This window comes from Pseudooceanicola spongiae (assembly GCF_014899185.1).
GTDB lineage: Bacteria > Pseudomonadota > Alphaproteobacteria > Rhodobacterales > Rhodobacteraceae > Pseudooceanicola > Pseudooceanicola spongiae.
On record NZ_CP045201.1, the window covers coordinates 290,172 to 345,458 of the forward strand.

Sequence of the window (55,287 nt, forward strand, 5' to 3'; positions counted from 1 at the left end):
GCGCCGCCTGTCCGAGGAAACCGTGACTCTGGAAGATCTCAGCGCCGCCTATGACGTCAGCCGCGAACGCATCCGCCAGATTGAGGTGCGCGCCTTTGAAAAGCTGCAGACCCGTATGCGCGAGCTGGCGCAGGAAAAGGGTATGATGGCCACGGCCTGACCCGACGCCATGTTGCCCGATCGCAATTTGCACCGACCCTGATCTAGGCATGGGTCGGTGCAAATGAGTTCCGCTGCAGTCCCCGCCCTTGGGCGGGTTTTCTTTTGCGCAGCGCTTGGCTAGGCTTTCCCGAAATTGGAGGGACAGTCATGCGTGATTTCAAACCGGTCCGCTGGGGTATCCTTGGGGCCTCGAACTTTGCCCTCAAGCATATGGCACCTGCCATCGTGGCGGCGCGCAATGCTGAGGTGACAGCCATTGCCTCAAGCTCGGCCGACAAGGTGCTGCCGTTTCGTGACATCGCGCCTGGCTTGCGTCACCATACGGAATATGAGGCATTGCTGGCGGATCCTGCGATCGATGCGGTCTACATCCCTCTGCCCAACCATCTGCACGTCGAATGGAGTGAAAAGGCACTGCGCGCGGGTAAGGCCGTGCTGTGCGAAAAGCCGATGGCGCTTTCGGCGGGCGACTTCGACAGGCTGATCGCGGCGCGCAATGAGACAGGGCTGCTGATCTCAGAGGCCTTCATGATCGTGCATCATCCGCAGTGGCAGCGCGTCAAGGAGCTGCTGTCGCAGGGCCTGGCGGGGGATCTGTGGCATGTGAACGCCGCTTTCTCCTACAACAACCGAGATTCAGGGAATATCCGCAACAAGGCGGAGACCGGCGGCGGCGGCCTGCGCGATATCGGGGTTTACACCTTCGGGTCTGTGAGATTTGCGACGGCGGCCGAGCCGCTGGAGATGACGCATGCCCATCTGCGTCTGGAGCATGGGGTGGATGTCTTTGCCGAGGTCGGCTTCGAGTTCCCGGGCTTTACCTATCAGTCGATGACGGGCATCCGCATGGCCACCCGTCAGGAGGTGCATTTTCATGGCAGCCTGGCGGTGATCTCCGTGACATGCCCGTTCAACGCCAATGTGTTCGACATTGCCGAGATCCGCATCTCCTACCCCAACCAGACGGTCGTGACAGAACGCTTTCCTGCGGTGAACCAGTATGTCCTGCAGGTGGAGACTTTTGGCGCCGCGCTGCGAGGCGATGCAGAATGGCCATGGTCGCTTGAGGATGCCCGCGGCACGCAGGCAATGATCGATAGCGTGCTGGCGGCTGAATAGCTCTCAGTGGTCCGGGGGTGGTCCCCGCAAGGGGCTGCCCACAGGTTGCCTGCGCTGCATACGGGCCCGCAGCCAGCGCACATCCATGGCAATCAGGGCGACGCCAAGCGGCAACATCCAGAAGCCAAGGATCGGCAGAAACCCCAGAATTCCACCAATGCACAGCAGAATTCCGAGTGGCAGCCGAAACCCGTTCGGGACGCTGCGGCGGATGCGGACAAGCATCCGCCGCAGACGTACCCGGATCGAGTGACGGATCGTCGGAGCCTTGCCTGGCTCAGTCTTCCATCGCCTCAAGTTCATCAATGAACCCTTCGATCATCGACAGTCCCTTGTCCCAGAAGGCCGGATCCGAGGCATCCAGGCCGAAGGGGGCGAGCAGTTCCTTGTGGTGCTTGGAGCCACCGGCTTTCAGCATGTCGAAGTACTTCTCCTGGAAACCCTCGGGCTGCTCTTCGTAGACGGCGTAAAGGGCGTTCACGAGACCATCGCCGAAGGCATAGGCGTAGACGTAGAAGGGCGAGTGGATGAAGTGCGGGATGTAGGCCCAGAAGGTCTCGTATCCTTCCATGAAGTCAAAGCACGGCCCCAGACTCTCGGCCTGGACTGACATCCAGAGGGCATTGATATCCTCGGGCGTCAGTTCGCCGCTGCGACGGGCGTCGTGCAGTTTGCATTCGAAGTCATAAAAGGCGATCTGGCGCACGACCGTGTTGATCATGTCCTCGACCTTGCCGGCGAGCATGGTCTTGCGTTCGGCTTTGGTCTGGGCCTTTTCCAACATGGCGCGGAAGGTCAGCATCTCGCCGAAGACACTGGCTGTTTCGGCCAGCGTCAGGGGGGTGGAGGACAGCATCTCGCCTTGCCCGGCCGCCAGAACCTGGTGCACGCCATGGCCCAGCTCGTGCGCAAGGGTCATCACGTCGCGCGGTTTGCCAAGGTAGTTCAGCATGACGTAGGGGTGCACTTCGGTGACGGTCGGATGCGCGAAGGCACCGGGCGCCTTGCCGGGTTTGACGGCCGCGTCGATCCAGCCCTTGTCGAAGAAAGGCTCGGCAATGTCGGCCATCTTCGGGGAAAAGCCGCCATAGGCGCCCATCACCGTCTCACGCGCCTCGTCCCAGCCGACGACGCGCTGGTCTTCGCTGGGCAGAGGGGCGTTGCGATCCCAGACCTGCATGCGATCAAGGCCAAGCCATTTGCGCTTCAGCTCATAATAGCGATGGCTGAGGCGGGGATAGGCGGCGACAACGGCGTTGCGCAGCGCCTCGACGACCTCGGGTTCAACATGGTTCGACAAGTGACGCGACATCTGCGGGTTCGGCATGCCACGCCAGCGGTCCATGACCTCTTTTTCCTTGGCCTGCGTGTTGTGGACGCGGGCAAAGGTGCGCAGGTTGTCGGACAAAACGCGGGCGATCTCGCGGGCGGCGGACTCGCGCGTATCGCGGTTGTAGTCGGTTAGCAGGGTGAGCGTGCTTTCGATGTTCAGCTCATCTTCGCCGACATAGAAGCGCAGACCCGCGATTGTCTCATCGAACAGACGTTCCCAGGCGTCGCCGACGACGCCGAGATCGTGCAGGAAGCGCTCCAGCTCGTCTGACAACTGATAGGGTTTCATCGCACGGATGCGATCGAACACGGGTTTGTAGCGGCCAAGCGCTGCGTTTTCAGCGAAAAGTGTGTCGAGGTAGTGATCGGGCAGGCGGTTCAGCTCCAGCGTGAAGAAGACCAGCGGGGTGGTGTAGGTGGTCACCTTGTCCTGCATGTCGGACATGAACTTGGCCCGGTCGCCTGCTGTGGTCAGCTGGTAGTACCGCAGGCCTGCATAGGACATGATCCGGCCCGCAACAGACTGAATGCGCTCGTTGCGTATCACGCAGTCGAGGAACCCATCGGCATCGAGATTGCCCAGCTTGCCCTCGTAATCGGTGGCAAAACTGCGGCAGGCCTCCTCCAGCCAGTCCAGATCCCGTTTCAGCTCGGGCGCATCGGGGGCGGCGTAGAGATCGCTCAGATCCCATTCCGGCAGTTTCCCGAGCGGCGTGCCGTCCTCGGACAGCGCAGTGGCATCGCGGACAGGAAAGGGCAGGGACAGGGGCGTGTGCATGGGTCGCATGGATCCTCCAGGGGATTTCGTTCCGGCTTCTGGACATAGGCCGTAGTGGTCGGTTCAACAAGGTTTGCGGCTTGCCTTTGCATTGACCATGGCTGACTTTGCAGGGAAATGGAACGAGGAGACGACCATGAAATACCTTCGTTATGGCGAGATTGGGGCAGAAAAACCGGGCGTTTTGGATGCCGAAGGACGGCTGCGCGATCTCTCGGGGGTCGTTGACGATCTTTCTGGGGCAACTCTTGGCGCATTGCCGCAGGTCGACCCGGAGACGCTGCCTCTGGTCGAGGGGGCACCACGCCTTGGGGTGCCGGTCGCAGGGATTGGCAAGATCGTCTGCATCGGCCTGAACTATTCGGATCACGCGGCCGAGGCGGGCATGGCTGAGCCTGAGGAGCCGATCGTCTTCATGAAGGCAACCTCGGCGCTGTCGGGCCCCAATGATCCGGTGCGCCTGCCGCGTGGCGCGCTGAAAGGCGACTGGGAGGTCGAGCTGGGCGTCGTCATCGGCAAGACCGCGAAGTATGTTTCCGAGGCCGATGCGCTGAATTATGTGGCGGGCTATACCATCGTCAATGACGTGTCTGAGCGTGCCTTTCAGATTGAGCGTGGCGGCCAGTGGACCAAGGGCAAGAGCAGCGACACCTTCGGTCCCATCGGTCCCTGGCTTGTGACACCGGACGAAATCGGCGACCCGCAGACCCTGGCCCTCAGTCTTGATCTGAACGGAGAGCGGGCACAGCGGGGTTCGACGTCATCAATGATTTTCACAGTCGCGCAGATCATCTCTTATCTCAGCCAGATGATGAGCCTGCAGCCCGGCGATGTGATTGCCACTGGTACGCCGCCGGGTGTCGGCATGGGTATGAAGCCGCAGCGCTTTCTGAAAGCCGGCGATGTCATGGAGCTGAGGATCGATGGCCTTGGTGTTCAGCGTCAGCCCGTCTTGCAGGACTGAAGGCAGTTTTCGCGCCCCAGGCCTACGGCGCAGGCCTTGGGGCGTTGTCGTCCGTGTCACACCTCAGCCAGGTTTCCTGGTCCCAAGTTGGGCATTGAAATGCGCCGCACAGGTTTCAAAACAGAAGGCACGCACCTGCGGACTTTCCATCATGACCTCGTGGCGCGCGCCCTCAACCAGTTCTAGGTGTCCCTGTGGCCAGCGTACCATGCGGCTTCGGATGCTTTGCGGTGACACGATCGCCTCGTCCCCGCCCAGAAATGTCACGCAGGGGGTGGCGGGCGACGGCATTCCATTCAGGCGGCGCATTTCCACCAGCGCCTCATGGAGCCATGTCATCGTTGGACCGCCGATGTTGAGGTCCGGATGGGCGCGGGCCTGCGTTTGCATATAGTCGTACATCCCGGAATCGCTCGTCAGCTTGTTCGCGGCAAAAAGCTCATGCAGGACATAGGCGTCGGCATTTGTACCAGGTGCGAGGGTTTCACCGCGCCCCAGATACTCGGACGCGCTGCTGAGCATCCACGCCACGGGTTTGATCAGAAGCGGCAGGTGCAGGCCCCACATAGGCGCTGTAAACGCTGCGGCTTTTACAGGCAGCTTGCGGTGCAGGGCGCGCAGTCCGATCGCTCCACCCATCGAGTGCGCCAGCAGAAATAAAGGCCCCTCAATTCCCAGTTTGGGTAGCGCGGCCAGCACGGTATCGACGTCTTTCTGGTAGTCGCTGAACTTTGCCACGTGGCCGAGGGCTGGATCACCTGCCACCCGGTCTGCGAGACCTTGTCCCCGCCAGTCGATCGCGAGGGTACGATAGCCATGCGCCGCAAAATCGCGCGCCGCACGGCCGTATTTCTCGACATATTCCGTACGACCTGGGAACAGCAGGACTGTCCCCTTGGCACCCTCAAGCGGCCAGTCGCCCAGGCGAATCCGGACGCCATCGGCGGTGGTCAGCCAAAATGCGCGCCCGCCCGCAGGGCCATCGTCGACATCGGAATAAAACGGCGCCTGATCCATCGAATGCTCCTGAAACCTGTGGAGGCCGGCCCCGGTCGTCTGTGGCGACGTCAGGACAATGCAGACGCGAGTTGCATTGCCTTACCCATGTCGCCGTCAACGCTGAGTTTGCCGGTCATGAAGGCAGATGTAGGGTTAAGATCCCCTGAAAGTATGTCTTGAAAGGTGTCGGGGGCTGCGGTCAGGGTCACTTCTGCATCTTCGTCGGCTGTGGCTGCACGCGCGCCGTCACCGTCGACGATAATATCACCTTCGCCTTCGATGACAAATTTCGCTGTGCCATCAATGCCTTCGCCGCCCAGCTTTTCATTCAAAGCGGCCACGGCTGCTGTAATCACGTCGCTCATTTTGCGCCTTCCATCAAATTTAAGTAATCTGGGCTAACAATCCCGGTGACTCACGATACACTCGAAATAAGTTATGGGCGCCACAATGTCATATCGCAAACTTGCCATCGCGGCATTTGCCGCAGCGTCACTTTTGATGCTTCCGAGTCTGGGGGTAGCAGAGGAGTCTGTCGCGTCGCTGCTTGAAGAGCTTAAAGGCGCTGACGCGGTCGAAGGTCAGAAGATAGGGCGCGAGCTGGATCTGATATGGTCGCGCTCGGGATCCCCGACGATGGACCTCTTGTTGCGACGCGGCCGCGATGCAATGGAGGCCGGTGAACTGGAAGTCGCTGTGGGGCATCTTTCGGCACTCACGGATCATGCCCCTGATTTTGCTGAAGGCTGGCATCTGCGGGCAAAGGTGTTTTTCCGTGAGGAAGAATTCGGTCTGGCCCTCGCCGATCTGCAGCAGGCCGTTGCCCTGAACCCCTACAACTTTCAGGCGGTCTATGGCATGGCGCTCATCCTGGAACAGACCGGACGTATACCCGCGGCTTTGCGGGGCTATCAGGCGGTCCTTAATGTCTTCCCTGAGCATGAAGAAGCCAAGGCCGGCCGTGATCGACTTGCACGTCAGGTCGGAGAAAGCGATATCTAGGCCTCACATCATGTGACGCACGTCGAAGGTGCACATCAATTCGTACATCCAGAAGAGGTGCAGGCGATGTCTGGTCAGGGCAGGATAACGGCGGTCCTTGGGCCGACGAATACAGGCAAGACGCATTACGCCATTGAACGGATGCTTGGGTATCGCACGGGGGTGATCGGCCTGCCGTTGCGCCTTCTGGCGCGCGAGGTCTATGACCGTATCGTCGCGGCGCGCGGCCCCTCCGTTGTGGCATTGGTGACTGGCGAGGAGCGGATCGTGCCGCCGCGCACCCAGTACTGGGTCTGCACGGTCGAGGCGATGCCAGAGGGCATGGGCTGTGATTTCCTTGCCATCGACGAAATCCAGCTGTGCGCGGATCCCGAGCGTGGGCATGTCTTCACCGACCGCCTGCTGCGGGCGCGTGGTCTGCATGAGACTCTGTTTCTCGGAGCGGAGACCATGCGCAGCGCCATTGCCGATCTGGTGCCGACAGCGCAGTTCGTGCGGCGCGAACGGTTGTCCCAGCTGACCTATTCCGGTTCGCGCAAGATCAGCCGGATTCCGGCGCGCAGTGCGATTGTCGGGTTCTCGGTCGATAATATCTACGCCATGGCCGAGCTGGTGCGCCGCCAAAAGGGCGGTGCCGCAGTGGTCATGGGCGCGCTCAGCCCGCGTACCCGCAATGCTCAGGTCGAGCTCTATCAGAATGGCGATGTCGACTATCTGGTGGCGACCGATGCCATCGGGATGGGCCTGAACCTGGATGTGAATCACGTCGCGTTCTCATCGGTGACCAAGTTCGATGGTCGCCGGATGCGCGAACTTGCGCCGAACGAGCTGGCCCAGATCGCCGGGCGGGCAGGGCGCGGCATGTCCGACGGCACTTTTGGCGTGACGGGCGAGGCGGGACCGCTGCACCCCGAGGTTGTCGAGGCGATCATGGAGCATCGCTTTACTCCGATCCGCAAGCTGAACTGGCGCAATCACGACCTGAAGTTCGGGGGAATCGATCCCCTGATTTACTCGCTTGAGATGGCACCGAAGGACGAGCGGCTGGTGCGCTCACGCGACGCAGATGACCTTATTGCGCTGAAAACCATCGCAGCTGAGGCCGAAGTGCGCGCCCGTGCCTCCGATACAGCCTCGGTTCGTCTGCTTTGGGATGTTTGCCGTATTCCCGACTTCCGCGGGATCAGCCATAATGAGCACGCAGCGCTGTTGACGCAGATTTTTGGGTTCCTGCATGAAAAGGGCCGTGTTCCCGATGACTGGCTGGCCACGCAGGTGCACAGGATCGATCGGACCGAAGGCGATATCGATGCGCTCTCGAAAAGGCTCGCATTTATCCGCACATGGACCTATGTGGCACAACGCAATGGCTGGGTAAGTGATGAAAGTCATTGGCGTGACGAAACGCGCGCTGTAGAAGACCGCTTGTCGGATGCGCTACACGCACGTTTGACCCAAAGATTTGTGGACCGCCGTACAAGCGTATTGCTGCGGCGGCTCAAGCAGAAGGAGGCCCTCTTGGCCGAAGTGAGCGATACCGGCGAAGTGACCGTCGAAGGCGAATTCGTAGGACGTCTTGAAGGCTTCCGTTTCCGTCAGGATAAGGATGCCTCTGGGCAGGAGGCCAAGACGTTGCGGCAGGCAAGCCTGCAGGCGCTGGTTCCGCATTTCAACCTGAGGGCTGACCGTTTTTACAACGCGCCCGATACAGAGATCGACTATACCGAGCAGGGCGGCCTCATGTGGGGCGAGATGGCGATCGGTAAGCTGGTCGCTGGCCCCGAGCCGATGAAGCCGCAGATCGTGGCTTTCGTCGATGACGAGGCTGGGCCTGATGTGGCGCAGAAGGTGCAACGCCGTCTGCAGCACTTCATCGATCGCAAGATCGCGGCGCTGTTCGAGCCTCTGATGAACCTGCAGCGCGACGAGGCCCTGTCGGGTCTGGCGCGTGGCTTTGCATTCCGTCTGGTTGAAGCGCTCGGCATTTTGCCGCGCGGTGATGTCTCGGATGAGGTGAAGTCTCTGGATCAGGACGCCCGTGGCGCTTTGCGCAAACATGGTGTCCGCTTCGGTCAGTACACGGTCTTCATGCCGTTGCTGTTGAAGCCTGCGCCGACGCGTTTGCGTCTGGTGCTCTGGTCGCTTGCGGGCAATCTGGATGAATTCCCGGAAGCACCGCCCCCCGGTCTGGTGACGGTTCCCGCGCTCAAGCACATGCCTCAGGGCTATTATGCCATGGCCGGCTATCGTGCAGCGGGCGAGCGGGCGATCCGCATTGATATGCTGGAGCGTCTGGCGGACATGCTGCGCGGCGAAGACAGCCGCGGCGGTTTCGAGGCCAAGGCTGATATGCTGTCGATAACCGGCATGACGCTGGAGCAGTTCTCGGACCTTATGACAGGTCTCGGCTACAAGGCCGAAAAAGGCGAACGGGCCAAGGTCAAGGCTGAGCCGGTTGCCGAAACGCCTGTTGAGGCCGTTGCTGATGTGCCAGACGTGGCCGCTGAAGACGACGCTGCCGTGACCCCGGAAACGGAAGAAACTGCTCCGTCAGAGGCTGTTGCAGATGCCGCGGAAGACACTGCAGAGGTCTCCGGCGACGCTGAAACACCCGCTGAGCCGGTGACTGGCGAAGCTGAGGTCGAGAAGGAAGAGTTCTTTACCTTCACCTGGGCCGGACGCGCGGCACGCCAGAATGCCCGTGCCAAAGACGGTGAAAAGCGCGAGGGTCAGAAGCCACGCACTCAGAACCCTCGTGGTGAACGCCCCAAAGGCAACGCGGGTAAACCGCGCGGCAAGCCGGGGCAGGGTGGCAAGCCGCCTCGCGACAACAAGGCCAAGACTTTCGAGGCGACTCCGCCGAAGAAGAACGATCGTATTGATCCCGATAACCCCTTCGCAGCCGCGCTGATGGGGCTGAAAACCAAGAAGTGATCCTTGGTTGAGGCCGCACAGCCACGATTGCGCGTGGATAAATGGCTCTGGCAGGCACGGTTCTTCAAAAGCCGTAGCCTGTCAGCGGCTTGTGTCTCGGGTGGGCACATGCGGATCAATGGCAATCATGTGACAAAACCGGCGGCCAACGTCGGCGTCGGTGATGTGCTGACCTTCACGCAAGCGGACCGGGTGCGGGTGATCAAGATCGCCGCCCTCGGTATCCGCCGGGGCCCGGCAACTGAGGCGCAGACCCTTTACGAGGATCTGACGCCGAAAGATGATACTGAGAAACACGTTCCGCCAATTGCCCGTATCGAGGGCAATTCTCGTCCGACCAAGCGTGACCGAAGGAAACTCGATCTTGATCGCCGAGGGGCGCTTGAATGATCCCGTTCTCTGGTCTAGCTAAGCCCCTGTTCGATCTTCGAGAGTAAGCCATGACCTACGTCGTCACCGAAAACTGTATCGCCTGCAAATTCACCGACTGCGTTGAAGTCTGTCCGGTGGATTGTTTCTACGAGGGCGAGAATACGCTGGTGATTCACCCCGACGAGTGCATCGATTGCGGTGTTTGCGAGCCCGAATGCCCGGCTGATGCCATCCGACCGGACACCGAACCGGATATGGAGAAGTGGGTCGAGTTCAACCGCAAGTACTCTGAACTCTGGCCTGTTATCATTACCAAAAAAGACCCAATGCCAGATGCTGAAGAGCGGGATGGCGAATCTGGGAAGATGGAGAAATACTTCTCCGAAGCGCCTGGCGAAGGCGGCTGAACGTCCCATTTTGGGCTGCGCTAAGCACACCCTTTAAATCAGGGTGATTCTGTGGTATGTCTTGTCGTTACATATGACAATGACCACCCTTTTCTGGTCCGTGGGCGCTACTGACCGCCGGGCTGCTATCTGAAGAGAAGCTATCGCGTTTGGTGTCGCTGGTCGGCGCCGGACGTTTTCGTGCCCTCTGACGGAATGGGTGAGTGAGGAAGAACCTGTATGACCAAGACTAAAAAAGCTGAGTTCCGCCCCAACGAATACGTCGTCTACCCTGCGCATGGCGTAGGGCAGATCGTCTCGATCGAGAGCCAGGAAATCGCGGGCATTCCCCTCGAATTGTTCGTGATCTCTTTCGAGAAGGACAAGATGACGCTGCGCGTTCCGACGCACAAAGCGACTGAAATCGGCATGCGCTCGCTCTCGAGTCCAGATGTCGTTTCGCGCGCCATGTCGACCCTGAAAGGCAAGGCCAAGGTCAAGCGGGCCATGTGGTCGCGTCGTGCGCAGGAATATGAACAGAAAATCAACTCTGGCGATCTGATCGCAATTGCTGAGGTCGTGCGCGACCTGCACCGCAGCGATGACCAGCGCGAACAGAGCTACTCTGAGCGTCAGCTCTATGAAGCTGCTCTTGAGCGTCTGACCCGTGAAGTCGCGGCCGTCGCCGGTGGCGATGAAGTTGCAGCGGCAAAGCAGGTCGACGAAGTCCTCGTAGGCCGCGCTGCCTGACAGTAAACTTTAGCGAGATTACAGGGCCGTGGTGAAAGCTGCGGCCCTTTTTCGTTTCAGGGCGTTAACGCGAAAAGGATACCGATCTCAGCGATTTGCTGAGTGGCTCCCAGAATATCGCCGGTCTGGCCGCCAAGTTTAGCCGTCGCGATCCAAGCAATGATCAAGGTGGCTACAGCGGTGATCAGGATTGCGCCAATGGCGCTCCAGCCTAAGCACAGGCAAGCGAAAACCACACCGATCAAAGCTGCGAGCCCGGCACTGTGTGCGGTGGCCTTACCTACAGCGCGCGACAAGCCGTTGGCCCTGGCATGGGGCATGAACGCCATCATCATAGGCATCGTTGCGCGGGACAGGGCCGCAACTCCGACGACGGCCAGCCAGCTGCCCTCGACAGAAAACAGCGCTGACAGGCCGATCCAGCGCGCCAGCAGGCTCAGTACCAAGGCGATGACGCCATATGCACCGGTGCGGCTATCCTTCATGATCTCAAGGCGGCGCTCACGCTGATGACTGCCCCAAAGTCCGTCGGCGGTGTCGGCAAGACCATCCTCATGCAATGCGCCGGTCAGCAGGACGCTGGCCGTCAGCGCGATCAGAGCCGCGCCGCTTGCCGCCAATCCAAGGCCGAGCGCAATAAGACCCGCAACAGCGGCCAAGATGCCCAACACAGCCCCAGCAACGGGGTATGCCCATGCCGCCTCGGCACCGCGGCCATTATGTGAGGGCAGGGGTAGCCTGCTGAGCAGGCCGAGGGCGGACAGCAGGTCTTGCCAGGCGCGGGACGGTGTCATGTTTGTGGTTGCTCCAACTCTCAAGCGCGTTAGACACGGGGGACCGAGGAAATGCAACGGAGGCAAAATGACAGCCGCACTGACCTCTCTTAGCGACTTTCGCGCGGCACTGACTGCCGCGCCGGGCCCGGATACGACTGCAACGGCGGGTGCGGCAGAACGCAATGGGGTGCTGACCAAACCGCCGGGGGCCTTGGGACGTCTTGAGGATCTGGCGATCTGGTATGCGGGGTGGCGCGGCTCTGCCCGTCCCGAAATCTCGTCGCCACAGGTCATTATTTTCGCAGGGAATCACGGTGTCACTGCGCGTGGTGTATCGTCCTTCCCGCCGGAAGTGACGGCGCAGATGGTCATGAATTTCCAGCATGGCGGCGCGGCCATCAACCAGTTGTCGCGTGCTGCGGGTGCGCAGATGGACGTGTACGCCATCGAGCTGGACCGCCCGACGCGGGACTTTTGCGAAGCTCCGGCAATGGACGAAGCAGATCTACTGGCCGCGCTGAATGTCGGTTGGACGTCGGTAAATGAACAGTGCGATCTGCTGGTCACCGGTGAAATGGGCATCGGCAACACGACCTCGGCGGCGGCCATTGCTCTGGCGCTCTTCGGAGGTCAGGCACAGGACTGGACCGGTCGGGGCACGGGGCTTGATGACGCCGGTGTCGCCCTGAAGGCGCAAGTCGTCGCGCAGGCTGTCGCTTTGCATCACCCCAAGACCGGGCTTGATACTCTGCGGACGCTCGGCGGACGCGAGATCGCCGCGATGGCGGGCGCGATCGCTCGGGCACGGGTGCTGAGCATTCCGGTTATCCTTGATGGCTTCATCTGTTGTGCCGCTGCTGCGTGTCTGCTGGCCGAAAGTGGCGCTGCGCTCGATCACGCAATAGCGGGCCATGCCAGCGCTGAAGCGGCTCATCCTGCGCTGCTGTCGCGCCTGGGCAAGGCCCCCCTGCTTCAGCTTGGCCTGCGCCTTGGCGAAGGGTCGGGCGCGGCGCTGGCGATCAACATCCTCAAAGGTGCAGTCGCCTGTCATTCAGGTATGTCGACGTTTGCTGAAGCTGGCGTTTCAGGGAGCTGACACAGGTCTGCTCACTCTGAAAAGATTAAAGGCGCCCTGATGAAAGGGCGCCTTTAATCTTCTGCACACTCTTTCAAGGCTGATCGGAGAGGTGGGCGAGCAGGGCCGTTTCGAGATCTTTCTCGAGCTCCTTTGCCCGGGCGATGTACTCCATGTTGCGTGAGGTCGGGATGGCAGGATCCCAAAGCTCGGCCAGTTCGCGCACGGTCATGCGGTCATGGTTGAAGAAAATCTTCTGCGCTTCGGCAGCCTCAAATTCTGTCAGGCCGATATTTTCCAGAACGTAGCGCCCTGCGCGCAGAGAGCTATCGAAAGTCTCGCGTACGATGTCATCCGCGCCGGCCTGGTAGAGCTTGTAGACGTGCGTGCGGTCATAGGCGCGGGCAATGATGTGCAGCTCGGGCCGTTGGGCGCGCGCATAGGCAACCAGCTTGGTGACCGACTCCGGGTTGTCCATGGCCGCGACGAGCACGCGCGCCTTGTCCAGACCTGCGGCATGCAGGATGTCGGGTCTGGTCGGGTCACCAAAATAGCCCTTGAAGCCAAAGCGCCGCATGACCTCAATCATCTCGATATCATGATCCAGAATGACCGTCTTGAAACCGGAGTTTTGCACCATCCGGTGCACGATCTGGCCAAAACGCCCGACACCCGCAATGATCACCGGACCTTCATCTTCAAAGGTGTCCTGTTCGCGTTCGACCCCGGCCTCGGTCATCTTGCGAGAGATCACGTCGAAGACGATGAAGAACAGCGGGGTCAGCAGCATGGTCAATGTGATCGCCAGCAGGACCTTGTCGGCCAGCGCCCGAGGCAGGACGTCGAGCTGACTGGAGAAGGAAATCAGCACGAAGCCGAATTCCCCCGCCTGCGCGAGACTGAGCGTGAACAGCATCAGGTTGCGGCGACGCAGTTTGAAGATCAGCCCGAGGACGAAAAGGATCAGGCCCTTCAGGGCCATCAAGCCGACCGCAATGCCGACAATCGTGAACGGGTCGCTGAGAAAACTGTCGAAATCGATGCCCGCGCCGACGGTGATGAAGAACAGCCCAAGCAAAAGGCCCTTGAATGGCTGAATATCGCTTTCCAGTTCATGGCGAAATTCGCTGTTGGCCAGAACGACGCCCGCCAGAAACGTGCCCAGAGCGGGGGACAAACCGACCAGATTCATCAGCGAGGCGATACCGATGACGATGGCGAGTGACAGCGCCGTGTACATCTCTGGCAGGCGGGCGGAGTGGATGAAGCGGAAGACGGGCCCGATCAGATAGATGCCCGCCAGAATGATCACCGCGACCGCACTCAGGGTCACCAGAGTGACCCCCCACCCTGGTAGACCGTCGACGAGGGAGACAGCCTCCTGAACGGCTTCGGCGTTGCCAACGGTCAGGGAGCCATCCGGTTGCACGACCGCCAGCGTGGAAATGGCGAGCAGCGGCATGAAGGCGATCATCGGGATGACCGCGATGTCCTGCGTCAGCAACACTGCAAAGGCGGACCGGCCCCCTTGGGTCTGCATCAGCCCCTTTTCTGACAGGGTTTGCAGCACGATGGCAGTCGAGGACAGAGCGAGGACCATGCCGATGGCCAGCGCCGCATTCCAGTCCAGCCCAAAAGCCATGCCCGCGCCCATTACGGTGAGCATCGTCAGGATCACCTGCAAGCCCCCGAGGCCGAGCAGTTTGCTGCGCATATCCCAGAGCGCCTTAGGCTCCAGCTCAAGCCCGATCAGGAACAGCATCATCACGACGCCGAATTCCGCAAAGTGTTGAAGGCTATGGGTTTCATGCCCGACAAGGTGCAGAACAGGCCCGATCAGTATCCCCGCAGCAAGATAGCCAAGCACCGATCCTAAGCCGAGGCGCGCGGCGATCGGTACAGCGATCACGGCAGCGGTCAGGTAGATCGTAGCCTGGTAGAGAAAGCCTTCCATATCATCTCCTTGTGGCGGCTCCCGAACACTTTTGGGGGCGGCACCCTGCCAAATATAGTTGGCATCGTGTTGAAAAAGATCTGTGACAGGGTCCGTTTTTGAGGGCTACGCAGGATGCGCTGCTGAACTGGGTTCACTTGGCTGAGGCAACTGTCACCACTGCGATGATAGATATCCACCACGCTCAGGCAACAGACGAAACGTGATCACATCAGCGAAAAGTCGGCGAGCGATCGGTGTCAGCCGTCTTTTGGCATCCGAAGTGTCAGGTTGCGGTTGGATTTGATGTAGCGCAACTCATCCGCACCGATGGCCGCGACGCGCCCTCCGTCAAGTTTGTCGCCAACCTTCACCTTGAGGATCCGTCCATTGGACAGACGCACCAATGCCGAGCGATTGGACGGCTTGCCCATGACGCCGAGCAGGTTCATGGCGTTCAGCTTGAGCGCGTTCTTTTCCGTGGCCTCTTTCGCGACAGAGGCGCGTGTCGGGCCGGGGGGCTGAACGGTGGGCGCCTGAATTTGCGGTTCGGCGATGGGTCGACTGGCCGCCTGAGCCGCAGCAATCGAGGCTGCAAAATCGTTTGGACGGGCGCGGGGGCGAACGGCCTCTGCGGTTGCCAGCTCACTGCCCGTCTCTTCCAGGTCTGAGACCTCTTCTGGGTCCGCCTCTTTGATCAAGGCGGTGACCAGATCCTCAGGGCGCGCCTTGGGATGAAGCTGACCGGGCGGGGGGAGGGCTGACCTGTCGGGCGTGGGGGCCGTGGCTGGCTCTGCCTGGGCGTCCGTTTCAGGGGGCGTTCCAGTTGCCGTCGGTGCAGCGTTGGGTGTTGCGAGGCTCTCAGAAAGAGCGGCATCTTTGGTCGCGTCCGGGCGCGGCGGTGGCACTTTGCTCGGCGCGCCCAGATACACGAGGTGACCTTGCGGCGTCATGGCGCCTTTGGATGTACCAGCGACGAAGCCCCGCTCGTCCAGCGCGAACTTCTGGTCTGCTGCCGGGGGATTTGGCGGAGGTTGAAGTCCGGTCCCCACCTCTGGCCGAGCCTCGGGGCTGGGCAGGCCGACGACATCCTTGACGCGGTCAGCGGGGGAGACTTTGGAAAAGCGGATGTCGCCCAGCTCCGACGGGATCGGCGCTACGGATTGCGTGGGCGCCCGTTGCCAAATGCCGGTGGCGGCATAGCGCGCAGACGCTTCTGCGGGCGTTGAGGGATCGGTGCGCAGGGGCATGTCCGACAGGGGGGGGGCGGGTGCTGGCGCAACGGCTTCCCCGAGGTCTGGCAGGTCGATATCCGAAGAGGGAATGCCCTGTTTTGCCGTTTCAAGTGAAGGCACCGGCTGGGACGGGCTGGATGTGCCACCGTTTGCAGACGTCTCAACGTCTACAGACACGTCAGCGTCGGTTTGGCCCGGAAACAAGCCGAGGGTGTGATCGCTGCTCAGCAGTGCTGCACCCGCGGCGCCCAGTATCACAAAGCATATCAACAGCACAGTCATCTTGCGGCGTGCTGCCGGAGGATCCGCTTCCGCACCTCGTGCACCGAAAATCGTCATCTGCTCCGCTTCGTCCTCGGCGGGGCGGAGCGGCATAGTTGCCAATGCCGGCTGCGCGCCGGTAGACCCGGCGGTGCTTTGGTGTGCAGAGCCTAGTTCGGGCAGTGAGGTCTGCTGTCTCGTGCTGTCAGTCTTTACTGCCGAGGTCGTTTCTATATGGGGCGCAATCTGCGGAGTGAGGGCCTCTGGTCCCATGATGTCACGGCGACGTGGAAAGAGTATCTCGGGAAGAATCAGCAAAGGCCTGGTCGACAAGTTAGCCTCCGAGGAGGCAGGAATTACGGGTGTCTGCATGCTGTCAGCAGGCACGACATCCTCTAGCATGGGCAACTGCACGACATCGCGCTCAACAATCTCGCCGCCCAATTCTTGCGTGGCGAAATAGGTCGGACCGAAATAGGCCTCGCCAGAATATACGCCCGGCTCAGGGATGGCGACGAAAGACACCGGGTTGAAACCGTATTGGCTGGCAAAACCCTCAGCTTCCTCCAGAGTCTCGCGGGCGACAGCTGCAATCTGTGTGAAACCGCCTGACACGGACCAGGAAAAAGCCAGTTCTTCAATGTGATATGGGGTTTGGCCAACCAGAGCACGCATCACCATGTCGCGCCTGTCAATCTCGGTCACGTCGCCGGTCTCGATGGCAATATAGCGAATCTGATCGTTGGGGATGATCAGTTTGCAATGCATCGGCATAGGGTCACGGACCTGCGCGCGCTGCATCAGATGTGACAGATCAGTTTCCAAGTCCTCCGACGCAAGGTTCACATCCCCCACGCGCGCCCATCCCGTGGATGTACGATGAAACAGCGCGAGGCCAGCGGAGGTGAAGTTCAGAGCAAAATTCGGTCGCATGTCTGGTCGTTTGGGCTTTCGCCAGAAGCTGAGGGGACTGGAACCCCGTATGGAAGGAGTCCCACGAACGACAACCCAGAGGGCTCGCATTGATGTTGCGAGAGTATCGCAGTGAGACGGCGACGCAAAGCGAAACCCAAACCATCGGCAGAAAACGGTCGATGGTACCGCGTGAGATCAGTCGATCTGGCACTTTGTGGCAACCAGCCCCTCTTCAATAGGGGCTTTTCCCTTTGACCTTGAAGTCAACGCATTGAAATCGCGTTGTGAAATGTGCCTGCTCAGCGCAATAAAACTAAGAGGCAATCTGGACGAAGTGAACAGGATCAACCCGTCTCACTGTGTTTTTCACGCGTCGGACCTAGAAAAATCCAGCACATTCTATGTAAAAATATATGGGGTGAGGAGGGACACTGTGTGCCAAAATGGGCCTGTTTTGGACGATATGGCCGTCAAATGTCATGGCATTCCGGCGAGCGAATGTCGAACGCGCCGACTGGAAAAATGGGATCGCATTTGGTGCCGATGCTCAAGCTAGACGAATGGTCGGGTCTTGATGACAAGGTGCGTGGGAGTGGCGTGATATTTGTAAGTGAGCCTTAGGTGCGGTTTAAAGTGAGGTTGGCGAGCATTGGCCAATATTCTTGCGGAACGCGTCGCAAATTCCGGCCAGTTAGCGCAACCAGAACCCTGCGCGTTTCAGACGGTTTCGGATGGCCTGTTCCTTGCGCGGCAGATCGGTTTGATCGAACAGTTCCCGCACCTTCTTGCCGCGGCCCTGATAGATCATGCGCTTCATGGGCTCATAATTCTTGAGGACTTTCTTGATCTTGTTGGGGCCAGTCACAGCCTCGAGCGCGGTTATAACAGCCTCTTTTTCGCGCGCGTAAAGGAGTGGCAACATGCGGTAATGGCAGCTGATTTGTCCATCCAGAAGGCCCTCTGGCAGCGTGTCGCGGCCGCCTCCGAGAGCATGGATCACAAGAGGCAGCGCGATCTGATCCAGCCAAGGGTCAAGAGGCTGGCAAACAAGTGCGGCGGGCGGGTCGACTCGGATCGACAGCGCGATATCCAGAAAAAGCTGTCCAAAAATACGAGGGCATCGATAGAAAAAAAAACCTGCATTAAAATACAGGTATCGCCGCCAGAATTCATCGGGCCATTCATGGTCAAGCGAGGTCTCAAAGGTTAGCCCGAATCTATCATAAAGGCTTTTCCATATTTCTGTGTATCCAGGGCCATAGAGTTCAATCACTGGCCACGTGCCTTCGCGGCGAAGCGAGGCTGTGGGGCGAGCGAAATCAAAGGGCACCCGCGTCACTTCGTCCATAATCAGGGTGTCGCTGTCGAAAAACACGAATGCCTCTCCCTCCGGGAGAAATCTGAGACATTCTATTTTGTTTCCATATCCATAGGAGGCACCAAAGTGGCGGCTTTCAAAAGGCAAGATTTCAGCTCCGAGGGACGTTAGCAGTATCCGGAGATCTTCGTTATCGATGCGCGGATCCTGCGGCCACAGAGGGCCAGGCTGCGGCTCTGCTACGAACAGGCGGCCCTTGAAACCGGGGCTGTTGGCGCGCAGTGAGGCCGCGAAAAGTACAGCTTCATACTGGAGCCGACCGGATTGACCGACAATGACGATATTGAATGTCTGGTGCTCTTCCATCCGACCCATCCGATCTGATCAAGCGTGTAATTTCATGTGAAAACCAATTTCGGTAGCATAGTGGAACCAATCTTTCAGCCAAAGTCATCTGCAATAGGTGAACGAAAGTGTTGGGTTTGGCCAAGCGCAATGTAAACCAAGGCAAATAGAACAAAAGCGTATCATTCAGTGGAAGGACTTTGTTGCGCAAATCAGCTGACGGAAAGTTCTCGCCTTACCCCAGACGGATTTATCCCACGGCCTTTGTGACGGGGATGCCGAGGGCGGTGTAGCCGTTCAGGATCGCGATGCGCACCTGGACCTTCTCGACCTAGCGGTCGAAGTCCCGTGCCATCAGGCGTTGGCTGAGTAGTTTCACACAATGCATCCAATCGCCGGGAAAACGATCCCACGGATCGTTTTCTGGCCCGGTTCATATCTTGATGCGACTCCGGCGGTGATATCCGCTCCAGTTCCGCCAGAGCGCCCGACGATGCGCGGAGTGCGTCGTTCCTGGCGATGGCACCGGCGGTGGTTGGCGTCCATTGCAGGGCATTTCGGCGTGGCGTGATGACCGCGGCCGCACTGCGATCTGCAATGGCGTTGTGGCATTCGCGCGTGTCGTAGGCACCATCCGCGGTCACACTATCAATCTCCTGATCGCGCGGTATCTGGTTCAGCAGATGAGGTAACATCGGTGCATCCCCCGTGTTGCTGCCGGTGATCTCGACGGCTCTGATTTCGAGCGTTTGCTCGTCGATGCCCCGTCTCGGCAGATTGCTTCGCAATCGCCTGCCGGGCAGTGGATGTGGATCTTGCGCCAGACACGCCGTTTGCGGCCACCGTGCTTGCGGGTGCTCCATTCGCCTTCCGCTTCAACCTTGATGCCGGTGCTATCGATAAGCAGTTGCAGCGGGCCTTTCGAGCCGCAATACGGAATGTTGACCGCGAGTGTCTCCTGACGTCGGCAGATGGTGCTGAAGTCGGGCACAGGCCAGTCCAGCCCCGTCAGCCGCAGAAGACTTTCCACAAACCCAGTCGTCTGACGCAGCGCCATCCCGAACAGCACCTTCAAGGTCAGGCACGTCTGGATCGCGACGTCACTGAAAGTCCGCGATCTGCCCCTCTTGCCGGAAGGTTCGGCATCCCAGTCCATCTCGGGATCGAACCAACCCCTCGTGACATTGCTGCGCAATGCACTGCCGGTCAGTGGATCGTCAGAGATTCGCAGCGCTTCAGCGCCGCGTTATACTCAGCCCAGTTCGTCGTCTTGTAGGTCGGTGAGGTCGGTTTGCTCATGCGGGCCAGCTACCACATTGGGTTCACAACATGAAGCCCTCTTGGATTTGTGCAACACAGCCATCGAACAGCATAACCGAAAGGGTTAACATTTAAATCCTTGGTACTCAGGATTTTGCAACAATTCCGCGCCACAGCACCGAACTATATAGCCTGCGGCGAGCCAACAACTTTGTATTTGGATTATTGACAATGATCTCTTAGGACAGTGCGCTCAAAAATCTTCCCAAGTATCAGTATTGTGAGTTCCGGTTGCAACTGATGCGTTCACCGCTTTGGAGACAGGCTTGGGTTTTGTGGATACTTGCGCTGCTGCGCCGAATGGCACCACCTTCGCAGTGCCGCGTGCCAACTTGAATTGCCCAAGTGCGCGACGCAGGCTAACCGCTTCCTGAGTCATTGAACGGCTGGAATCCAATGTGTGCTGAAACTTGGCCGAATTATCTTGAGTGGTGCGGTCCAGATGCGCAACGGATGTATTGATTTCGCTTACTCCGGCTGATTGCTCATTTGCCGAGGTAGCGATATCCGAAATATGAGAGGCAATCTTCGCAACGGACCCAGAAATCTGGTCCAGCGACACTCCGGCCTCATTGACCAGAGAGACGCCCTCTTTAACGTGGTTGCTACTCTCCGTGATAAGCACATTGATTTCGCGAGCCGCCTCTGATGATCGCTGCGCCAGTGCGCGCACTTCCGAGGCAACGACAGCAAAGCCGCGCCCGGACTCACCCGCTCTTGCAGCTTCAATACCGGCATTCAGTGCGAGGAGGTTGGTTTGAAATGCAATATCGTCGATAACATCCATGATCTGAGCGATTTTACCCGAGCTGTTCTCGATTGCCCCCATGGCCGTGACAGCCCGGCGCACGACCTCGCCGCTTTGAGCCGCGTTGCCACGCGCTTCGGTTGCGATGACGTTTGCCTCCGACGCTCCCTTGGCGGCAAGTTTGACCGAGGACGTCAGTTCTTCGATCGCTGCGGCGGCCTCTTCGAGAGAGGCAGCAGATTCAATTGAACTGCGGGCGACAACTTCAGCCGAGCTGCTTATCTCTTCGCCGCGGTGCTCAAGACTGACTGAGGTCTCGCTGATCGTGCCTATCAGATCGGCAAGCTTATTCACTGCACCGTTAAAGTCACTCCGCAACGCTTCATAGCCATCGGGGAAAGGGTCCTTCAGCTGCGAACTTAAATCTCCAGTCGCAAGAAGCTTCAGGCCACGAGCCAATTCCGAAACCGCCACCTCCTGCTCGGCCTTGCGCCTCGCTGCCTCACGCTCAAGCCCTGCGCCATGACGAATATCCTGGCGGAAAGTCTCGACCGAGCGCGCCATTTCCCCGATTTCATCCGCTTTTTGAACGAAGGGTATTTCACTGGAAGAATCACCTTGGGTCAGGCTTCGCATGCGCGCATTCAATTTGTTGATAGGTCCTGTGACGCTTCTCGCAATGAACCAGCTGACAACGCCGAGACACAAAAGACCGATGCCAAAGGCGATATAGGCCCGCATCCTGATATTGGCGATTTGGGCTTCGATATCCTCGATATAGGAGCCTGTCGCAATGACCCACCCCCATGGGGTGAAGGCGCGCGAGAAGCTCATCTTGGCGAGCAGCTCGGAATTTTCGCCTCCGGTGCGTTGCGTTGCGTAAAACACCACGCCGCCACCGCCTTGCGCCGCTTTCAACAACGAACCGTAGACATCCACACCATTAGGATCAAGGGCGCCTCCCTTGCGCGCGCCAACTTGGTCGGGGCTCCGACCATGCGCCTTGACGGTGGTGTCGTAATCAAACGCGAAGAGGTAGTTGCCGTTATCATACCGCACTTTCTGGAGCAGATCGACAGCTTCTGCCTGCGCTTGCTCCAGGGTCTTTTTTCCGTCTATGACATCCTGATTCAACGCCGCGACCAGGCTTGCTGATGAATCCACAACGTCACGCAGGTGTGCTTCGCGCATGCTGTAGATGTTTCTGACTGTGATATCGTACATCGTGAATGCAAGCGCTGCGCTCGCAAATATCGAGACGATGATGATCGAATAGATACGGACACCGATCCTGAGGCCCCTAGTTGGTTTCATTGCCGCATCTCCTATGGCGTTTGCGCAAGGAATGAACTGAAAGTGTAAAGTCCAAGTTTATCCACGCGCGGAAACCAGAAGGAAACCTGTGGCATTTTAGGAAGCCTCTTGGTGTTTGATCCCATGGTTTGATGGTGCGTTCCTTTCTCAGGCTAGGAAGGAGGCTTTATGGGACAAGTTCGTCACGGGAGCGCCACGACCACGCACGCCGTCAGAGCTGCAATACAGCGATGCAAGCTTCGCTCGCGCAGCTACCTGAGCGCGTTCCAGTCGTTTACAGCTTGGGCGTCACCAATGGCCATGCCGATGAGAACGTCTTTACAGGCGGACGGGGCACTACGAAGACACGCGGCATGGACGGAAAGAGAGATGCACCTCCGGGCAGCGACTCGCCTTGTTGCTCCGATACCTGACAGCAAACCCCGATGGCTTGGTCAAAAAAGAAGACCATAAGAGGCCAGTTCTGATTGCAATGTTCACGGTCTCCCGTCTGAACGAAGTTGCCCAACTTCATATGAGCGACATGCAAGGTAGGGGAGGAATCTGGTGTTTCGATTTCAACGAAGCTGATGGGACGAAACGGAAGAACAATGCTTCTGCCCGCCTTGTACCTGTACACTCAAAGTTCCCTGGTTTTGGGCTGTTGGACTTGGTGTAACGTAGGTGCGCAAAGGCACACGCTTGGCTCTTCCTTTCGCTTACCTACACAACCCAGAACGGCTACGGGAGAAATGTCGGGAGATGGTTCAACAAGAAGCTGTTGCCTACCCTATGCATGAAGCGAGGTGGCTTGGTGTTTCAAAGCCTAGCCCATTCGATGATAACTCGACTATCGCAAGCCGATGTGCCTGACAGCATGGTCATCTGTTCATAGGTCATGGCGGCAAGCGATGCGCTGCGGAGTGCACTTTGTCCAACCAGCACCAGCGCGCGCGACATCGACTGTGCTTGCCGGGGAGATTGGGTGCGGAGCGAGACCCTCACGTGGCGCGTCCTGCCGCTTGGGTGCATCGTCTTCGGCAAGGTCCCGCGGAAGTAGCATATGCCGTGCCGGGAGGTCGTCAGATAGGAGGCCAGTTGCATAGCCGTGTTCCACCAAAGTGGCGCACCGGCAATGCCGTGTCATAAGTATCTGAAAAGAAAGGTGATGGTGGGCGACCCTGGAATCGAACCAGGCGTGGGTCTCCCCGGCGGAGTTACAGTCCGCTGCCGCACCTTGCAGCCCGTCGCCCTGATCTGCTGTGACCGTGTGGCCCCTCGCTGATCGTGTGGGGTGATTACCGGGGCCTCCGCGGGTCGTCAACCGGAAAAACGCAACGAGCTTGCTTGCAGTGAACTCAGCAGCAGCATAACACGCCAAAACCAGTTAGACTGGCGCAAATTGGCAGGGAAAAACCGACTTCGGTATCCCGTCGGTATGTGAACGGTATCCCGTCGGTATTGCGTTGCAGCATTTTGGCGCAGCACCCCGCAGGATTCTGTGCACGACGTCGCACAGAGATCGGGGCAGGCGACAAAATGCGCACAGGAGAAGAAGATGAAGAAGCCCAAGTGGATCGTCGAGAAGGAACAGGCCAAGAAGGCGAGCGCGGCCGAGACCGTCTGGCTGTTCGGGCTGCATGCGGTGCGTGACGCTCTGGAAAATCCGGCCCGTGAGAAACTGCGCCTCGTGGTGACGAAGAACGCGCTCGACAAGCTGGCGGACTCCATTGCGAAATCCGGCATGGAGCCGGAGATCAGTGATCCGCGCCGCTTTGATGCGCCGATCGATCCGCAATCGGTGCATCAGGGGGCGGCTCTGGAGGTCCGGACGCTCGACTGGGGATCGCTGATGGATCGTTGCATGGGCGATGGCACACGGCCCCCACGCGTCGTGCTGCTGGACCGGGTGACGGATCCGCATAACGTCGGGGCGATTCTGCGGTCGGCTGAGGTGTTTGGTGCCTGCGCTGTCGTCGCGCCGCGCCACCACTCCGCGCCCGAGACCGGAGCCCTGGCCAAGACGGCTAGCGGCGCGCTGGAGCGGCAGCCCTATCTGCAGGTGCGCAATCTGGCGGATGCCATTCAGGAATTGCAGAAGATGGGCTATCTGGTCTTCGGTCTGGCGGGCGAGGCCGAACAGACCATTGATCAGGCGATGGAGGGCGTGCGCGATCGCCCCATCGCGCTGGTGCTGGGCGCCGAGGGGCCGGGTCTGCGCGAGAAAACCCGCGAGACCTGCGATGCGCTGGTGCGAATCGAATATGCGGGCGACTTCGGCTCTCTCAACGTGTCGAACGCCGCTGCGGTGGCGCTCTATGCGGCGCGGGGCTAGGGCCAGTCTGAGGGGAGAGGGGCTGGGGGAAAGTGCCTCGCCATAAACGCGTCGTTCACATTCGTATTACAACCTCTTCTTATTCGCTTGGCCTGTCCTAATTACCATAGCAGAGGCTTCGGCACGGAACGCCGTCGTTTCCCTTTACTGTCCCTCGTTCCGCACTCGCGCCCAAGGTTTACCTTGGGCGCTTTTTTCTGTGCGGGGTCTTGTGAAAGGGCGATGAGGGGCGGGGGGGGCATACATCAGTTTAGGGGTGCAGGGGCGGGCGACCTTGATAGACTGAGGCCAACCGAATGGAGGGCACACAATGCCGATGGATGAGACCTACGCCGATGCGGATCTGAAACGCATCCTGAGTGACACCAAAGTGGTGGCTGTTGTCGGAATGACCCCCGATCCGGCCCGGCCTGATCATTTTGTCCCGGAGATCCTGCAAGCCCATGGCATGCGAATCGTCCCGGTGAACCCGAAATTCGCGGGTCAGGAGATTTTGGGGGAAACCGTCTATGCCTCGCTGACCGAGGCGGGCGCGGCGCTGGGAGAGGCCATCGAGATGGTCGATGTCTTTCGCCGCCCCGAGCAGGTGCCCCCCGTGGTCGAGGAGGCACTGGCCGCCTTGCCGGGGCTGAAGACGATCTGGATGCAGGTGGGCATCGCCCATGCCGAGGCGGCCGCGACAGCGCGCGCGCAGGGTGTTGAAGTCGTGATGAACCGTTGCCCGAAGATCGAACTGGCGCGGCTGTTCTGAGCGGAAACGGGCGGCTGGGCGCTCGGGCGGGGCATTCAGTTGTGGGGGAAGAGGGGGCTTTGCCCCCGGTGCGCGGGGCGCACCTCAACCAGAGTACAAGGCAAGAAGAAGCCGGGGCGATTACGCTTGCGGGCGCGCGGCCTTTTCGCTGATGCCGGAGGTGCCTTCGCGGCGCTCAAGCTCGGCCATGACATCAGCCAGCGTCACGTCACGGGCGGTCAGCATGACCAGCAGATGGTAGAGCACATCGGCGGCCTCGGACGTCAGGCGGTCGCGGTCGCCCTTGATGGCTTCGATGATCGCCTCAATGGATTCCTCGCCGAATTTCTCGGCGCATTTCTCCGGGCCCTTGTCGAGCAGTTTGGCGGTCCAGCTGGAGGACGGGTCAGCGCCCTTGCGGCTCTGGATCGTGGCGGCGAGTTTTTGCAGGGTGTCGGTCATTGCAGCCTCATGGGGATGCCGGCGGCGGCCATGTGATCTTTGGCCTGTGCTATGGTGTAGTCGCCGAAGTGAAAGATCGAGGCGGCGAGGACGGCGGAGGCACCGCCGATGGTCACGCCCTCGACAAGGTGGTCCAGATTGCCGACGCCGCCTGAGGCGATCACCGGCACCTCGACCGCGTCGGAGATGGCGCGCGTCAGGGGCAGGTTGAAGCCGGCGCGTGTGCCGTCGCGGTCCATCGAGGTCAGCAGGATTTCCCCCGCACCCTTGGCGGCGACGAGGCGGGCGAAGTCGACCGCGTCGATGCCGGTGGGTTTGCGCCCGCCATGGGTGAAGATCTCCCATTTCCCGGGGGCGACGGTCTTGGCGTCGATGGCGCAGACGATGCACTGGCTGCCGAAGTGGTCGGCGGCGCGGGCGATCACGTCCGGGTCGGCCACGGCGGCGGAGTTGAAGCTGACCTTGTCGGCGCCCGCCAGCAGCAGGGCGCGCACATCGGCGACGGTGCGCACGCCGCCGCCGACCGTCAGCGGGATGTAGCACTGCTCAGCCGTGCGGGTGACCACATCGAACATGGTGCCGCGGTTTTCATGTGTGGCGTGGATGTCGAGGAAGCAGAGCTCGTCCGCGCCGGCGGCGTCATAGGCGCGCGCGGCATCGACGGGATCGCCCGCGTCGCGCAGATCGACGAAGTTCACGCCCTTGACCACGCGGCCATCAGCGACGTCGAGGCAGGGGATGATGCGGGTCTTGAGCATGGGGACCTCGGGGGGCGATGGAGTTGAGTGCGGTTTAGCGCGCTTTGGCAGGGCTGGCCAGTGGGGCCCTTGTCGGTGTGTCGCGTCAGTCTTTCGGCTGGGCGATGAACAGGATCAGCCGCGTCAGGCCCCAGAGCATGGCGACACCGGCGCAGATCGGGAACAGGATCAGCGGCCCCCAGGCGGCGAAGAAGCCCAGCGAATAGGCGAGGTCGGTCAGATCGCGCCCGAGAAAGACGCAAGGATGCGAGGATCCTTCGTCGATCTGGCAGCCGAGCGAGGCAAGGAAGCGCACCAGCGCCAGCGCCAGCAGCCAGGCCGCGATAGGGGCCAGCGTGCCGATCAGGCCGATCCGGTTGAGCAGGCGGTATTTGCCCGTGTCGCGGCGCGCCATTGCGCCTATGCCTTCAGCAGGGCCAGCGCCTCGGCCAGATCCAGCGCGCCGTCATAGAGCGCTCGGCCCGAGATCGCGCCGTTCAGCGGGGCTCCGCAGGTTTTCAGCGCCCGCAGGTCATCGAGCGAGGAGACGCCGCCCGAGGCGATGACGGGGATCGAGACGGCGTTGCCCAGCTCGGCCGTGGCCGCAACATTGGGGCCCTGCATCGCGCCGTCGCGGTTGATGTCGGTGTAGATGATCGCCGCAACGCCTGCGTCCTCGAACGAGCGGGCAAGGTCGATGACCTGCACGTCGGTCTCGGTTGCCCAGCCCTTGGTCGCGACAAAGCCGTTGCGGGCGTCGATTCCGACCGCGACCTGACCGGGAAAGGCACGGGCTGCCTCGCGCACCAGCGCAGGGTTTTCCACCGCAACGGTGCCTAGTATGACGCGCGCCAGCCCGAGCGACAGCCAGCGGTCGATGGTCGCCATGTCGCGGATGCCGCCGCCGAGCTGCGCGGGCACCTTGGTGCGCTTGAGGATCGCCTCGACCGGGGCCGCGTTCACCGGAGTGCCAGCGAAGGCGCCGTTCAGGTCGACGAGGTGCAGCCATTCGCAGCCTGCCTCGACGAACTCCATCGCCTGAGCGGCGGGGTCATCGTTGAACACGGTGGCCTTGTCCATGTCGCCTTTGAACAGACGCACGGCCTGGCCGTCTTTGAGGTCGATAGCGGGATAGAGGATCATCGCGAGGCCTTTATTGCTGCTTGGAGGTCTTTTGCCTCTGTGCGCGTGGGAATGCAATGCGACGCATCCGTCGCGGTTGACCCAGCGTCGGCGATAAATCTGCTGGCCCCGACGCTGCGGCATGATTGCGCGAAACAGGCCCGTGGATGCAGGCTGAGCGCGGAGGAGCGCAGAGGAGGAGAGCGCAATGAGGATTACAAAACTGTATGCTGCGGTGGCCCTGTTAGCCCTGTCGGCAGGTGCCGCACTGGCCGATCCGGTCGAGGGGCAGTGGAAGACACAGGCGGATGACGGGGCCTATGCCGTCGTCACCGTGACGCCCTGTGGACCGGCGTTTTGCGGCGTGATCAGCCGCACGTTCAATGACAGCGGTGAATATGTCAGTGAAAACAAGGGCAAGGCTATCGTCTGGGATATGGTTGCCAAAGGCGGTGGCAGCTATAAGGACGGCAAGATCTGGCAGCCTTCGACCGGCAAGATCTACCGTTCAAAAATGACGCTGGAAGGCGGTCTGCTGAAAGTGTCGGGCTGCATCGGGCCGATCTGCAAGACACAGACCTGGCTGCGGGTGAAATAAGGCAGAGGGCGGGGCCGCGATGCCCCGCCGTTTGGTGCTCAGGGGGCCCAGGTCAGGAAGTTGGCGATCATGCGCAGGCCGGTGCCCTGACTTTTTTCCGGGTGAAACTGCATCCCGATCATGGTGTCGCGCCCGACAATGGCGGTGACGGGCTGGCCATAATCGACATGGGCAATCCGCTGCGCGGGGTCAGTGACGCTCATGTGGTAGGAGTGCACGAAATAGGCGTGCTGGCCGGTCTCAATGCCTGTCAGGACCGGGTGCGGCTGATCAATGACAAGGTCGTTCCAGCCCATATGGGGCACTTTCAGCGATGTGGCGCCGGGTGCAGGGTCGGCGGGTGTGATGCGTGTCACCTCGCCGTCGATCCAGCCCAAGCCTTTGGTTTCGCTGTACTCATGACCGACCCGCGCCATCAGTTGCATGCCGACGCAAATGCCGAGGAAAGGGCGTCCTTTGACCTCGACCGCCTCGCGCAGCGCCTCCAGCACCGAGCCTTCGCCCGCCCCGGCAAGGGCGGCGTGACAGGCGGGAAAGGCACCATCGCCGGGCAGCACGATGCGATCGGCGCGCGCCACGTCTTCAGGGCGGGCCGAGACGATGACCTCGCCGCCGCCGACCTCAGCCGCCATGCGCTGAAAGGCCTTCGCGGCAGAGTGGAGGTTGCCGCTCTCGTAGTCGATCAGAACTGTCAGCATTCAGAGGATGCCCTTGGTCGAGGGGATGGCATCCGCTTTGCGCGGATCGGATTCAACGGCGACGCGCAGGGCGCGGGCGACGGATTTGAACGCGGCCTCGGCGATGTGATGTGAATTAAGACCGTGCAGGCGGTCGACGTGCAGCGTGATGCCGCCGTGCGTCGAGAAGGCCTGGAAGAATTCGCGCACCAGTTCGGTGTCGAAGGTGCCGATCTTGTCGGTCGGAAAGTCGACGTTCCACACCAGATAGGGGCGGCCTGACAGATCGAGGGCAGCACGGATCAGCGTGTCATCCATCGCAAGGTGGCAATCGCCATAGCGGTTGATGCCGCGCTTGTCGCCAAGCGCATCGGCCAGCGCCTGACCCAGTGCGATTCCGACATCCTCGACCGAGTGGTGATCGTCGATATAGGTGTCGCCCTTGCAGGTGATCGCCATGTCGATCAGCGAATGGCGCGAGAGCTGGTCCAGCATGTGATCAAAAAAGCCAACGCCGGTGTCGTTCTCGTAGCGGCCGGTGCCGTCGAGGTCGATGAGGACCTGAATGTCGGTTTCGGCGGTGCTCCGGGTGATCTGGGCTCTGCGCATCGTGTCCTCCGGGTGCGGGATCTGGGCTGGATGCGGCGCTTATAGGATGCTGTGCGAGAGACGCCAAGGGGGCCGCCGTGCGATTGCGCGCAACACGTTGCGGGAAAACCCGTGGTGTCAGACGTGACCGGGCAGCGTCAGGGAGATTGCGGCGCCGCGGGCATCCTGACTGTCCATCACCTCGATCGTGCCGCCGAGGTTGCAGACGATCTTGCGCGCGAGGGTCAGACCGATGCCGGAGCCTTCGCAATCATCGCGCGGCCGCAATGTGCGCAGCATGTCGAACACAGCGGTGCGAAAGCGGCTGGGAATGCCAGGGCCGTCATCCGCGACGATGATGCGGACCATCTGATCTTTTGCGATGGCCGTGATGTCGATATGTCCAGTTGTCATGTCGTGGTGTTTGACACTGTTCGAGAACAGCGCGCCAAACAACTGGGCAAGCTCGTTTCCCGGTCCTGAGAGGCTGGCCGTGCCACGGATCGACAGAGTGAAACCGTCGGGCAGCGGGGCGGTACTGAGGCTGCGGCTGATGATGTCGCTCAGCCGGTGATCCTCAGTCGGGGCGGCCATACGGCCGATGCGGGAGTAGTCGCGCAGGTCCAGCAGCATCCTGTCACAGCGTCGGGCCTGAATGCGCAGCATCTCAAGGTGTTCTGCCAACATCCTTTGCTGGGGTTCAGGCAGGGGCGTCAGGTCTTCTTCGATGAAATCGGGAATCGTCAGGATGGCCCGAAATCCGGTGCGCAGATCGTGGGTGAGGACATAGAGCAGTTCCTCGACCGGGTCCGGGACGACATTGGGGCCAAGCGCGGCGGCACTGGCGGGCAGGGTGTGATCTGAGGGTGCGCTTTGGCCTGTCATGGGCACAGACTGTGACGCGGAGCGCTAACAACCGCTGAACTTTTCCTGTGGTGCGTCTGCGAACTGGGGCAAATTCGCAGACAATGCGACAGATAGCAGGTGAGGATCTTAACGAAACCTCAAGCCTGCTGAGAAAGTCTTGCGGTGCGACATGTGCAGAGTCTGCTCTCGAAAAAGGCTCTGTCTAGCAAGGAGGTTTCCGATGGATATTGATAAAACTGCAATTCATGCGACATCCGCGGCACGGGCCACGGCACTGCGGGCCTTTGCCACACCGCCCGAACCTGAGCCTGCCAGCATCGATGTATTGGTGCTGGATGACAGCCAGTTCGACGCGATGTGCATCCTGCGTGAATGCCGCCGCACAGAGCTGCCCGTCCGGGTGACAATCGCGACGAACATGGATCACTTCCGGGAATTGCTATCCAAGCAGAGGTATCACCTTGTTTTCATTGACTACATGCTGCCCGATGGCGACGGCCTCGCTGCGCAGCAGATTCTGCGCGACGGCGAAAAGAACGGCCATTCGCCTGTTGTCATGATCAGCGGCGAGGCTCGCCATGACGTCGCTGTTCGGGCGATGAAAGGCGGCTGTATCGACTACAAGTCCAAGACGGATCTGACCAAGGATGCCTTGAAATCCCTGATCCTGCGCGCTCTGGAAGAGGGCAGCAAGCTGGCCCGCTCTCATCTGGATCAGTCCATGGCGCTTCAGAAACAGGACATTGTCGCGGCGATCCGGGATGTGCTGCGCGAAGAGATGTCGTCGCTTGCCATGACGCCGTTTGGGGCGCCAGAGGCGATGCGTCGGATGCTGCAAAGCTATGGTCTGATCCCTGAGGGCGATGGTTATGACTGGTCGCAAGTGCTGGACGACCCCGCGGCAAATTTTGTGTTCCGCACCCACTGAAGGCTTTGATCCCTGGTGGTCGGGGCCTCCCGGTCAGCAGGGGGTTATCAGGTTGTTGGTAGAGACAGCGCCGCGTCGGATCTCCGGCGCGGCTGTTTTTGTCGCGCCAGACCCATCGTATTCTGTTTGGCGCGCGTCGCGGCGTACCAAGGTGGCATCAGGTCGAGCCAGCAAGCGCCGCTTGTGCCTGTTCCCGCGCCTGCGGCGGGTGAAGTTGATGGGCTGACTGACAGGAGCCATCGGCCAAAGGCTGAGCCCGCCCGTTGGAGAGCCAAATGCCGCCAGAGCAGGGCACGCGAGCCGCATTGATCACAGAAAACCGCGGTCCCGGTAGGTCTTAAGGATCTCCGCAATTGCGAAGTCGTCGATCGGTTTGGTGAAAAAATGCTCAACCATTCCCGTGTTGACCGAGCGAGCAATGTCGCGGTCATTGTCGGAGGAGGAGAACATGACAACGATCTGATGATCTAACCTGTCATCGGTCAGCCTGTTTTTCAACTCGTCCAGTGTTTCAAAACCGTTCAGTTCGGGCATGTTGATATCCATCAGGATCAGCGTCGGAATGTTGCCCGAAAGGGCTGCCCCCTCTGGCCGGCCAAAGTACTTTTGCAGAAAATCGAGTCCATCGACAGCCTCATCCATCGGTGCGAAGCAGCCAGTCTTTTGCAGGCGGCGGCGGGCGATGTAGCGATCCGACTGAACGTCATCGACGATATAAGTGTTGATCATTCAGTGACCTCCATCATTGGGAAGGAGAAGATGAAATCGGTGCGTTCAGGGCTGCTGCACAGAACGATGGTGCCGCCCAGGCGCAGGACGTTCTTTTGCACCAGTGCAAGGCCGAGGCCATGGCCCTTGCTATGGGTCGAGCGGCGAAACATCTCGAACACGCGGGGTTGGTCAGCCTCTGGAATGCCGACGCCATTGTCGCCGATCAGGATGCTGACAGCGCCATCCAAAGTCCGAAGTCGCACCTGTACCCAGTTTTCGGCTATGTCGGGGTTTTGAAAACGGCAGGCGTTGGACAGCACGTTTTCGATCACGGTGCTGAGGGTCTGGCGTTCGGTCCGCACGCAGGACGGGCCGTCCATTTCCACTGTGATGGCGGGTTTGGGGCGGCCATCGGCGGGCAGGTCATCCCAGCAGGCAGCGACAAGGCGGGGCAGGTCTATCACCTCCTCCGCAACTGGCGAGAGACCAGCGCGCGCCAATGTCAGGACCGCTTCGACCTTATGGATATTGCGGCGGCTGGTCTTCAGGGCGTCGGTGATATTGTGGCGCGTTTCAGAGAGTTCCCCGGCATCGAGGTCTTCCAGACACAGCTCCAGCAGGCCAGCGATCGTGGCGAGGGGGGCGCGCAGATCGTGGCTGGCGGAATAGGCGAATTGCGTCAGCTCTTCGTTGAGGGCGGCGAGGTGATCGTTGCGGGCCGTGATCTGGCGCTCATGCTCCAGCCGGTTGGTGATGTCGACGAGGGTGACCAGGACGCGTGGCCCGTCGGGCAGATCGATCTGACTGAGGGAAATTTCAACTGATGTTTCCTGCCTGTCCAGCCCGAGTGCCTTGAGCGAGCGCCCCCCCGCCATGGCGTGGGTACGGTGGCTGAGGGCGTGACCGGCGCGATAGCGGGCGTGGGCCTGGCGCGATATCTGCGGCACGTAGTCATCGACGCAGGAGCCAACCAGTTGCGACTCCGTGCCAGCCAGCAAACGGCAGGCCGCGTCATTGACCAGCTCAACCGTGCCGTCTTCGGCGACCATCATGATGGCGGCACCGGCGGCATTCAGTGCATCGGCGAGGTGTCTCTGACTGTGATCCGGCGAGGTCAGGGGCCGGCAGGTCATATAGCTGACCTGCTCCTCTCCGATCTGCAGGGGGGTGATGTGGAGGTGCGCGGAAATCGGGCCATCTGCCGCCAGAATGTCGAAGGGGGCCGCAAGCGCATGCGCTCCGGAGCGGGCGAGTGAGGCAGTGAGGCTGGCGCGCTGTGGGGCCTTGGGCAGCAGCGCCATGAGGTCGCGCCCGATCAGCGCCTGTGTGGCGCCGGCGAACAGCTGTTGGGCTGCATCGTTGCACATCTGGATCGTAGAGGGGCCTGTGATCACGAATGCGGGGACCGGCGACAGATCGAGCGCGAGGCGCAGGGCAGTGTTGTCGCCCCCGTAAACCGGCGCAGGTCGCGTCTGGGGCAACGCTTGCGCGTCAGCCGGGGCCACAGACCGCCGCTGGCTCAGCGTCCGCGCAGCTCGGTCGACGGTCTTATCCATGCCGGCACCGGCGCGTTGCCGGGCTCCCGGACACGCCGGGACAGACTGGGGCACCTGCAGCTTTGGCCGCCACAGTGCGATCCGCGACGTCAGACTTCTGATACTGTGTCATGAGCACACCTTCGACCACTGGCCCGACATATGGCATCGCCAGTGATCCCCGGTTCCAGGGTTGGACTGCATGTCACAGGGCGGCGGGGGGCAGAATTGCCCCGGTTCGCCCGCTGCGCGCCCCGCACCCTTCTAAGTGCGGCGATGGCCTAAAGGACCGTTATGAACCTGCACTTTAGGACAGGTTCAGTTGCGGATCTCTTAACAACTCCAAAGCGCCCATTTGGGCAGGTGCGTGGGATATGAGGTTTCATCCCGCTTCATAAAACTTTCATCGAAACGATACTTTTTCGTTTTCCACGACCCTTAGGACGCCCAGCAAGACTAAGGGATTATTGCATTGCTGAACATCGAGTTACTGACCAAGACTTTTGGCCGAAACACTGCCGTTGAGCGCGCCTCGATCGCCGTCGACAAGCCGATGATGATCGGCATCATCGGGCGCTCCGGCGCGGGAAAATCGACCCTGCTGCGGATGCTGAACCGGCTTGAGGACAGCTCCTCCGGCAGTATCCATTTCGAGGGGCGGGACGTGACGCGCCTCAGCGGGGCGGCGAAACGTGCCTGGCAGGCCGATTGCGCGATGATCTTTCAGCAGTTCAATCTGGTGCCGCGGATGGATGTGGTCAGCAACGTGCTGCATGGCACGCTGAACCGCCGCTCGACCCTTGCCAGCCTGTTCAGCCTGTACCCGACGGACGACATTCACCGCGCCATCGACATCCTCGACCGCCTTGGCATTGCCGAGCACGCGCCCAAACGCGCCGAGGCGCTGTCGGGTGGCCAGCAGCAGCGTGTGGCGATTGCCCGCGCGCTGATGCAGGACCCGAAGATGATCCTGGCGGATGAACCGATTGCCAGCCTTGACCCGATGAACGCCCAGGTCGTGATGGAGGCCCTGCGCCGCATCCACGAAGAGGACGGGCGCATGGTCATCGCCAACCTGCATACCCTCGACACCGCGCGCCGCTATTGCGACCGGGTGATCGGGATGCGCGACGGGCGCATCGTCTTTGACGGCACGCCCGAACAGCTGACCACCAGCATGGCGCGCGAGATTTACGGCGCCGATGCCAGCTTTTCCGAAAAGGCGACCTCGACCGAGATCGAGGCCATCGACCGCGTCACCCCCCACGACATGCCGATCCCGGCCTGACACATTCATCTGCCTTGCGCTGACATCGCGCGGGCATAATCCATGGGAGTTCCAAAGATGAACAAACTGATCGCCGCCGCCCTCGCCACCACCGCGCTCTGCGCGCCGGCCATGGCCCAAGACAAGATCACTGAGTTCCGCATCGGCGTTCTGGGCGGCGAAAACGCCCAGGACCGCGTGCAGAGCAACGCCTGCCTGGTCAAGTACACCGAAGAAGCCCTGGGCGTTCCGGTCAAGGTCTTCACCCCTGCCGACTACGACGGCGTGATCCAGGGCCTGCTGGGCGGTACGCTGGACATGGCCGTCATGGGCGCGTCGTCCTACGCCAAGATCTACCTCGAAGACCCCGAAGCCGTGACCCCGGTTCTGACCACTGAAAACCCCGATGGCAGCTTGGGCTACTACTCGATCGGGTTCGCGCGCAAAGACAGCGGCGTGAAAACGCTGATGGATCTTCAGGACAAGAAATTCGGCTTTGGTGATCCGAACTCGACCTCCGGTTACCTGATCCCCTCGATCGAGATCCCCGAAGTCACCGGCCATTCCATGGACAACGGCGATTTCTTTGGCGAGGTCGTCTTCACCGGCGGTCACGAGCAGACCATCGTTGCCGTCAACAACGGCGATGTTGATGCAGGCGTCACCTGGGCCGACGGCATGGGCAACTGGGAAGATGGCTACAACAACGGCGCGTTGCGCAAAGCGGTTGATGCCGGCCTCGTCGACATGAACGACATGGTCGAAATCTGGCGCTCGGACGTCATCGTCAACGGCCCGCTGGTGCTGCGCAATGCGCTGCCCGCCGATGTGCGCGCCAAGATGACCGACATGATGGACAACCTCTACGAAACCGATGCCGATTGCGCCTATGGCGTTGTGGGCGGCGACTCGCTCGGCTTCACGCCGATCACGGTTGATGCCTACAAGTCGATCTTTGCAGCCCGCAAAGCGGCCATCGGCGGCTGATCCCAGCGCTTCGCGACACGGCGGCTCCCTTCGGGGGGCCGCTTTTTCTTGTTCCTGACATAACCTACCGGAGACCCTGCCATGGCAGACAGTGCGATCCCGCGCCCACGACAGGCCGCGTCCGTGCGCGAGGCCTACCTCGCCCAGACCCGCCGCAAACGGCTGTATTCCGGGATCCTGTTGGGCGTGTTCATCGCCCTGATGTCGTCGGGCTTCATGCTGGCGGATTCGCGCAATGCGGGCGGCTTCTGGTCCGGTCTGCACCGTCTGCCCGATTTCCCCGCCGCGCTGTTTTCCGAGGCCTGGGCGAAACGCGCCGAGCTGCCCGAAAACCTCGCCAGGTATTTCCCCGCTCTGATCGAGACGCTGAACATCGCCGCCGTGTCGACGCTGGTCGGCACCATTGGCGGCACGCTGCTGTCGATGCTGTCGACGCAGGGTCTGGCGCGGTGGCCACGGCTGATTCCGGTGTTTCGCCGCCTGATGGACGTGATGCGGGCTGTGCCCGAGATCGTCATCGCACTGGTACTGATCTTCGTGCTGGGCGGTGGCCCGGTGCCCGCGATGATCGCCATCGCGTTCCACACCTGCGGCGCTCTGGGCAAGATGTTCTCGGAAGTGAACGAAAATGCCTCTCTCAAGCCCGTCGAAGGGCTGGCGTCGGTCGGCGCGAACTGGAGCCAGCGGATGCTGTTGGGCGTGGTGCCACAGGTGGCGCCGAACTATCTCAGCTACGCCCTGCTGCGGTTTGAGGTGAACATCCGCGCCTCGGCGATCCTCGGCTTCGTCGGCGCGGGCGGGATCGGGTATGAGCTGAAGAATGCGATTTCCTGGGGGCAGGGCAAATATGACGCCGCCGCCGCGATCTTCCTGCTGCTGATCACCACGATCATCATCGTCGATCAGCTGAGCAGCATGGGCCGTGATCGCATGACCCACGGCCGCAAATCGGAGATGATGGCATGAGCCTTTCTGTCAATCTGCCAGCCGCCAGCCTGAAGGATCAGGCCGAGGCAATGTTCCGCAGCAAACGCAACTTTGCCCTGCTGGTCCCGGTCGTGATCCTGGCCTATCTGGTCTACGCCTTCTTCGCCTTTGACGTGGCCGGGCTGGCGCAGCGCGCGAGCCTTGAGAACGCCGCGCGGCTGGTGTCGGACAGCTACAGCTACAAGACCCACGTGACGCGCGACAACCGCACCGGTGATGTCGAAGTGGCGATCGAGGGCGAGCGTAAGGGCACCTACGCGCCGGGGACGGGGCCGGACTGGGTCAGCTTTGGCAATGGCACGACGATTGACCTCGGGCGCGGCAATGTCGTGACCTATCTGCCCGATGGTGTCGTGACCTACGCCATTGCCGGCTATGGCACAGTCACTGCCAGCCCGAGCGCGCGCGGGGTAGTAGCGACGTTTCCCGAAGGGCCGCTGCCCGATTTCATCAGCGCGGCCAAGAACCGGGTGATGATCACCACCGATGCGGGCCGTCTGACGATCACGCGCAACCGCACCGAGGTCTTCAAGTATCAGATGGGGTGGGAGATGTTCTTCTTCACCCTCGACAGCCCCTATCACGGCCTCGGGTTTGGCCAGCTGGTCAGCCGGGCTGTGTCTGGTGAGGCGCCGCAGATCTGGCATGACTTCTGGTACAACCCGATGTGGCGTCACGCGGATGTCGCCTGGGCGCTGTTCGAGACGGTGCTGATGGCCTTCCTCGGCACCTTCGGCGCGGCTGTGGTTGCCCTGCCGCTGGCCTTTCTGGCAGCGCGGAATTTCACGCCGCTGATGGTGGTGCGGCAGGTCGCGCGGCGGGTGTTCGATCTGTTCCGCGGTGTTGACGCGCTGATCTGGACGGTGGTTCTGGCGCGCGCCTTTGGCCCCGGCCCGATGACTGGCGCTCTGGCGATCCTGCTGACGGATACGGGCAGTTTCGGCAAGATGTTCTCGGAAGCGCTGGAAAACGTCGATGACAAGCAGATCGAGGGTATCCGCTCAACCGGGGCGAGCCCGGTGCAGCGCTATCGGTTTGGCGTGATCCCGCAGGTGACGCCGGTGCTGCTGAGCCAGGTGCTGTATTTCTTTGAGAGCAACACCCGCAGCGCCACGGTGATCGGGGCGATCACCGGCGGCGGCATCGGGTTGCTGCTGACGCAGGCAATGATCACGCAGAAGGACTGGGAGGAGGTGACATACTACATCATCCTGGTGGTTCTGCTGGTCTTTGCGATGGATTCCTTTTCAGGTTGGTTGCGTCGTCGCCTGATCAAGGGCGATGGCGGCGGGCACTGAGCCTGTCGCGACCACAATGTGCAAGACAGTCGCGCGGGGCCCTCAGCCTCGCGCGCAATTTATAGGAGACGGCCGATGCCGCGCCTCAGTGAAAACGAACCCTTTTTGCATCCCGATGTGGACCTGACCGAGGTCACGCTGGGCCGCTTTACCGAGATCGGCAAGGGCAGCCGCATCGCCTATTCCGAGTTTCAGGACTATGCCTATTGCGACCGCTATGCGGATGTCGCCAACGCGACCATCGGCAAGTTCGCCAATATCGCCAGCTTTGTGCGGATTGGCGCCACGGATCATCCGCTGGAGACGGCGGCGCTGCATCACTTCCTCTATCGCTCGTCGGATTACTGGGATGATGCGGAGGTCGATCCGGCGTTCTTTACGGCCCGGCGTGCCCGTCGCGCGGTGATCGGCCACGACACCTGGATCGGCCATAACGCGCAGATCAAGCCGGGGATAACGGTGGGGGACGGGGCTGTTGTGGCCTCAGGCGCGATCGTGACCAAGGATGTGGCGCCCTACACCATTGTGGCAGGGACACCAGCCAAGGTGCTGCGCGTGCGTCAGCCTGCGGATATTGCCGAGCGGCTGATCGCGCTGGCCTGGTGGGACTGGGAGCATGACGCCCTGCGCGCGGCGCTGGAGGATTTCCGGGCGATGCCTGCGGCGGCGTTTCTTGAGAAGTACGAGGGGTAGGCGATTTCGGCGGGGGTGGCAGTGGGCTGTCTGCCCCCGTCGCCTTTGGCGACTCCCCCGAGAATATGGAGCAAGAAGAAGGTTATTCGGCGGCCATGGCGGCGCGGTGGGGGACGCAGGTGAAGCGGTGGGCGGCCTCGCCTGCGAGGTGGGTGATGCGGCCGCCGCTGATCGTCGCCTCGATGGCGCGGGTCGAGGGGTCGATCACCACCATGTCGGCGCGCAGGCCCGGGTCGAGGCGGCCCCGGTCGTGCAGGCGCAGGATATGTGCCGGGCGGGACGAGATCATGTCCCAGGCGGCGGCAAGCGGGAGCAGCCCGTCGTCGGCCAGCTGGAACGCGGCCTGTGCCAGGGCGGGGTAGTAGTAGTCCGAGACCAGCGCATCGCAAAGGCCGGCGCGGATCAGCTCGGTCGCGGCGATATTGCCGGCTTGCGAGCCGCCGCGCACCACGTTGGGCGCACCCATGAGGATCGGGTCGCCAACGGCACGCGCGAGGGCGGCGGCGGGGCGTGCGGTGGGAAATTCGCAGATCTTGGCGCCGATCATCGAGAAGGTCTCGCGGGTTTCACCATCGGGGTCGTCGTGGCTGCCGTAGGTGACGCCGAGCGCGTCGAACTGTTCGGCGAGACGGCAGAGGTAGCGCGGCACCTCTCGGCGCTGACGTTGTGCGGTGAGCAGGGCGGCGCGGTGGGTTTCGCTGGTGCGGCCCAGTCGCTTGGCCCAGAAGTGGAACTCCTCGGGGCGAGCGGCGAGCATATGTTCGGCTTCGTCGAGGTGGTCGTTGAAGACGACGTAGTCGATGCCGAAGTGGCGCACCGCCTCGACGAGTCGCGCTTCGGTCTCAACGGTGTGGGTTTCGCAGCGGATCTGCAGACGCAGGTCTGTCAGGGCGTCGCGGGCGCGATAATCGCTCAGTGCCTGCATCAGCGACAGGGCGAAGTCGGGGCCGCGTGTGCCGCCCTCCCAGCTCCAGCTCTGGGCGAGCCAGGCGGTGGTGATGCCGTTGGCGGCGGCGTCCCGGTCGGTGGCGCGCAGGCCGGTCTGCAAGGCGAAGGGGGCCGAGGGGCGGGGCGAGATGTGCCGCTCAAAGGCATCGCCGTGCAGGTCGATGATGCCAGGCAGGATGAGATAGCCAGTGAGGTCGACCTCGGGCAGCGGACCACGGGTGATCCGGCCTTCGGAAAAGGCGATGGAGCGTTGTTGCAAAGCCCCGTCCCGCAGGATGGTGGCACCGGTCAGACGCAGGCTGGGCAGGGTTTGTAACATCACGCGACCACGGCTTGGCTAGGGATTATGTAGACCTGTGGGTAACTTGCGAATGTATCGGGGTGATGACGGTTATATGTCATTTGCACGGTGAAACGCCTTCAGGTTGCAGCCTCCAGATCCCCCGCCAAGGTGAGGGTGACGCGATCGCCGGAGAACCATGTGCGCCCGTATTCCACCGGCGCGCCCGTGGCATCGAGGCTGAGGGAGATGGTGCGCAGGATCGGATCGCCTTCGCGCAGCTGCAGCTGCACCGCCTGCGTGGCCGAGGCCAGCTTGGCATTCACCCGTGTGAAGGCGCGGGTGTAATCGGGCACGCCGTTTTCCGCCAAGGCAGCCGTGACCGACGTCAGCCGCTCGAGCGAGGCAATGAGGCCCGGAAAGCGATCCGCCGGGAAGACCGAACGGAACAGGGCCAGCGGCTGGGCGTCGGCCAGAGAGATCCCTTCGGTCGAGACGACCTTGCCGCCTTTGGGCAGGCGCAGCATCTCGGCCTCGTCCGGATCGGCGGTGCGGATTTCGGTGAGGTGGATCTTGCGGCTGGGCAGGCGGCCGGCGGCGCGGATGTTCTGGTGAAAGCGCACGCGCCGGCCGATGGGGTAGTCGGTCGGGCGCTGCGCGACGAAGACACCCGCGCCGCGCCGGGCATGGGTCAGCCCGCCCTCGGCCAGCGTGGCAAGGCCTCGGCGCACCGTGTGGCGATTGACGCCGAAGCGGGCGGAGAGTTCCGCCTCGGTCGGCAGCCGGTCACCGGGCCCGTAGCGGCCTGAGGAGATGTCGGCGGTCAGCGCCTCGGCAATGGACTGCCAGAGCGGGGTCTTGGGGGCGGCTTGGGGGGGTGTCATGAAAGTTTCACCTCGGTCGGGCTTGTGCTGTGCGGGCAAGCTGTCTAATCATTTGTCTAGTTGTATAGTGAATCAGACAAATCGACAAGGTGTCTAGATGACAAACGAGACGATGGCGGACGCAGATCAGACTGCTCGCAAGGGCTGGATGAGCCTGCTTGCCAAGGCCCCGGCGGCAGAGCTGAAGCGGCTTTGGGCGGATGCGGGGCAAGAGGCGAAATTTCAGTGGCTGCGTGCGCCTGAGGTCGGCGGCGTCATGGTGCGCGGTCGGGCTGGTGGCACGGGCGCGGCCTTTAATCTGGGCGAGATGACGGTGACGCGCTGTTCACTGCGGCTGGAGAGTGGCGCGGTGGGTCATGCGATGGTGCAGGGGCGCGACCGCGACAAGGCCGAGGTGGCCGCAGTGATTGACGCGCTGATGCAGGGCGAGGCCTCCGAGGTGCTGCGCGCCACGGTGCTGGTGCCGCTGGAGGCTGGCATGGTCGAGACTGCGGGCAAGCGCGCGGCGAAGGCTGCACAGACCAAGGTTGATTTCTTTACCATGGTGCGGGGGGAAGACTGATGAGCATGGCAACCGAAGCCCTGACGGGCGGATTTTCCGACGCGCCGCGCCAGTCTGCGCGCGCCTTTCGCGCGGCGCTGGAGGCGATGGCGCGACCGGGGTCGACCTACGTTCTGCAGGAAATGGGCGATGCGCCCGCGCCGGTCAGCCGGGCTGCGGCGACGCTGCTGCTGGTGCTGTGTGATCCGGAGACTCCGCTGCATCTGGCGGGGGACTATGACACCGAGGCGTTGCGGGGCTGGGTGACCTTTCACACTGGCGCGCCTTTGCTCAGCGCCGACAAGGCGATGTTTGTGTTGGGGAGTTGGCGCGCGCTGGATCTGAGCGCACTGTCGCTGGGGACGGCGGAATATCCGGACCGCTCGGCCACGGTGATCGTCGATGGTGCTTTTAATGGCGTCGATGTGGCGCTGCGCGGCCCCGGCATCAAGGACGTGACGCAATCGCGCCTGCCCGAGGTTGCTGTGTTTCAGGACAATGCGGCGCAGTTTCCGCTCGGCCTCGATTTCTACTTTACCAGCGGCGCGAAACTGTCGGCGCTGCCACGCTCGACCAAAGTCACGCTTGGGGGGGATGTCTGATGTATGTGGCTGTAAAGGGTGGCGAACGCGCCATCGACAATGCCCATGACTGGCTGGCCGAAGAACGACGCGGCCCCGAGGATGTGGCCGAGCTGGGCGTGGCGCAGATCAAGACGCAGCTGAGCCTGGCGGTGAACCGGGTGATGGCGGAGGGGTCGCTGTTTGATCCCGATCTTGCTGCGCTGGCGATCAAGCAGTCGCGCGGCGATCTGATCGAGGCGATCTTTCTGATCCGCGCCTATCGCACGACGCTGCCACGGTTTGGCTATTCCGCGCCGGTGGAGACAGGCGCGATGGCCTGCGACCGGCGTATCTCGGCCACGTTCAAGGACGTGCCGGGCGGGCAGGTGCTGGGGCCGACGTTCGACTACACCCACCGTCTGCTGGATTTCGCGCTGGAGGCCGAGGGGCTGGATCGCGCCGCTGAGGTCGAGCCGGAGGTGCATCCGGTGATGCCCCGGGTCAGCCAGTTCCTCAACAAGGAAGGCCTGATCCAAGACGAGCCGAGGCCGGAGGTCGACGAGACGCCGGGCGATCTGACACGCGAACCGCTGGAGCTGCCTGCGGCGCGGCCGCTGCGCCTGCAGGCGCTGACGCGCGGCGATGAGGGCTTTGTGCTGTCGATGGCCTATTCGACGCAGCGCGGCTACGCCAAGAATCACCCCTTTGTCGGCGAGCTGCGCATCGGCACCGTGCCGGTCGAGATGGAGATCCCCGAGCTGGGCTTTGCCATCGAGATTGGCGAGGTTGTGCTGACGGAGTGTGAGACGGTCAACCAGTTCACGGGATCGAAAACCGAGCCGGCGCAGTTCACACGCGGCTATGGGCTGGTCTTCGGGCAGACCGAGAGGAAGGCCATCTCGATGGCGCTGGTGGATCGGGCGCTGCGCTGGAAGGAGCTGGGCGAAGACGACAAAGGCGCGCCGGCGCAGGACGAAGAATTCGTGCTTTATCATGCGGATAACATCCAGGCGACCGGGTTTCTGGAGCATATCAAGCTGCCGCATTACGTCGATTTTCAGAGCGAGCTTGAGTTGGTGAGGAAGCTGAGGCGTGAGGCGGATATGCGCCAGCAAATGCGGGAGGCGGCGGAATGAAACCGGCTTTGCAAGCCGGTGCCTCCGGCGGGGATATTTTGAACAGGGAAACGGGGGGGCTCGTGCCTTCTGTGGACGGGAGTGCGGACGCATGAACGCGTATAATTTTGCCTATCTGGATGAGCAGACCAAGCGGATGATCCGGCGTGCGTTGCTGAAGGGCATGGCCATTCCGGGGTATCAGGTGCCTTTTGCCAGCCGTGAGATGCCGATGCCTTATGGTTGGGGCACCGGGGGCGTGCAGGTTTCTGCGGCAGTGATGACGCCTGAGGATTGCTTCAAGGTGATCGATCAGGGGGCGGATGATACCACCAACGCTGTGTCGATCCGGCGGTTTTTTCAGGCCACGGCAGGGGTTGCGGTGACCGAGAAAACGGCGGAGGCGACCGTGATCCAGACGCGCCACCGGATCCCTGAGCGCGACTTGGTTGAGGGGCAGATCCTAGTTTACCAGGTGCCGATCCCAGAGCCGTTGCGGTTTCTGGAGCCCTCGGAGGTGGAGACGCGCAAGATGCATGCTCTGGAGGAGTATGGGTTGATGCATGTAAAGCTCTACGAGGATATTGCGCGGCATGGCGATATCTCGACCAGCTACGCCTATCCTGTGAAGGTGGAGGGGCGCTATGTGATGGACCCCTCTCCGATCCCGAAGTTCGACAATCCGAAGCTGTCGATGGCGGCGATCCAGCTGTTTGGCGCGGGCCGGGAGCAGCGGATCTATGCGCTGCCGCCCTATACGGAGGTGGTGAGCTTGGATTTCGAGGATTATCCGTTTCAGGCGGGGCGGGCGGATCATGACTGTGATCTTTGCGGAGCGGATAACAGCTATCTCGACGAGGTGATCACCGATGACGCGGGGGGGCGGATGTTCGTTTGCTCGGATACCGATTTCTGCAGCGAGCGGCGTGAGGCCGGGCATGTCGGGGCGTTGGGCGTGGAGGCTGTGGCATGAAGGATATGGCGATGACGGAGGCAGGGCTGAGCCCGCTTTTGCGGGTTGAGGGGCTGGCCAAGCGCTATGGCGCGCGGATCGGGTGTACGGAGGTGAGCTTTGACCTCTGGCCTGGTGAAGTGATGGGAATCGTTGGGGAAAGTGGGTCGGGCAAGACGACCTTGCTGAACTGTCTCGCGGGGCAGTTGGCGCCGGACGCGGGGCGCGTTCTGTTCGACACCCGCGGGCGTGGCATGGTCGATACGCTGACCATGTCGGAATCCGAGCGGCGGATGCTGGGGCGCACCGACTGGGCCTTTGTGCATCAGCACGCGCAGGACGGGCTGCGCATGAACGTCAGTGCCGGGGGCAACGTTGGTGAGCGGCTGATGGCTGTCGGAGCGCAGCACTACGGGGATATTCGGGACAAGGCGATTGACTGGCTGGACCGGGTGGAGATCGCGGAGGACCGCGTCGATGACCGCCCGAGCGCCTTTTCCGGCGGGATGCGGCAGCGCTTGCAGATCGCGCGCAATCTGGTGACGGGGCCGCGGCTGGTGTTCATGGATGAGCCGACGGGGGGACTCGATGTCTCCGTTCAGGCGCGTCTGCTGGATCTGTTGCGAGGGTTGGTGCGCGAGATGGGGCTGAGTGCGATTATCGTGACCCATGACCTGGCGGTGGTGCGGCTGTTGGCGGACCGGCTGATGGTGATGAAATCCGGGCATGTGGTGGAGACCGGGCTGACCGATCAGGTTCTGGATGATCCACAGCATGCCTATACGCAGCTGCTGGTCAGTTCGGTGTTGCAGGTTTGACGCCCGGGGGGTGGTTGCCGGGCTGGGGGCTCTGCCCCCGTCGCTGCGCGACTCCCCCGGAATATGGAGCAAGAAGAAGATGATATCGGTTGAGAACGTCAGCAAGACTTTTACCCTGCACAATCAAGGTGGCACGGTCATTCCGGTGATGGAGGGAGGATCGCTGTCTGTGGCGCCGGGCGAATGCGTGGCGCTGGTGGGGGCCTCGGGTTCGGGGAAATCGACCTTGATGCGGATGATTTATGGCAACTACCTGGCGGCCTCCGGGCGGATCATGGTTGGGGATGTCGATGTCGCACAGGCGGAGCCGCGCGAGATCCTGGCGCTGCGGCGGGAACGTCTGGGCTATGTGAGCCAGTTTCTGCGGGTGGTGCCGAGGGTGGCGACGCTGGATGTCGTGGCTGAGCCTTTACTGGCCCTTGGGGTGGCGCGGGATGCGGCGCGCGAACGGGCCAGTGCCTTGCTGGCGCGGCTGAACATTCCGGAGCGGCTTTGGGCGCTGTCGCCGACGACCTTTTCGGGGGGCGAGCAGCAGCGCGTCAATATCGCGCGCGGCTTCGCGCATGACTATCCAGCGCTGCTGCTGGATGAGCCGACGGCCAGTCTGGATGCTGCGAACCGGGAGCAGGTGATGGCGCTGATCGAAGAGGCCAAGGCGCGAGGTGCGGCGATTGTTGGGATATTTCATGATGTTGAGGCGCGCGACCGGGTCTGTGACCGTGTCGTGGATGTGACCGGGTTTACGCCCGTGCGGGTGGTCTGAGGTGACCTCGGGGCGGTTGATAGGGGTTGTTGGCCCCTCTGGCGTGGGCAAGGACAGCGTGATGCAGGCCGTGGCCGAGCAGCGCCCGGGCACGGTGCTGGTGCGCCGGGTGATCACGCGGCAGGCTGATGCGGGGGGCGAGGATTTCGAGCCGGTAACCCTGTCGGAGTTCCTGTCGCGCGAGGCCTCGGGAGAGTTCCTGCTGTCCTGGGCGGCGCATGGGTTGCACTATGGCATCCCCGACAGTGTGGCGGATGATCTGGCGCAGGGGCGGGACGCTCTGGTCAATCTCTCGCGTTCGGTCCTGCCGCAGGCGCAGGCGCGGTTTGCCGGGTTTCGCACCATTTTGCTGACCGCACCCGTGACGGTTCTGGCGGCGCGGCTGGCAGCACGGGGGCGCGAAAGTGCTGAGGATATCGCGCGGCGTCTGGCGCGGGCCGGGTTCGCCCTGCCGCCCGGTGTGCAGGCGGATGTCGTTGAGAATGCCGGGCCATTGTCTGAGGCGGTGGCTGAAGTGCTTGCATTGATTGAAGAAACACAGGTCCAGTGAAGGACGAGCTATGACAGATGAAGCGCGCGTGAGGGCGGATATGAAAGACGAAATCGTACTGGGTAACGCGCAACTGGTGCTGCCGGATGAGGTTGTGCAGGGGCATCTGGTGATCCGCGATGGGCGGGTGGCCGAGATCGGCACTGGCGCCCTGCCGCGGGGCGCGCTGGATTGCGAGGGCGACTACCTCAGCCCCGGTCTGGTGGAATTGCACACCGACAACCTTGAGCGCCATATCACGCCGCGCCCCAAGGTGCACTGGCCGCATCACGCTGCCATCGTGGCTCATGACGCCGAGCTTGCAAGCTGTGGAATTACCACGGTTTTCGATGCAATCCGGGTCGGCTCGATCACCTCGAGCGAGCGTGATTACCGGCGCTACGCACGGCCAATGGCGGATGAAATCCTGGCGATGCGCGAGGCCGGTGCGCTGAAGATCAGCCACCATCTGCACCTGCGCGCCGAGACCTGCTCGGAGACGCTGATCGAGGAGCTGGAGGAGTTCGGCGCGGATGACCGGGTGGGCATTGTCAGCCTGATGGATCACACGCCAGGGCAGAGACAATTCCGTGATATCAGTAAGTTCGAGGATTATGTCTGTGGCAAGCACGGCATGTCACGCGAGGGGTTCGAGACCTATGTGCAGTTCCTCTATGATCTGAACGACCGCCTCGGCGCCCGCCATGAGGCGGCGGCGGTCGCGGCGGCCAAACGCTATGGTGCGGTGCTGGCGAGCCATGATGACAGCACCACCGAGCAGGTTGAAACCAGTGCGCGGCATGGCATCCGGGTGGCGGAATTTCCAACCACTGTCGAGGCGGCGCAGGCTTGCCGGGCGGCGGGCATTGCCGTGATCATGGGGGCGCCCAACCTCGTAAGGGGCGGATCTCATTCAGGAAATGTATCTGCTGGGGACTTGGCGGAGCTGGGGCTGCTGGATATCATCAGCTCGGATTACGTGCCCTCGGCACTGCTGCTGGCCGCGGTGCAATTGGGTCAAAGGTATGGTGATATGGCGCGTGGGATGGCCACTGTGACGCGGACGCCGGCGCGGGCTGCTGGACTCTTGGACCGGGGCGAAGTGGCGCTGGGCCAGAGGGCGGATCTGATCCGCTTTGCGATCCGGGGCGCAGTGCCGGTCCTGCGTGGGGTCTTGGTGCAGGGCGCGCGCGTCGCCTGAGGAGAGCGCGACCCGGGCCTTGGCGCCCGGGTCACGCCCCGGCGCGGTGCGCGAATGGTTAATGCTGAAAAACCGCGAAACGGCCTGTCGGTATCGTGTCGGTATTGCGTCGGTAAGCGGACGGTGCGATTTGGCCGGTCAGTCGCTGGTTAACGCAGCGCTCTCACCGGCGTGCTGGGCGCAGCGGCAGGTCTGGGGCATCGCGCCAGCTGCCGGGGGCAAGGTCGCCGAGGCTCCACGGACCGATGGCGGCGCGGATCAGGCGCAGGCAGGGGTGGCCGATGTGGGCGACCATGCGGCGGACCTGACGATTGCGCCCTTCGGAAATTTCTAGCGACAGCCAGCAGTCGGGAATGGATTTGCGGACCCGGATCGGCGGGTCGCGGGGCCAGAGCTCTGCCGGGGCGTCGATCCGCTCGACAACGGCCGGGCGGGTGAGGCCGTCTTTCAGCGTGACGCCGTTGCGCAGGGCAGTGAGGGCGGCGTCGTCGGGCAGGCCTTCGACCTGCACCCAGTAGAGCTTGGTCAGCTTGTGTTTGGGATCAGCGATGCGGGCCTGCAGGCGGCCATCATCGGTCAGCACCATCAGGCCTTCGCTGTCGCGGTCCAGACGGCCTGCGGGATAGACACCGGGCAGGTCGATATAGCTGCTGAGCGTCGGGCGTGGGGTGCCCTCGGTTCCCTTGTCGGTGAACTGGGGCAGCGTGTCGAAGGGTTTGTTGAACAGGATGGTGCGGGGCATCTGCCGGGCCTAGCCTGTGGCGCGGGGAAAATCCAGAGGGCTGAGTGGCGCGGCTGTAGTGGTCTCGGCTTTGCGAGTGGTTTGCAAAGTTAAGAGAGGTATTTGCAAATCTGGCACCTGCGAGGTTTGCAAACCTGCGTCGTCGAGTTGCAAATCTGGCCGGGGCAGATCTGCGATTGGGTGCCGGGATGGGTTGCGCTTATCCACCAAGCGCGATCCTGTCTGGGACTGGGACTGGGACTGGGACTGGGACTGGGACTGGGACTGGGACTGGGACTGGGACTGGGACTGGGACTGGGACTGGGACTGGGACTGGGACTGGGACTGGGACTGGGACTGGGACTGGGACTGGGACTGGGACTGGGACTGGGACTGTATGGGGTGTTATTTCGTATGGCCGTTACGGCGGCGTCATGGCTGCGTTACCGGTGCGCCCTATGCGGTGGCGAAAGAGGGCTGGCCTCTTGATGCGCTTTGACACGACTTGCCCCGGAGACCACCGATGACCGAGATTTCGCCACTGCGTTTCGTGCTGCACTGCCTGATGGCTCCGCGCAAGGGCGGGTATACTGAGTGGCTGCTGGTGCGGGCGGGCGTCTGGCGTCTGTGAGCGGCGCGTAGATGTGCTGAACTGGGGGGACTCAGGCAGCCTTCCGGCTATGGCGCGGCTGTGGGCTTTCGGGCCAGCAGACGAGCCGCGCCCTCGGGCGACAGAGGCGACGAAAATGCCTCGTGCTGTGGTTTTCGGCCAGTAGATGGCCCGAGGTCGCTGGAAGTCAGAGACGGCGGTAGGGGAAGGGGCGGGCGGTGCGCAAGCCCTCTGAGGTGGGCTGCTGCGTGGCGGAGGTCAGGTGGTCGAGCAGGCGGCGCGCCTGCAGCTGTGCGATATCGCGGCCGCTGAGGTGGTTGCACCCCAGCGTGCCTGCCAGTTCGGTCAGGCCACTGCCTTCGGGGTCGGTGTCGATGATCCAGTGCCGGGGCGACAGGTTGCCAGGGCGGATCAGCGCATTGGGCATGGCGTGGGGTATGGCGCGGATGATGCCGTCGAAGCGGCGGTCACAGAAGCTGTCGAGGCTGGGCAGGGTGGTGCTGCGCATCCCGCTGCCCTGAGTCAGGAACAGCGACAGAGCCAGGGCGCGGTCGCGTCTGGGATCGAAGATCGCGATGGATTTCACCCCTGCGGAGGCCAGCGCACAAGCGGCGGCGCGGCCACGCAAACCCGCCCCGAGCAACAGGGCCTGAGCCCGTGGCAGTGGCGCGAGAAAGCGCGTCATCGCCCGTTTGCGCGCCCAGGCGCCGGTGTTGACGCCCGTCGCCTGACCGTTGCGAAACAGGATCAGATCGACCGCACCCTGCTGGCGCGCCATCGGGCTGAGGTCATCGAGCAGGGGCAGCATCGCCTCGGTCAGCGGGCCGATGAGATGCAGGGCGCTGAGCTGGGCTGTGCGTGCCTCGGCCAGCAGCGCGGCGGGGGTCAGCCCGGTCTCGGGGAAGGGGTGCAGGATCAGGGGCAGGCGCCAGGCCTGAGCCTTGGTCGTCAGCAGCAGACCGGCGCGGCTGGTGGGGCCAGGGTCGCCCGCGAGGCCGAGGCGCAGCGGAACCTGCCGATGCGCGCCGCTGAGCGCGCTGAGGGGCAGCGGCACGGCCTGAGGCTGGGGGACGGGCACGGATCTGGCCACTTTTGCGCACTTTCAGGTTGCTGTGAGCACAGCGTCCTCTGCCGAGGGGGGTGGTGTCAATCGCCTTGAATGTGTCACCGCTCAGCTGAGCGATGTCGCGGTGCGGCGGGTCAGGATCAGGCGGCGGGTGAAGGCGATCAGGAACAGGGCCGTCAGGATCAGGATGATGGTGGGCGCAGGGGCGCTGTCGAGCCAGAAGCTGGCGTAGGTGCCGAACAGCATGGAGGCCATGCAGACCACGACAGCCACCGGCAGCATGGCCGAAAAGCGGCGCACGGTCAGGAAGGCGATGGCACCGGGGGCAATCAGCAGTCCGACCGCAAGGATCAGTCCGGTGGCCGAGAGGGTGGCGACGATGGTCATCGAGAGCACCGTCAGCAACCCATAGTGCAGCAGGTTCACCGGAAGGCCCGAAGCGCGCGCCTGTGCCGGATCAAACGCGTGCAGCAGCAGATCCTTCCACTTCAGCACCAGAGCGAGGGTGACGAAGAGCGAGATGGCCCCCGCCGTCCACAGATCGTCCGGGCCGACGCCGAGCATATTGCCGAACAGGATATGGTCGAGATGCACATTGGTGTCGATCGAGGTGTAGAGCAGGATGCCGATGCCGAACATGCCCGAGAAGACGACGCCCATCACCGTGTCCTGCTTGACCCGGCTGTTGTAGGCGAGGAAGCCGGTCAGCAGCGAGGTGATCATGCCGGCCACGAAGGCTCCGAAAATCAGTGGCAGGCCGGAGGCATAGGCGATGACGATGCCGGGCAGGGTGGCGTGACTGACCGCATCCCCCATCAGCGCCCAGCCCTTGAGGACGAGGAAGCACGACAGCAGCGCCGTGGGGATCGAGACGATCAGGCAGATCAGGAAGGCGTGCTGCATGAAGGGGAACTGGAACGGGAAGGCGAGGCCGTCTTCGAGCATGAGGTCTATCATGGCTGTACCTCCCGGTTCAGGGCGGCGCGGGCTTTGCGGCGGGCGGCGAGGATGCCGTGCTTGGGGGCGAAGGTGAAGGCGGTGAGGAAGATCGCGGTTTGCAGTGTGGTGATGATGGCGCCGGTCGCGCCGTCGAGGAAGTAGCTGGCGTAGGCGCCGACGAAACCGGTGAGGGCTCCGATCAGGACAGAGGTCAGGATCAGCCGGGGGAAACGGTCGCAGAGCAGGTAGGCGGTGGCACCGGGCGTCACGACCATGGCGACGACGAGGAAAGCGCCGACGGTTTGCATGGCCGCGACGACGCAGGCGGAGAGCAGCACGAAGAACACGGCTTTGAGCAGCTGAGGCCGCAATCCGATGGCGCGGGCGTGGTTCTCATCGAAGAACGTCACCATGAGGTCGCGCCATTTCGCCAGCAGCACCACCAGCGTGACGAGGCCGATGATCACCAGTTGCAGGGTATCCTGTGGCGTGATGGCGAGGATGTTGCCCATGGTGATGGTCTGCACGGAGACCGACATCGGATTGACCGAAATCATGAACAGGCCGAGGCCGAAGAAGGAGGTGAAGATCATGCCGATCACCACGTCGACCTTCAGCCCCGAGCGGTCCGACAGGAACAGCATCGCTGCCGCGGCGAGGCCACCCGACAGGAACGCGCCCAGCGCGAAGGGCAGGCCGAGGAGGTAGGCGCCCGCAACGCCGGGGACAACGGAATGCGACAGCGCGTCGCCGATCAGCGACCAGCCCTTGAGCATCAGGTAGGCCGACAGGAAGGCGCAGACGCCGCCGATCAGCGCCGAGACCCACATGGCGTTGGTCATGTAGCCGTAGGAAAAGGGCACTAGCAGCACGCTCATGGCTGGGCCGGGGCGCTGGGCGTCGGTGGGGGTGGGGGGCGCTGCCCCCGTCCGCGCGGGGCGCGGACTCCCCCGGGATATTTCGAACAGGGAAACATACGGGTGGGGGCGCTGGGGGGGAGCGGGGTCATTCGGTGGGCTCCTTTTTGGCGCTGGGCGGGGGGGCGGCCGGGCGCGTCGTTGTGGAGGGCGCGCGATCTGCGTCGTGGCGGTGCAGCTTGTCGCCGTAGTGCACGAGGGGGCGTTCGTCGTCGGTGTAGATCGAGACGTGGCGGGGATCGTCGTCGTCGTGCAGGGTCGCTCCGCCGAGGGTGAAGTGGCGCAGGACGCCGCCGAAGGCCTCGGCCAGGTTCTTGTGGGTGAAGGTGGTCTCGGTCGGCCCGTAGGCCAGGACGGTGCCCTTGACCAGCACGGTGCGGTCGCAGAATTCGGGCACGGAGCCGAGGTTGTGGGTGGAGACAAGCATGACGCGGCCCTCGGCGCGCAGCTCTCGCAGGAGGGTGATGATCTGTTCCTCGGTGCCGACGTCGACGCCGGTGAAGGGTTCGTCGAGCAGGATCACCTGACCGTTCTGCGCCAGCGCGCGGGCGAGGAAGACGCGCTTCTTTTGGCCGCCCGACAGCTCGCCGATCTGGCGGTGGCGGAAGTCGGTCATGTTGACGCGCGCGAGGGCTTGGGTGACGGCGGTGTGATCGGCCGCGCGGGGGCGGCGCAGGAAGCCCATGTGGCCGTAGCGCCCCATCATCACCACGTCCTCGACAAGGACGGGGAAGGCCCAGTCGACCTCCTCGGATTGCGGGACATAGGCGACGAGGTTGGCCTTGAGGGCCTGTTTGACGGTGAGGCCGAGCAGGCCGATGTCGCCACGCGCGGCCGGCACGAAGCCCATGATCGCCTTGAAGAGGGTGGATTTGCCCGCGCCGTTGACGCCGACGAGGGCGGTGATGGTGCCGCGCGGGATCTCGAAGCTGGCGTCGCGCAGGGCGGTCATGCCGTTGCGGTAGGTGACGGTGACGTTGCGGGCCGAGATGCCGCCATCGGGGGCGGTATTGTCTGGGGGGATCATTCAGTTGCTCCCTTTGGCGTCGAGGCCGTCGGCGATGGTCTGGGCCGTCACGCGCAGCAGGTCGAGGTAGCTCGGCACCGGGCCGTCGGGGCCCGACAGGCTGTCGACGTAGAGCACGCCGCCGAAGCGGACGCCGGTTTCGCGCGCCACCTGTTCGGCGGGCGCGGTGTTGACGGTGCTTTCGCAGAACACCACCGGAATGTCGTGGTCGCGCACGCCGTCGATGACGCCGCGCACCTGTTGCGGGGTGCCGGTCTGGTCGGCGTTCATCGGCCAGAGGTAGAGCTCCTGCATCGCGAAGTCGCGGGCGAGGTAGGAGAAAGCGCCCTCGCAGGTCACCAGCCAGCGCTGATCTTCGCGGATCTGGGCGACGCGGGCGCGCAGCGGCTCGATCGTGGCGATGAGCTGTTGTTTGTAAGCCGCGGCATTGGCGGTGTAGGTGGCGGCGTTGGCGGGGTCGTGCTTGGCGAGGGCGGCGGCGATATTGTCGACGTAGATCTGGGCGTTCGCGAGGCCCATCCAGGCGTGGGGGTTCGGCTTGCCCTCATAGGCACCTTGGGCCACGGGGATCTCGTCAATGCCGGTGGAGAGCGTTTCCGAGGGGATCACGCCGAGGTTGGCGATGAACTGGTCGAACCAAAGCTCAAGCCCAAGGCCATTGTAGAGGATCAGGTCGGATTTCGCGGCGCGCACGATGTCGCGGGGGGTCGGCTCATAACCGTGGATCTCGGCCCCCGGTTTGGTGATCGACACGACATCCGCGGCGTCACCGGCGACGTTCTGCGCCATGTCGGCCAGCACGGTGAAGGTGGTCACGACCTTGAGCCGGTCCGCAAGGGCGGGGGTGGCGGCGAGGCCAAGGGTGAGGGCCAAAAAGGGGGCATATGGCAGGCGCATGGATCGTCCTTTCGGGGCGGTCACTGTCCTACATGATATTGCGAGGCATTCGCAAAAAGACAAGGGGCGAGGTGCCGATTGGGCGATAATTCCTGATATTTGCGGGGGGTGGTGGCGCGAGAGGCACCTCGGTGCGGCGCGAAAGGGCTGGCTGATGTCGCGCGGCCAAGGGGCCGAAATGTCCGGGCTACGGTGCGAGGCTGGGAGCGATCAAGACCTGGCGGGCTACGTGGCGATGAGGGGACATTGGGGTCGCTGCTGAGAGCGGCGTGGATCGCTGGCTGGCGGGGGCGTGAGGCCTTGGCTTGCTGGCTGTCTTAAGAATGCTTCTAAACCGAAGTGGGGGTCTGCGCAAGGAAAAAGCGCAATGAAAACAAATAGTTGACTAATTTAGTCGGGAGTTTCTGGCCGAGTGAATCACTCAGGATTGCGCGGGGCATGGGGCTTTGGGCAAAAGTCATTGGCATCAGGGGGTTGGCGGGGGTGCTTGACAGGGGCGGGGGATGCGCGCAGTTTCAAGGTGTCACCCGGGGGGTCCCGACAAGGGGCTGAGATACTGATCGCGCACCCGCGCAGCGCAGTGACCCGATGAACCTGATCCAGTTCACACTGGCGTAGGGATGGTGTTGCGCGTCGCGGGCAGGCGGGGGTGATTCCCCCATGGTTCCCGCGTCGGGCTGTCCTCCATTCAGCGCGGAACTGGGTCTTCTTTGCAAAGGAGGCCTGACGCCGATGAATATTTCCAACCTTCCCACCCCCGAGGTCACGCAGGGGCCCTTGCCGGCCTCGCGCAAGGTCTGGCACGCCGGGGTGCTGCACCCCGCGATCCGCGTGCCGATGCGAGAGATCGACCTGCATCCGAGCGCGGGTGAACCGCCTGTGACCGTCTACGACAGCTCCGGCCCTTATACGGACCCTGAGACTCCGGTCGACATAAGCGCTGGCCTTGCGCGTGTCCGCCGGCCTTGGGTCGAAGCGCGCGGCGATGTGGAGGCCTATGACGGGCGGCATGTGCGGCCCGAGGACAACGGTTTTGTGCAGGGCGAGCGGCTGGTGCCCGAGTTCCCGCAGCGCCACCAGCCTCTGCGCGCCAAGGGCAGCGCGGCGGTGACGCAGCTGGCCTATGCCCGCGCCGGGATCGTCACGGCGGAGATGGAGTTCGTCGCCATCCGTGAAAACCTCGGGCGCCGCGCGGCGAAGGAGGCCGCTGTGCGCGATGGTCAGGACTGGGGCGCCGCGATCCCCGATCATGTGACGCCTGAGTTCGTGCGCGATGAGATCGCGCGCGGCCGGGCGATCCTGCCCTGCAACATCAACCACCCCGAGCTGGAGCCAATGGCGATCGGGCGCAATTTCCTCGTCAAGATCAACGCCAATATCGGCAACTCTGCCGTGACCTCCTCAATGGCCGAGGAGGTGGAGAAGATGGTCTGGGCGACGCGATGGGGCGCCGATACGGTGATGGACCTGTCGACGGGGCGCAATATCCACAACATCCGCGACTGGATCATTCGCAACAGCGCGGTGCCGATCGGGACGGTGCCGCTGTATCAGGCGCTTGAGAAGGTGAACGGCATTGCCGAGGATCTGACGTGGGAGGTCTACCGCGACACGCTGATCGAACAGGCCGAGCAGGGGGTGGATTACTTTACCATTCACGCGGGCGTGCGGCTGCACATGATCCCGCTGACGGTGAACCGTGTGACGGGGATTGTCAGCCGGGGCGGCTCGATCATGGCGAAGTGGTGTCTGCATCATCACCGTGAGAGCTTTCTCTACGAGCATTTCGAGGAGATCTGCCAGATTTGCCGCGCCTATGACGTGTCGTTCTCTCTGGGGGACGGGTTGCGCCCCGGCTCCATCGCCGATGCCAATGACGCGGCGCAGTTTGCCGAGCTGGAGACGTTGGGCAAGCTGACGCATATCGCCTGGGCGCATGACTGTCAGGTGATGATCGAGGGGCCGGGCCATGTGCCG

Annotated in this window: 53 protein-coding genes, 1 tRNA gene, 2 pseudogenes and 1 riboswitch (2 of these 57 running past the window's edge); of the genes and pseudogenes, 29 read left to right on the top strand and 27 right to left on the bottom strand. The window is 62.3% G+C overall.

Annotation, left to right across the window (positions count from 1 at the left end; all coding sequences use genetic code 11):
- Together rpoH and F3W81_RS01350 are read left to right on the top strand one after the other, a co-directional pair.
- Nucleotides 1-160: the 3' end of an RNA polymerase sigma factor RpoH gene (gene rpoH / locus F3W81_RS01345; protein ID WP_193081848.1), read on the top strand. It extends 737 nt beyond the left edge of the window; 160 of the gene's 897 nt are visible here — the last part of the coding sequence; its start codon lies off the left edge, out of view; it ends in the stop codon at nt 158-160.
- A gap of 149 nt (nt 161-309) precedes the next feature.
- Nucleotides 310-1,281 (top strand): Gfo/Idh/MocA family protein, encoded by a 972-nt coding sequence (locus tag F3W81_RS01350; protein WP_193081849.1) that lies wholly within the window; start codon nt 310-312, stop codon nt 1,279-1,281.
- 277 nt (nt 1,282-1,558) lie between these two features.
- Here F3W81_RS01350 and F3W81_RS01355 read toward each other — a convergent pair whose 3' ends face one another.
- Entirely contained in the window at nt 1,559-3,391 is a 1,833-nt protein-coding gene (locus tag F3W81_RS01355; RefSeq protein ID WP_193081850.1) for a M3 family oligoendopeptidase, read from the bottom strand.
- 136 nt (nt 3,392-3,527) lie between these two features.
- On the opposite strand from F3W81_RS01355, the gene F3W81_RS01360 reads away from it, so the two are divergent.
- Nucleotides 3,528-4,355, top strand: a complete 828-nt coding sequence (locus tag F3W81_RS01360) for a fumarylacetoacetate hydrolase family protein (RefSeq protein WP_193081852.1) — start codon at nt 3,528-3,530, stop codon at nt 4,353-4,355.
- A 63-nt stretch (nt 4,356-4,418) separates the two neighbouring features.
- Here F3W81_RS01360 and F3W81_RS01365 read toward each other — a convergent pair whose 3' ends face one another.
- Nucleotides 4,419-5,372: an alpha/beta fold hydrolase gene (locus F3W81_RS01365; protein ID WP_193081853.1), complete on the bottom strand. Its 954-nt coding sequence runs from the start codon at nt 5,370-5,372 to the stop codon at nt 4,419-4,421.
- A 50-nt stretch (nt 5,373-5,422) separates the two neighbouring features.
- The gene (locus F3W81_RS01370; protein ID WP_193081855.1) at nt 5,423-5,719 is read right to left on the bottom strand and encodes an SCP2 sterol-binding domain-containing protein; all 297 of its coding nucleotides are present in this window, start codon (nt 5,717-5,719) and stop codon (nt 5,423-5,425) included.
- An 85-nt stretch (nt 5,720-5,804) separates the two neighbouring features.
- Between F3W81_RS01370 and F3W81_RS01375 the strand changes: the two genes are divergently transcribed.
- The 5 genes from F3W81_RS01375 (at nt 5,805) to F3W81_RS01395 (ending at nt 10,798) form a co-directional block, all read left to right on the top strand.
- Complete coding sequence (locus tag F3W81_RS01375; RefSeq protein ID WP_226941794.1) at nt 5,805-6,356, top strand: tetratricopeptide repeat protein; 552 nt, start codon at nt 5,805-5,807, stop codon at nt 6,354-6,356.
- A 66-nt stretch (nt 6,357-6,422) separates the two neighbouring features.
- On the top strand, nt 6,423-9,290 hold the full coding sequence (locus F3W81_RS01380; protein WP_193081859.1) for a helicase-related protein: 2,868 nt from the start codon (nt 6,423-6,425) through the stop codon (nt 9,288-9,290).
- A 3-nt stretch (nt 9,291-9,293) separates the two neighbouring features.
- A complete protein-coding gene (locus F3W81_RS01385; RefSeq protein WP_226941795.1) occupies nt 9,294-9,680 on the top strand; it encodes an RNA-binding S4 domain-containing protein in 387 nt (128 codons plus the stop codon).
- 50 nt (nt 9,681-9,730) lie between these two features.
- Nucleotides 9,731-10,069 (top strand): ferredoxin FdxA, encoded by a 339-nt coding sequence (gene fdxA, locus F3W81_RS01390; RefSeq protein ID WP_193081861.1) that lies wholly within the window; start codon nt 9,731-9,733, stop codon nt 10,067-10,069.
- A 219-nt stretch (nt 10,070-10,288) separates the two neighbouring features.
- Nucleotides 10,289-10,798 (top strand): CarD family transcriptional regulator, encoded by a 510-nt coding sequence (locus F3W81_RS01395; RefSeq protein WP_193081863.1) that lies wholly within the window; start codon nt 10,289-10,291, stop codon nt 10,796-10,798.
- Nucleotides 10,799-10,854: 56 nt separating this feature from the next.
- On the opposite strand, the gene cobS is transcribed toward F3W81_RS01395, so the two are convergent.
- Entirely contained in the window at nt 10,855-11,592 is a 738-nt protein-coding gene (gene cobS / locus F3W81_RS01400) for an adenosylcobinamide-GDP ribazoletransferase (protein ID WP_193081865.1), read from the bottom strand.
- A 67-nt stretch (nt 11,593-11,659) separates the two neighbouring features.
- On the opposite strand from cobS, the gene cobT reads away from it, so the two are divergent.
- Complete coding sequence (gene cobT, locus F3W81_RS01405) at nt 11,660-12,670, top strand: nicotinate-nucleotide--dimethylbenzimidazole phosphoribosyltransferase (RefSeq protein WP_193081867.1); 1,011 nt, start codon at nt 11,660-11,662, stop codon at nt 12,668-12,670.
- 73 nt (nt 12,671-12,743) lie between these two features.
- On the opposite strand, the gene F3W81_RS01410 is transcribed toward cobT, so the two are convergent.
- The 5 genes and pseudogenes from F3W81_RS01410 to F3W81_RS01430 form a co-directional block, all read right to left on the bottom strand.
- Nucleotides 12,744-14,603, bottom strand: coding sequence for a monovalent cation:proton antiporter-2 (CPA2) family protein (locus F3W81_RS01410; protein WP_193081869.1), 1,860 nt, complete (start codon nt 14,601-14,603; stop codon nt 12,744-12,746).
- A 239-nt stretch (nt 14,604-14,842) separates the two neighbouring features.
- Entirely contained in the window at nt 14,843-17,011 is a 2,169-nt protein-coding gene (locus F3W81_RS01415; protein WP_193081871.1) for a hypothetical protein, read from the bottom strand.
- A 673-nt stretch (nt 17,012-17,684) separates the two neighbouring features.
- Nucleotides 17,685-18,677 carry a hypothetical protein gene (locus tag F3W81_RS01420; protein ID WP_226941796.1) on the bottom strand — a complete coding sequence of 331 codons (993 nt, stop codon included), beginning with the start codon at nt 18,675-18,677 and terminating at the stop codon, nt 17,685-17,687.
- A 229-nt stretch (nt 18,678-18,906) separates the two neighbouring features.
- Nucleotides 18,907-19,955, bottom strand: a pseudogene (locus F3W81_RS01425) (IS5 family transposase).
- A 214-nt stretch (nt 19,956-20,169) separates the two neighbouring features.
- Nucleotides 20,170-22,038 carry a methyl-accepting chemotaxis protein gene (locus F3W81_RS01430; RefSeq protein WP_193081874.1) on the bottom strand — a complete coding sequence of 623 codons (1,869 nt, stop codon included), beginning with the start codon at nt 22,036-22,038 and terminating at the stop codon, nt 20,170-20,172.
- 168 nt (nt 22,039-22,206) lie between these two features.
- On the opposite strand from F3W81_RS01430, the pseudogene F3W81_RS21220 reads away from it, so the two are divergent.
- A pseudogene (locus tag F3W81_RS21220) lies at nt 22,207-22,310 on the top strand (IS481 family transposase); the annotation flags it as partial.
- Nucleotides 22,311-23,186: 876 nt separating this feature from the next.
- Here the strand turns inward: F3W81_RS21220 and F3W81_RS01435 are convergent.
- Nucleotides 23,187-23,270, bottom strand: a tRNA-Tyr gene (locus F3W81_RS01435).
- Between the two features lie 305 nt (nt 23,271-23,575).
- On the opposite strand from F3W81_RS01435, the gene rlmB reads away from it, so the two are divergent.
- Both rlmB and F3W81_RS01445 read left to right on the top strand, forming a co-directional pair.
- On the top strand, nt 23,576-24,352 hold the full coding sequence (rlmB, locus tag F3W81_RS01440) for a 23S rRNA (guanosine(2251)-2'-O)-methyltransferase RlmB (protein WP_193081876.1): 777 nt from the start codon (nt 23,576-23,578) through the stop codon (nt 24,350-24,352).
- A 310-nt stretch (nt 24,353-24,662) separates the two neighbouring features.
- Nucleotides 24,663-25,103: a CoA-binding protein gene (locus F3W81_RS01445; protein ID WP_193081878.1), complete on the top strand. Its 441-nt coding sequence runs from the start codon at nt 24,663-24,665 to the stop codon at nt 25,101-25,103.
- 120 nt (nt 25,104-25,223) lie between these two features.
- Here F3W81_RS01445 and F3W81_RS01450 read toward each other — a convergent pair whose 3' ends face one another.
- The 4 genes from F3W81_RS01450 to hisA all read right to left on the bottom strand — a co-directional run bounded on the left by F3W81_RS01450 (nt 25,224) and on the right by hisA (nt 27,424).
- On the bottom strand, nt 25,224-25,544 hold the full coding sequence (locus F3W81_RS01450) for a phosphoribosyl-ATP diphosphatase (RefSeq protein WP_193081880.1): 321 nt from the start codon (nt 25,542-25,544) through the stop codon (nt 25,224-25,226).
- Complete coding sequence (gene hisF / locus F3W81_RS01455; protein WP_193081882.1) at nt 25,541-26,302, bottom strand: imidazole glycerol phosphate synthase subunit HisF; 762 nt, start codon at nt 26,300-26,302, stop codon at nt 25,541-25,543. The genes F3W81_RS01450 and hisF overlap by 4 nt, the downstream gene beginning before the upstream one ends.
- A gap of 85 nt (nt 26,303-26,387) precedes the next feature.
- On the bottom strand, nt 26,388-26,696 hold the full coding sequence (locus tag F3W81_RS01460) for a hypothetical protein (RefSeq protein ID WP_226941797.1): 309 nt from the start codon (nt 26,694-26,696) through the stop codon (nt 26,388-26,390).
- Nucleotides 26,697-26,701: 5 nt separating this feature from the next.
- The gene (hisA, locus tag F3W81_RS01465; protein WP_193081883.1) at nt 26,702-27,424 is read right to left on the bottom strand and encodes a 1-(5-phosphoribosyl)-5-[(5-phosphoribosylamino)methylideneamino]imidazole-4-carboxamide isomerase; all 723 of its coding nucleotides are present in this window, start codon (nt 27,422-27,424) and stop codon (nt 26,702-26,704) included.
- A 187-nt stretch (nt 27,425-27,611) separates the two neighbouring features.
- On the opposite strand from hisA, the gene F3W81_RS01470 reads away from it, so the two are divergent.
- Nucleotides 27,612-28,001, top strand: coding sequence for a DUF2147 domain-containing protein (locus F3W81_RS01470; RefSeq protein ID WP_193081884.1), 390 nt, complete (start codon nt 27,612-27,614; stop codon nt 27,999-28,001).
- A gap of 38 nt (nt 28,002-28,039) precedes the next feature.
- Here F3W81_RS01470 and hisH read toward each other — a convergent pair whose 3' ends face one another.
- The 3 genes from hisH to F3W81_RS01485 all read right to left on the bottom strand — a co-directional run bounded on the left by hisH (nt 28,040) and on the right by F3W81_RS01485 (nt 30,151).
- Nucleotides 28,040-28,699 carry an imidazole glycerol phosphate synthase subunit HisH gene (gene hisH / locus F3W81_RS01475; RefSeq protein WP_193081885.1) on the bottom strand — a complete coding sequence of 220 codons (660 nt, stop codon included), beginning with the start codon at nt 28,697-28,699 and terminating at the stop codon, nt 28,040-28,042.
- Entirely contained in the window at nt 28,700-29,287 is a 588-nt protein-coding gene (gene hisB, locus F3W81_RS01480; RefSeq protein ID WP_193081886.1) for an imidazoleglycerol-phosphate dehydratase HisB, read from the bottom strand. It lies immediately after the preceding gene.
- A gap of 117 nt (nt 29,288-29,404) precedes the next feature.
- On the bottom strand, nt 29,405-30,151 hold the full coding sequence (locus F3W81_RS01485; RefSeq protein ID WP_193081887.1) for a sensor histidine kinase: 747 nt from the start codon (nt 30,149-30,151) through the stop codon (nt 29,405-29,407).
- 202 nt (nt 30,152-30,353) lie between these two features.
- On the opposite strand from F3W81_RS01485, the gene F3W81_RS01490 reads away from it, so the two are divergent.
- A complete protein-coding gene (locus F3W81_RS01490; protein ID WP_193081888.1) occupies nt 30,354-31,061 on the top strand; it encodes a response regulator in 708 nt (235 codons plus the stop codon).
- Nucleotides 31,062-31,370: 309 nt separating this feature from the next.
- Here the strand turns inward: F3W81_RS01490 and F3W81_RS01495 are convergent, their stop codons facing one another.
- Nucleotides 31,371-31,790, bottom strand: coding sequence for a response regulator (locus F3W81_RS01495; protein WP_193081889.1), 420 nt, complete (start codon nt 31,788-31,790; stop codon nt 31,371-31,373).
- Nucleotides 31,787-33,328 carry an ATP-binding protein gene (locus F3W81_RS01500; RefSeq protein WP_193081891.1) on the bottom strand — a complete coding sequence of 514 codons (1,542 nt, stop codon included), beginning with the start codon at nt 33,326-33,328 and terminating at the stop codon, nt 31,787-31,789. The genes F3W81_RS01495 and F3W81_RS01500 overlap by 4 nt, the downstream gene beginning before the upstream one ends.
- 451 nt (nt 33,329-33,779) lie before the next feature.
- Here F3W81_RS01500 and phnC point away from each other — a divergent pair, with 451 nt between their 5' ends.
- From phnC to F3W81_RS01525, 5 genes are all read left to right on the top strand, one after another.
- Nucleotides 33,780-34,595, top strand: a complete 816-nt coding sequence (gene phnC, locus F3W81_RS01505; protein WP_193081893.1) for a phosphonate ABC transporter ATP-binding protein — start codon at nt 33,780-33,782, stop codon at nt 34,593-34,595.
- A 57-nt stretch (nt 34,596-34,652) separates the two neighbouring features.
- Nucleotides 34,653-35,561 carry a phosphonate ABC transporter substrate-binding protein gene (gene phnD, locus F3W81_RS01510; RefSeq protein ID WP_193081895.1) on the top strand — a complete coding sequence of 303 codons (909 nt, stop codon included), beginning with the start codon at nt 34,653-34,655 and terminating at the stop codon, nt 35,559-35,561.
- A gap of 81 nt (nt 35,562-35,642) precedes the next feature.
- Nucleotides 35,643-36,527, top strand: coding sequence for a phosphonate ABC transporter, permease protein PhnE (gene phnE / locus F3W81_RS01515; RefSeq protein WP_193081897.1), 885 nt, complete (start codon nt 35,643-35,645; stop codon nt 36,525-36,527).
- Nucleotides 36,524-37,846, top strand: a complete 1,323-nt coding sequence (phnE, locus tag F3W81_RS01520; RefSeq protein WP_193081899.1) for a phosphonate ABC transporter, permease protein PhnE — start codon at nt 36,524-36,526, stop codon at nt 37,844-37,846. Before phnE (F3W81_RS01515) ends, phnE (F3W81_RS01520) begins: the two co-directional genes overlap by 4 nt.
- 75 nt (nt 37,847-37,921) lie before the next feature.
- A complete protein-coding gene (locus F3W81_RS01525) occupies nt 37,922-38,539 on the top strand; it encodes a DapH/DapD/GlmU-related protein (protein WP_193081901.1) in 618 nt (205 codons plus the stop codon).
- Between the two features lie 82 nt (nt 38,540-38,621).
- Here the strand turns inward: F3W81_RS01525 and F3W81_RS01530 are convergent, their stop codons facing one another.
- Entirely contained in the window at nt 38,622-39,806 is a 1,185-nt protein-coding gene (locus F3W81_RS01530) for an alpha-D-ribose 1-methylphosphonate 5-triphosphate diphosphatase (RefSeq protein ID WP_193081903.1), read from the bottom strand.
- A 101-nt stretch (nt 39,807-39,907) separates the two neighbouring features.
- A complete protein-coding gene (gene phnF, locus F3W81_RS01535) occupies nt 39,908-40,651 on the bottom strand; it encodes a phosphonate metabolism transcriptional regulator PhnF (protein ID WP_193081904.1) in 744 nt (247 codons plus the stop codon).
- Between the two features lie 97 nt (nt 40,652-40,748).
- On the opposite strand from phnF, the gene phnG reads away from it, so the two are divergent.
- From phnG to F3W81_RS01575, 8 genes are all read left to right on the top strand, one after another.
- Nucleotides 40,749-41,213 carry a phosphonate C-P lyase system protein PhnG gene (gene phnG / locus F3W81_RS01540; protein WP_226941798.1) on the top strand — a complete coding sequence of 155 codons (465 nt, stop codon included), beginning with the start codon at nt 40,749-40,751 and terminating at the stop codon, nt 41,211-41,213.
- Nucleotides 41,213-41,794 carry a phosphonate C-P lyase system protein PhnH gene (phnH, locus tag F3W81_RS01545; RefSeq protein WP_319022281.1) on the top strand — a complete coding sequence of 194 codons (582 nt, stop codon included), beginning with the start codon at nt 41,213-41,215 and terminating at the stop codon, nt 41,792-41,794. Before phnG ends, phnH begins: the two co-directional genes overlap by 1 nt.
- On the top strand, nt 41,794-42,891 hold the full coding sequence (locus F3W81_RS01550; RefSeq protein ID WP_193081906.1) for a carbon-phosphorus lyase complex subunit PhnI: 1,098 nt from the start codon (nt 41,794-41,796) through the stop codon (nt 42,889-42,891). The genes phnH and F3W81_RS01550 overlap by 1 nt, the downstream gene beginning before the upstream one ends.
- 91 nt (nt 42,892-42,982) lie before the next feature.
- Entirely contained in the window at nt 42,983-43,843 is an 861-nt protein-coding gene (locus tag F3W81_RS01555) for an alpha-D-ribose 1-methylphosphonate 5-phosphate C-P-lyase PhnJ (protein WP_193081908.1), read from the top strand.
- A 26-nt stretch (nt 43,844-43,869) separates the two neighbouring features.
- Entirely contained in the window at nt 43,870-44,640 is a 771-nt protein-coding gene (phnK, locus tag F3W81_RS01560) for a phosphonate C-P lyase system protein PhnK (protein ID WP_193083553.1), read from the top strand.
- 79 nt (nt 44,641-44,719) lie between these two features.
- Nucleotides 44,720-45,403 (top strand): phosphonate C-P lyase system protein PhnL, encoded by a 684-nt coding sequence (gene phnL / locus F3W81_RS01565; RefSeq protein WP_193081910.1) that lies wholly within the window; start codon nt 44,720-44,722, stop codon nt 45,401-45,403.
- Between the two features lie 61 nt (nt 45,404-45,464).
- Entirely contained in the window at nt 45,465-45,953 is a 489-nt protein-coding gene (gene phnN, locus F3W81_RS01570) for a phosphonate metabolism protein/1,5-bisphosphokinase (PRPP-forming) PhnN (protein ID WP_264298879.1), read from the top strand.
- A gap of 40 nt (nt 45,954-45,993) precedes the next feature.
- The gene (locus tag F3W81_RS01575; RefSeq protein ID WP_193081913.1) at nt 45,994-47,133 is read left to right on the top strand and encodes an alpha-D-ribose 1-methylphosphonate 5-triphosphate diphosphatase; all 1,140 of its coding nucleotides are present in this window, start codon (nt 45,994-45,996) and stop codon (nt 47,131-47,133) included.
- 163 nt (nt 47,134-47,296) lie between these two features.
- Here the strand turns inward: F3W81_RS01575 and F3W81_RS01580 are convergent, their stop codons facing one another.
- Nucleotides 47,297-47,875 (bottom strand): pseudouridine synthase, encoded by a 579-nt coding sequence (locus tag F3W81_RS01580; RefSeq protein WP_193081914.1) that lies wholly within the window; start codon nt 47,873-47,875, stop codon nt 47,297-47,299.
- Between the two features lie 193 nt (nt 47,876-48,068).
- On the opposite strand from F3W81_RS01580, the gene F3W81_RS01585 reads away from it, so the two are divergent.
- Nucleotides 48,069-48,353, top strand: coding sequence for a hypothetical protein (locus F3W81_RS01585; protein WP_193081915.1), 285 nt, complete (start codon nt 48,069-48,071; stop codon nt 48,351-48,353).
- 298 nt (nt 48,354-48,651) lie between these two features.
- On the opposite strand, the gene F3W81_RS01590 is transcribed toward F3W81_RS01585, so the two are convergent.
- The 5 genes from F3W81_RS01590 to F3W81_RS01610 form a co-directional block, all read right to left on the bottom strand.
- Nucleotides 48,652-49,554: a hypothetical protein gene (locus F3W81_RS01590; protein WP_193081916.1), complete on the bottom strand. Its 903-nt coding sequence runs from the start codon at nt 49,552-49,554 to the stop codon at nt 48,652-48,654.
- An 81-nt stretch (nt 49,555-49,635) separates the two neighbouring features.
- Complete coding sequence (locus F3W81_RS01595) at nt 49,636-50,487, bottom strand: metal ABC transporter permease (protein ID WP_193081917.1); 852 nt, start codon at nt 50,485-50,487, stop codon at nt 49,636-49,638.
- Complete coding sequence (locus tag F3W81_RS01600; RefSeq protein WP_193081918.1) at nt 50,484-51,347, bottom strand: metal ABC transporter permease; 864 nt, start codon at nt 51,345-51,347, stop codon at nt 50,484-50,486. Before F3W81_RS01600 ends, F3W81_RS01595 begins: the two co-directional genes overlap by 4 nt.
- A 127-nt stretch (nt 51,348-51,474) precedes the next feature.
- Nucleotides 51,475-52,413 carry a manganese/iron ABC transporter ATP-binding protein gene (locus tag F3W81_RS01605; protein WP_193081919.1) on the bottom strand — a complete coding sequence of 313 codons (939 nt, stop codon included), beginning with the start codon at nt 52,411-52,413 and terminating at the stop codon, nt 51,475-51,477.
- Nucleotides 52,414-53,310, bottom strand: coding sequence for a metal ABC transporter substrate-binding protein (locus F3W81_RS01610; protein ID WP_193081920.1), 897 nt, complete (start codon nt 53,308-53,310; stop codon nt 52,414-52,416). It lies immediately after the preceding gene.
- Between the two features lie 518 nt (nt 53,311-53,828).
- A riboswitch (TPP riboswitch) is annotated at nt 53,829-53,949 on the top strand.
- A gap of 93 nt (nt 53,950-54,042) precedes the next feature.
- On the opposite strand from F3W81_RS01610, the gene thiC reads away from it, so the two are divergent.
- Nucleotides 54,043-55,287, top strand: partial view of a phosphomethylpyrimidine synthase ThiC gene (thiC, locus tag F3W81_RS01615; protein ID WP_193081922.1) — the 5' portion only. It continues 576 nt past the right edge of the window; the window shows 1,245 of its 1,821 coding nt (coding positions 1-1,245); the start codon lies at nt 54,043-54,045; its stop codon lies beyond the right edge, outside the window.

Bases quoted from the DNA above. Each gene is read 5' to 3' on its own strand.
- hisA (WP_193081883.1), bottom strand. From the start codon at position 27,424: ATGATCCTCTATCCCGCTATCGACCTCAAAGACGGCCAGGCCGTGCGT.
- F3W81_RS01445 (WP_193081878.1), top strand. From the start codon at position 24,663: ATGCCGATGGATGAGACCTACGCCGATGCGGATCTGAAACGCATCCTG.
- F3W81_RS01395 (WP_193081863.1), top strand. From the start codon at position 10,289: ATGACCAAGACTAAAAAAGCTGAGTTCCGCCCCAACGAATACGTCGTC.
- F3W81_RS01450 (WP_193081880.1), bottom strand. From the start codon at position 25,544: ATGACCGACACCCTGCAAAAACTCGCCGCCACGATCCAGAGCCGCAAG.
- F3W81_RS01555 (WP_193081908.1), top strand. From the start codon at position 42,983: ATGAACGCGTATAATTTTGCCTATCTGGATGAGCAGACCAAGCGGATG.
- F3W81_RS01490 (WP_193081888.1), top strand. From the start codon at position 30,354: ATGGATATTGATAAAACTGCAATTCATGCGACATCCGCGGCACGGGCC.
- F3W81_RS01350 (WP_193081849.1), top strand. From the start codon at position 310: ATGCGTGATTTCAAACCGGTCCGCTGGGGTATCCTTGGGGCCTCGAAC.
- phnD (WP_193081895.1), top strand. From the start codon at position 34,653: ATGAACAAACTGATCGCCGCCGCCCTCGCCACCACCGCGCTCTGCGCG.
- F3W81_RS01595 (WP_193081917.1), bottom strand. From the start codon at position 50,487: ATGATAGACCTCATGCTCGAAGACGGCCTCGCCTTCCCGTTCCAGTTC.
- phnG (WP_226941798.1), top strand. From the start codon at position 40,749: ATGACAAACGAGACGATGGCGGACGCAGATCAGACTGCTCGCAAGGGC.
- cobT (WP_193081867.1), top strand. From the start codon at position 11,660: ATGACAGCCGCACTGACCTCTCTTAGCGACTTTCGCGCGGCACTGACT.
- phnF (WP_193081904.1), bottom strand. From the start codon at position 40,651: ATGACACCCCCCCAAGCCGCCCCCAAGACCCCGCTCTGGCAGTCCATT.
- F3W81_RS01410 (WP_193081869.1), bottom strand. From the start codon at position 14,603: ATGGAAGGCTTTCTCTACCAGGCTACGATCTACCTGACCGCTGCCGTG.
- F3W81_RS01460 (WP_226941797.1), bottom strand. From the start codon at position 26,696: ATGGCGCGCCGCGACACGGGCAAATACCGCCTGCTCAACCGGATCGGC.
- F3W81_RS01495 (WP_193081889.1), bottom strand. From the start codon at position 31,790: ATGATCAACACTTATATCGTCGATGACGTTCAGTCGGATCGCTACATC.
- rlmB (WP_193081876.1), top strand. From the start codon at position 23,576: ATGAAGAAGCCCAAGTGGATCGTCGAGAAGGAACAGGCCAAGAAGGCG.
- F3W81_RS01380 (WP_193081859.1), top strand. From the start codon at position 6,423: ATGTCTGGTCAGGGCAGGATAACGGCGGTCCTTGGGCCGACGAATACA.
- phnL (WP_193081910.1), top strand. From the start codon at position 44,720: ATGATATCGGTTGAGAACGTCAGCAAGACTTTTACCCTGCACAATCAA.
- hisB (WP_193081886.1), bottom strand. From the start codon at position 29,287: ATGCGCAGAGCCCAGATCACCCGGAGCACCGCCGAAACCGACATTCAG.
- F3W81_RS01500 (WP_193081891.1), bottom strand. From the start codon at position 33,328: ATGGATAAGACCGTCGACCGAGCTGCGCGGACGCTGAGCCAGCGGCGG.
- phnH (WP_319022281.1), top strand. From the start codon at position 41,213: ATGAGCATGGCAACCGAAGCCCTGACGGGCGGATTTTCCGACGCGCCG.
- F3W81_RS01375 (WP_226941794.1), top strand. From the start codon at position 5,805: ATGTCATATCGCAAACTTGCCATCGCGGCATTTGCCGCAGCGTCACTT.
- hisH (WP_193081885.1), bottom strand. From the start codon at position 28,699: ATGCTGACAGTTCTGATCGACTACGAGAGCGGCAACCTCCACTCTGCC.
- phnN (WP_264298879.1), top strand. From the start codon at position 45,465: ATGCAGGCCGTGGCCGAGCAGCGCCCGGGCACGGTGCTGGTGCGCCGG.
- phnE (WP_193081897.1), top strand. From the start codon at position 35,643: ATGGCAGACAGTGCGATCCCGCGCCCACGACAGGCCGCGTCCGTGCGC.
- F3W81_RS01430 (WP_193081874.1), bottom strand. From the start codon at position 22,038: ATGAAACCAACTAGGGGCCTCAGGATCGGTGTCCGTATCTATTCGATC.
- fdxA (WP_193081861.1), top strand. From the start codon at position 9,731: ATGACCTACGTCGTCACCGAAAACTGTATCGCCTGCAAATTCACCGAC.
- phnE (WP_193081899.1), top strand. From the start codon at position 36,524: ATGAGCCTTTCTGTCAATCTGCCAGCCGCCAGCCTGAAGGATCAGGCC.
- cobS (WP_193081865.1), bottom strand. From the start codon at position 11,592: ATGACACCGTCCCGCGCCTGGCAAGACCTGCTGTCCGCCCTCGGCCTG.
- F3W81_RS01530 (WP_193081903.1), bottom strand. From the start codon at position 39,806: ATGTTACAAACCCTGCCCAGCCTGCGTCTGACCGGTGCCACCATCCTG.
- F3W81_RS01600 (WP_193081918.1), bottom strand. From the start codon at position 51,347: ATGAGCGTGCTGCTAGTGCCCTTTTCCTACGGCTACATGACCAACGCC.
- F3W81_RS01370 (WP_193081855.1), bottom strand. From the start codon at position 5,719: ATGAGCGACGTGATTACAGCAGCCGTGGCCGCTTTGAATGAAAAGCTG.
- F3W81_RS01485 (WP_193081887.1), bottom strand. From the start codon at position 30,151: ATGACAGGCCAAAGCGCACCCTCAGATCACACCCTGCCCGCCAGTGCC.
- F3W81_RS01470 (WP_193081884.1), top strand. From the start codon at position 27,612: ATGAGGATTACAAAACTGTATGCTGCGGTGGCCCTGTTAGCCCTGTCG.
- F3W81_RS01605 (WP_193081919.1), bottom strand. From the start codon at position 52,413: ATGATCCCCCCAGACAATACCGCCCCCGATGGCGGCATCTCGGCCCGC.
- F3W81_RS01355 (WP_193081850.1), bottom strand. From the start codon at position 3,391: ATGCACACGCCCCTGTCCCTGCCCTTTCCTGTCCGCGATGCCACTGCG.
- F3W81_RS01580 (WP_193081914.1), bottom strand. From the start codon at position 47,875: ATGCCCCGCACCATCCTGTTCAACAAACCCTTCGACACGCTGCCCCAG.
- hisF (WP_193081882.1), bottom strand. From the start codon at position 26,302: ATGCTCAAGACCCGCATCATCCCCTGCCTCGACGTCGCTGATGGCCGC.
- F3W81_RS01575 (WP_193081913.1), top strand. From the start codon at position 45,994: ATGAAAGACGAAATCGTACTGGGTAACGCGCAACTGGTGCTGCCGGAT.
- F3W81_RS01415 (WP_193081871.1), bottom strand. From the start codon at position 17,011: ATGCGACCGAATTTTGCTCTGAACTTCACCTCCGCTGGCCTCGCGCTG.
- F3W81_RS01360 (WP_193081852.1), top strand. From the start codon at position 3,528: ATGAAATACCTTCGTTATGGCGAGATTGGGGCAGAAAAACCGGGCGTT.
- F3W81_RS01610 (WP_193081920.1), bottom strand. From the start codon at position 53,310: ATGCGCCTGCCATATGCCCCCTTTTTGGCCCTCACCCTTGGCCTCGCC.
- F3W81_RS01365 (WP_193081853.1), bottom strand. From the start codon at position 5,372: ATGGATCAGGCGCCGTTTTATTCCGATGTCGACGATGGCCCTGCGGGC.
- F3W81_RS01420 (WP_226941796.1), bottom strand. From the start codon at position 18,677: ATGGAAGAGCACCAGACATTCAATATCGTCATTGTCGGTCAATCCGGT.
- F3W81_RS01550 (WP_193081906.1), top strand. From the start codon at position 41,794: ATGTATGTGGCTGTAAAGGGTGGCGAACGCGCCATCGACAATGCCCAT.
- F3W81_RS01525 (WP_193081901.1), top strand. From the start codon at position 37,922: ATGCCGCGCCTCAGTGAAAACGAACCCTTTTTGCATCCCGATGTGGAC.